Origin of the sequence: Luteimicrobium subarcticum, assembly GCF_002798015.1 — a bacterium.
In the GTDB taxonomy this organism is placed as follows: Bacteria; Actinomycetota; Actinomycetes; order Actinomycetales; family Cellulomonadaceae; genus Luteimicrobium; species Luteimicrobium subarcticum.
In genome coordinates, this window is the sequence record NZ_PGTZ01000007.1 from 444,276 (window position 1) to 500,789 (window position 56,514).

The window sequence follows — 56,514 nt, forward strand, 5'->3', positions numbered from 1 at the left end:
TCTCCGACGTCGCGGGTGAGGACGAGGCGGTCGAGGAGCTCCAGGAGATCAAGGAGTTCCTCGCGGAGCCGGCCAAGTTCCAGGCCGTCGGCGCCAAGATCCCCAAGGGCGTCCTGCTCTACGGGCCCCCCGGGACCGGCAAGACGCTGCTCGCGCGCGCCGTCGCGGGCGAGGCGGGCGTGCCGTTCTACTCGATCTCCGGCTCGGACTTCGTCGAGATGTTCGTCGGCGTCGGCGCGAGCCGCGTCCGCGACCTGTTCGACCAGGCCAAGCAGAACGCCCCCGCGATCATCTTCGTCGACGAGATCGACGCGGTCGGTCGGCACCGCGGTGCCGGCATGGGCGGCGGCCACGACGAGCGCGAGCAGACGCTCAACCAGCTCCTCGTCGAGATGGACGGCTTCGACGTCAAGACGAACGTCATCCTCATCGCGGCGACGAACCGCCCCGACATCCTCGACCCGGCGCTGCTGCGCCCGGGCCGGTTCGACCGGCAGGTCGCGGTCGAGGCACCCGACCTCAAGGGCCGTGAGGCGATCCTGCGGGTCCACGCCGCGGGCAAGCCGATGTTCCCCGAGGTCGACCTCGCGGCCGTCGCACGTCGCACGCCCGGCTTCACCGGCGCTGACCTCGCGAACGTGCTCAACGAGGCCGCGCTCCTGACGGCCCGCAGCGGCGCCCAGCTCATCGACGACCGCGCGCTCGACGAGGCCATCGACCGCGTCATCGCCGGCCCGCAGAAGCGCACCCGTGTCATGAACGTCAAGGAGCAGAAGATCACGGCGTACCACGAGGGCGGTCACGCGCTCGTGGCGGCCGCCATGCGGTACACGGACCCGGTCACGAAGGTCACGATCCTGCCCCGCGGCCGCGCCCTCGGCTACACGATGGTCATGCCGCTGGAGGACAAGTACTCGACCACACGCAACGAGCTGCTCGACCAGCTCGCGTACGCGATGGGCGGCCGCGTCGCCGAAGAGATCGTCTTCCACGACCCGACGACGGGCGCGAGCAACGACATCGAGAAGGCCACCGCGATCGCCCGCAAGATGGTCACCGAGTACGGCATGAGCGAGCAGGTCGGTGCGATCAAGCTCGGGCAGGCGCAGGGCGAGCCGTTCCTGGGCCGTGACATGGGCCACCAGCGCGACTACTCCGAGAACATCGCCGGGATCGTCGACCGCGAGGTCCGCAAGCTCGTCGAGGCCGCGCACGACGAGGCGTGGGAGGTCCTGGTCCAGTACCGCGACGTCCTCGACGACCTCGTCCTCCGGCTCCTCGACAAGGAGACCCTCAACCAGGCCGAGCTCGCCGAGGTCTTCGCGCCCGTCGTGAAGCGCGACCCGCGCGAGGTCTGGCTCTCGAGCGAGCAGCGCGCCGTCTCCACCCGTCCGCCGGTCCTCACCGCGGCCGAGAAGGAGGCGCAGGGCGACGCCCCGATCATCCCGACCGACGAGGGCGCCGCCGCCACGATGGAGCACCCCGCACAGCCCGTGGGCGAGGTCCCCGCGGGCGAGTCCGTCGGTGCGGCGGAGCGTACGACGGACGTCCCGGCCGGGCCGGGGGCCGTGTGAGCGACAAGAAGTCGCCCGTCGACCTGGCGCGCGCCGAGGCGGCGGTCCGCGAGCTGCTCCTCGCGATCGGTGAGGACCCGGACCGGGACGGTCTCGCCGACACCCCGGCCCGCGTCGCACGCTCGTACCGCGAGATCTTCCGCGGGCTCCACCAGAGCCCGGCCGAGGTGCTCAGCACGACGTTCGACCTCGGTCACGAGGAGATGATCCTCGTCAAGGACATCGAGGTGTACTCGACCTGCGAGCACCACCTCGTGCCGTTCCACGGCGTCGCGCACGTCGGGTACATCCCGCGCGACGGGCGGGTGACCGGCCTGTCGAAGCTCGCGCGGCTCGTCGACGTGTACGCGAAGCGGCCCCAGGTCCAGGAGCGCCTCACGTCCCAGGTGGCCGACGCCCTCGTCGAGCACCTCGACGCGCTCGGCGTGATCGTCGTCGTCGAGTGCGAGCACCTCTGCATGTCGATGCGCGGGGTGCGCAAGCCCGGCGCCCGCACCGTCACGTCGGCCGTCCGCGGCCAGATGCGCGACCCGGCGACACGGGCCGAGGCCATGAGCCTCATCCTGGGGCGGTAGCCGGTGGACCGCGTCGAGCCGCGGCCGCTGCCCGGCGTCGCGTCGGGCCGCACCCTCGTCATGGGGGTCGTGAACGTGACGCCCGACTCGTTCTCCGACGGCGGCCAGTGGTTCGAGCCCGACGCGGCCGTCGCGCACGGCCTCCAGCTGCTCGCCGACGGCGCGGACCTGCTCGACGTCGGCGGTGAGTCCACCCGTCCGGGCGCGGCGCGCGTCTCCACCGAGGACGAGCTCGCTCGCGTGCTCCCCGTCGTGTCGGCCCTCGCGGCGCGCGGTGCTGTCGTGAGCGTCGACACGACGCGCGCGGTCGTGGCCGAGCGGGCCGTCGCCGCGGGCGCACGCGTCGTCAACGACGTCTCCGGCGGCCTGGCCGACCCCGACATGGCCCGCGTGGTCGCCGACGCGGGCGTCGTGTACGTCGCGATGCACTGGCGTGGCCACGCGACCGAGATGGACGCGCTCGCCGCGTACACCGACGTGGTGCGCGACGTCCGCGACGAGCTCGCCGCGCGGCTCGACGCCCTGGTGGCCGCCGGCGTCGCGCTGGAGCAGGTCGTCCTCGACCCCGGGCTCGGGTTCGCGAAGCCCGGCGCGGACAACTGGCCCCTGCTCGCCCACCTGGACGTCCTGGGAGCGCTGGGCCGCCCGGTGCTCGTCGGCGCGAGCCGCAAGCGCTTCCTCGGGCACCTGCTGGCCGGGCCGTCCGGGGAGCCGGTGCCACCGCTCGCCCGTGACGCCGCGACCGCGGCCGTCACGACGCTGTGCGCGGCCGCGGGGGCCTGGTGCGTGCGGGTGCACGACGTGCGGTCGTCCGCCGACGCCGTGCGCGTGGTCGCGCGCTGGGACGAGGACGTGAGAGGGTCCCGTACGGGTCGGCGTGAGCCGCTCCCCGGGGGACCGCAGGACGACCAACCCACCGACGGCTCCGTGTCGGTGGCAGAGGGGAGACGACCGTGACCGTGCACCAGGTGATCGGCGCCGACGGTGAGCCGCTGGACCAGATCCGACTCGTCGGGCTGCGCGCCACCGGCTACCACGGCGTGCTGGCCCACGAACGCGTCGAGGGGCAGGAGTTCGTCGCGGACGTCGTCCTGCACCTCGACACGCGTCAGGCCGCGGCCGGCGACGACCTCGAGGCCACCGTGGACTACGGCGTGCTCGCCGAGCAGGTCGTCGCGGTGCTCGAGGGCGACCCCGCGGACCTCGTCGAGACCGTGGCCGAGCGGGTCGCCGCGGTGGCCCTCGCGGCCCCGACGGCGTTCGCGGTCGACGTCACGCTCCACAAGCCGCAGGCGCCGGTGACCGTGCCGTTCGACGACGTCCAGGTCAGCGTGCACCGCAGCCGGACGCGTCCGCCCGTCCTCGAGCTGGTGCCGCCCGTCCCCGCTCAGCACGAGGACGTGCCGGGCGCCGCCGCTGCGATGCTCCCTGACCCCGCGGGGTCGCCGGACACCCCGTCGGCGGGCACTCCGTCGGTGGACACCCCGTCGGCGGGCACTCCGTCGGTGGGTACCCCGGCGACGGGTACCACCTCGACCGAGGTCGCCTCAGCCGATCCCGGGGTGACGGACACCGCCGAGGCGTCCCCGGCGCACGTGCCGGCCGACGTGGCCGTCGTGGGTGTCGCCGGCCTCGCGGCGGGCGGCGCAGCCGTGGACGCCGAGCACCCCGCGGACCGCCCGGCCACCGCCCAGGACGAGCTCTCGGACGACGAGCCGACCCAGATGTGGTCCGCCGCCGACTACGAGGAGCACGTCGGCGCGCCGCCGGCCCCGGCCCGCGAGCTCGACCGGATGGACGAGGAGCCCGAGGAGCCCGTCGAGGTCGTCCTCGCCCTCGGCGCGAACGTCGGCGACACCCAGCAGACGCTGCGGGACGCCATCACGGCGCTCGACTCGATCGACGGTCTGCACGTCGTCGACGTGTCGCCCCTCGCGCGGACGGCGCCGGTCGGCGGCGTCGACCAGGACGACTTCCTCAACGCGGTGGTCGTCGCCTCGACCACGATGTCCGCACGCGAGCTGCTGCACACGTGCCACGACGTCGAGCACAGCTTCGGACGCGTGCGCGAGGAGCGGTGGGGCCCGCGGACCCTCGACGTCGACATCGTCGTGTACGGCACGCTCACGGACGTCGCGACCGACCTCGAGCTGCCGCACCCGCGGGCGCACGAGCGGGCGTTCGTGCTCGAGCCCTGGTCGCAGGTGCAGCCCGACGCGGTCCTCCCGGGCCTCGGCGGCGGGCCGGTCGCGCAGCTCGCGGCGACGGCGCCCGACCGCACGGGCATCCGCTGGCTCGCGCTCGACTGGCTGGGCACCGAGGAGCCGTCCGCCGACAGCGCGTCCCCCGACGGCCCGTCACCGGACGAGGACGTCGCCTACGCCTACGACGACCTCGTCGCGCAGGATCCCGAGCCGTCCGGGGAGCCCGGCGGCCTCGCCGTGCCGTCCGTCGCGCCGGCCGCGGCCGACGATCCGTCGGCGCCGGAGGTCGCGTACCCCGAGGACGGGTCCAGCACCGCGCAGGGTGCTCCCGATCCCGCGGACGACGTGGACGCGGTGCCGCAGCACGGCGCGGACACGGGCGACGAGCCCGGCCGACCGCACACGCCGGGCGTCCCGCCGGCGCCCCCGGCTTCCGAGGCGGCGCCTCAGGCCCAGGGTGGCGTGAGCCCGCAGGGGTTCGAGCAGGACCGCCACGTCCTCGCCGCCGAGCCGTCGTTCGCCGAGCTGCTGGGTGCCCCCGAGGCCCCGTCGCGTCCTGCGTTCGCGCCCGTCGACCCGCTGCAGCACCACCAGCAGCAGGTGTCGCGGCGCTCCCTGTTCGCGCCGACGACGAGCGCGACCCCCGTCGCGCCCGCACCCGCACAGCCGTCCGCCGTCGCCCGGCCGCCCGTCCCTGCGGCGCCGGGCGCCGAGCGTCGGCAGGTGCCCGAGGAGCACTCCGCGCCGCCGGTCGCGCTCCCGCCGGTCGCGCTCCCGCCCGTGTCGTTCCCGCCCACCGCCCTGGCGCAGCCGCCGCAGGCCGGTGAGCCCGTCCAGATCGTCGGGGTGCCGGTCGAGTGGCGCCGCACGCCCGTCGCGGACGAGCACGGTGAGGGGGCGCCCGGAGCATGAGGCGCACGTCGGTCGGGGTCCTCGTGGTGCTGGCCGTCGTGGCCGCCCTCGTGGGCTGGGTCGTGGTCGGGGCGCTCGAGTCCCGGGGGACGTTCCTGCCCCGGGTGCCCTGGGTCGTCGACGTCGCGATCGTCCTCCTGGCCGGCGCGGTGTTCTGGGCCGGCTGGGGTGTACGGGCCTACCAGAAGGGGGACCGTCCTCGGCTCGACGGCATCCGCGCCGCCCGCACGTTCGTGCTGGGCAAGGCAGCGGCCGTCACCGGGTCCGTCCTCGTCGGGTGGTACCTCGGCCAGGTGCTCCCGGCGCTCGGAGACCTCGACGTCGAGGCACGCCGCGAGAAGGCGATCGCGGCCGGCGTCGCAGCCCTCGCCGCTCTCGTGCTCGCCGTCGCCGGACACGTCGTGGAGCGCTTCTGCGAGCTTCCGCCCACGGACGGTGACGAGCGGGGCGGCGGCGGTGCGAGGATGAGCGCATGACCGACCGAGGGGGTGCCCGACAGGGCTCCGACGTGTTCGCTCCGCCCGGTGTGGAGTGGTCGCGGGTCTCCGACCGGTTGATCGTCGCCCGCTACGTCACCGCGGGCGTCCCGCTCGCGCTCCTCGTGGTCGTGGGCGTCGTCGTGGGTGTCCTCACGGGCTCGGCCTGGGCCTGGGCCGCGACCGCTGTCGTCGTGCTCGTCGCCGTCTGGGTCGCGTGGCTCGTGCCCCGTCAGGTCCGTGCGGTCGGGTACGCGGAGCGTGACGACGACCTGCTCATCCGGCACGGGATCCTGGTGCGCCGGCTCGTCGTCGTGCCCTACGGCCGGATGCAGTACCTCGACGTGCAGCGCGGACCGCTCCTGCGGGCCCTCGGGCTCGCGTCGCTCCAGCTCCACACGGCGTCTCCCGGCACGGACGCATCGATCGACGGGCTCACGGCGGACGTCGCCGAAGGCCTCCGGGACCACCTCGCCGCCCGCGGCGAGGCGCGGCTCGCGGGCCTGTGACCGCGTCGTCCGGCGACGCCGCGGCCGACGAAGCCCTGGCGGGGGGCGCGACCGGGTTCGACTGGCGTCGCGTGCACCCCGTCACCCCGCTCGTGCGCGGGTGGGTCGTCGTCGTGGTCGTCGTCCTGGGGTTCGGCCGACAGGTCCTCGAGCAGGGTGCCGAGGAGCGCGACGCCGCGGTGAACCACCTCGGCTGGGTGGGGCTCGGCCTGCTCGCCCTCGCGGTCGTCGTGGTCGGACTGAGCTGGCTGTCGTGGCGGTTCACGGCCTTCGCGCTGACGGACGACGCCGTGCACGTGCGCCGCGGCGTGATCTGGCGCCAGCACCGCAAGGCGCGCCTGGACCGGGTGCAGGCCATCGACGTCGAGCAGCCGTTCGTTGCGCGGCTCGTCGGTCTGGCCGAGCTGAAGATCGAGGTCGCGGGCGGGTCCGGTTCCGCGGTCACCATCGCGTACCTGCGCGAGGCGGACGCCCGCCTGCTGCGCGCCGAGGTGCTGGCGCGTGCCGCGGGCGTCGACGCCACCGTGGTCGCGGCCCCCCGCGTCGACGGCGCTGCCGCCCCCGTCGGCCCGGTCCCGGTCCGGTCCGACGGTCCGGCCCCGTCCGACGCCCCGGCCGCGGTGGTGCCCGGTCTGCTGCGGGTCCCCGCCCTCGAGGCACCCGAGCAGGAGGTCTACGAGGTCCCCTCGGGACGGCTCGTCGGGTCGACGCTGCTCACGGGGGAGGCGATCGCGCTCCTCGTGGTCCTCCTCGGGGTCGTCGGGCTGGGCGTCGCGACGCACTCCCTCGCGGCGGCGTTCACGATGATCTGGGTGGTCGTCGGCCTCGGGTCCGCGGTGTTCAACCGGTTCAACCGCGGCTTCGCGTTCCGTGCGGCGACGTCGCCCGACGGCATCCGGCTCGAGCACGGGCTCACCGAGTCGCGCGCCCAGACGATCCCGCCGGGCCGCGTCCAGGCCGTCGAGCTCCACCAGCCGCTCCTGTGGCGCCGCAACGACTGGTGGGTCGTCCGGGTGAACGTGGCCGGGTACGGGAACAGCGCGGAGTCGAAGCCGTCGTCCACGGTGCTGCACCCCGTCGCGACACGTCACGAGGCGTTCACCGCCGTGTGGCTCGTGCTGCCGGACCTCGGCACCCCCGACCCGGTCGGCGTGCTGTCCGAGGGCCTCGGCGGGACCGGCCCCTCGGACGTGTACACGGCCGCGCCGCGGCGCGCCCGCTGGCTCGACCCCGTCGCGTGGCGCAGGACGGCGTTCACCGTGACGCACCGGGCGCTGGTCGCGCGCACCGGCCGGCTGCACCGGCGGCTCGTCCTCGTCCCGCACGGCCGCACCCAGTCCCTCGGGCTGCGGCAGGGTCCGGTCGGCCGACGGCTCGGGATCGCGACGTTCGTCGTGCACTCGACGCCCGGACCCGTCAGCCCCCAGATCCCGCACCTCGACGGGTCGGTGGCGCGCCGCCTCCTCGACGAGCAGGTCGTGCGCGCCCGCGAGGCCCGCGCGCACGACGTGCCCGAGCGGTGGATGCGCCCGGAGACGGCCCCGTGAGCGGCGCGCGCGGCGCGGCCCGGCTCGGCGTCGGGGTCGTCGGCGCGGGACGTGTCGGCGCGGTGCTCGGGTCGGCGTTGCGGGCCGTGGGCCACGCCGTCGTCGGCGCGTCCGGCGTCTCCGCGGAGAGCCGTGAGCGGATCGACGCGCTCCTGCCGGGTGTGCCCGTCCTGGACGTGCCCGAGGTGGTGCGCCGCGCCGAGCTGGTGCTCCTCACCGTGCCCGACGACGAGCTCGCGGGGGTCGTCGAGGGCCTCGCCCGGCTCGGGGCGTGGCAGAGCGGCCAGCTCGCCGTGCACACGTCCGGCCGCTACGGCGTGCGGGTGCTCGAGCCGGCCCGCGCCGGCGGCGCGATCCCGCTCGCCGTGCACCCCGCGATGACGTTCACCGGGACGTCGCTCGACCTCGCCCGGCTCGAGGGCGCGACCTTCGCCGTGACGGCAGCGGCCCCCGTCCTGCCCATCGCGCAGGCGCTCGTCGTCGAGCTCGGCGGCGAGCCCGCCGTCGTCGCCGAGGACGACCGGGCGCTCTACCACGCGGCGCTCGCGCACGGCTCGAACCATCTCGTCACGCTCGTCGCCCAGGCGGCGCAGGCGCTCGCTGCGGCCGGGCTCGAGCATCCCGGGCGCGCGCTCGGACCCCTGCTCGGCGCGGCGCTCGACGGTGCGCTCCGCTGGGCCGACGTCGGGCCTGAGCCGGGCGACCCGGCCGCCGGGCCCGGCACCCCCGCGCGGGGGGCGTCGGCCGTGGGCGCGCTGACCGGGCCGGTCGTGCGCGGTGACGTCGGCACGGTCCGTGCGCACCTCGACGCGCTGCGCGGGCTGGGCGCCGACCCCGCCGCGCACGACGTCGTGCCCACCTACACGGCCCTCGTGCGTGCCACCGCCGCCCGCGCCGTGGCGGCCGGGCGACTCCCCGCGGCCCGCGCCGCGGAGGTGCTCGACGCGCTCGACGACGCAGGGAAACCCGACCCGGAACAGGACGAGACATGACCGAACCCTTGCTCGTGACCACCCGTGAGGCCCTCGCGGACGCGCTCGCGGGCCGTCCGGACGCCGCCGACGCGACCGCCGGGGGGCGCCGCGCCGTCGTCATGACGATGGGCGCGCTCCACGACGGGCACCTCACCCTCGTGCGCCGGGCCCGCGAGCTCGTGGGCGGCGACGGCACCGTCGTCGTCACGATCTTCGTCAACCCGCTGCAGTTCGGTGCGGGCGAGGACCTCGACGCCTACCCGCGCGACCTCGACGGCGACCTCGCGAAGGTCGCGTCCGTGGGGGCCGACGTCGTGTTCGCCCCCACGCCCGACGTCGTCTACCCGGACGGTGGTGCGCTCGTGCGCGTCTCCGCGGGCCCGCTCGGCAGCGTCCTCGAGGGCGCGTCGCGGCCCGGGCACTTCGACGGCATGCTCACCGTCGTGCTCAAGCTCATGCACCTCGTCGCGCCCGACGTCGCGCTCTTCGGCGAGAAGGACGCCCAGCAGCTCCTGCTGGTCCGGCGCATGGTCGTCGACCTGGACGTCCCGGTCGACGTCGTCGGGGTGCCGATCGTGCGGGAGCCCGACGGCCTCGCCATGTCGTCCCGCAACGCCTACCTGTCGTCCGAGGAACGTGGCCGGGCGCTCGCGCTGAGCCGGGCGCTCGCCGCCGGTGTCGCGGCCGCGGACGCCGGCGGCTCGGCCCAGGACGTCGTCGGTGCGGCGGCCGAGACCCTGAACGCCGCCGACGGCGTCGTCGTCGACTACCTCGCGCTCGTCGACCCGGATACCGTGGAGGACCTGCAAGAGGTGGCGGGAGCGGGAAGCCCTGCCGCCGGCCCGGCGTTGCTCCTGGTGGCGGCCCGCGTCGGCACGACCCGTCTGATCGACAACCGGACGGTCGTGCTGGCCGGCTGAGCCGCCCGGGCCGACCCGCCCCGCACCAGGGCCACCGATCGACTGGAAGGCATCACTCGTGACACCCCGACGCCCGCACGCGCGCGCGACCTCCCTGCGCCGCCCGATGATGATCTCGAAGATCCACCGGGCCACCGTCACGCAGGCGGACCTGCACTACGTGGGTTCGCTCACGGTCGACGCCGAGCTGCTGGACGCCGCCGACCTCCTCCCGGGGCAGCAGGTCGACGTCGTCGACGTCACCAACGGGTCCCGGCTCACGACCTACGTCATCCCGGGGGAGCGGGGCAGCGGCGAGATGTGCATCAACGGCGCCGCCGCGCACCACATCACCCCCGGCGACGTCGTCATCGTCATCGCGTACGGCACCCTCGCGGACGACGAGGCCCGCACCTTCGTGCCCAACGTCGTCTTCGTCGACGACCGGAACGGCATCGTCGACATCGGTGACGACCCCGGACAGGTGCCCGGCGGGTACGGGCTGGAGGCGAGCGGCGTCCCGTTCGAGGACGTGCAGGGCTACGGGGTCCGCGGCCCGCTCGGGACGCTCCCGTTCGGGTCGCCCGCCGACGACGTGCTGGTCCCGTAGTGGCGGAGACCGTCGTGCCGCCCGCGGGGGCGGCGGGACGTCCGCGCCCCGCGTCCGGCGCGTCCGACAGCCGGGGCCCGGTGCCCGACGGCCCCTATGACGGGCCCGGCCGCGTGCCGGCGCGGATCCGGCGCCGCCTGCGTGCCGACGAGCCCGGGTGGACGACGTCCGCGGACGTCGTCGTGGTGGGCTCGGGGATCGCCGGGCTCACGGCGGCGCTCGAGCTGCGCGAACGCGTCGAGCGGGTGCTCCTCGTCACGAAGGGGGCGTTGTCGTCCGGGTCGACGGTGTGGGCGCAGGGCGGCATCGCCGCGGCCCTCGACCCCGACGACTCGCCCGAGGCACACCTCGAGGACACCCTCGTCGCCGGCGTCGGGCTGTGCGACCGGCGCGCCGTCGAGGTCCTCGTCACCGAGGGTCCGGAGCGCGTCCGCGAGCTCGTGGCGCGCGGCGCCGTGTTCGACACCGACGGGTCGGGTGGCATCGCCCTGACCCGCGAGGGCGGCCACCACGCCGACCGGATCGCGCACGCGGGCGGTGACGCGACCGGCGCCGAGATCTCGCGGGCGCTCGTCGCGCAGCTCGAGGCGGTCCGCAACGACCCGGGCATCGAGGTCGTGGAGAACGCGCTCGTCGTCGACGTGCTCACCGGGACGCCGGGCGCGCCCGGTGCGTCAGGGTCCGCCGACGGGCCGGACGGCTCGGTCGGTGGGGTGCCCGGCCCGGCGCCGGCGTGCGGCGTCACGCTGCACGTCCGCGGCGAGGGGTCGCGCGACGGGATCGGCGCCGTCCTCGCGAAGGCGGTCGTCCTCGCGACCGGCGGCATCGGGCAGGTGTTCCGGTCGTCGACCAACCCGCAGGCCGCGACCGGTGACGGGATCGCCGCCGCGCTGCGCGCGGGCGCGACCGTCGGCGACCTCGAGTTCGTGCAGTTCCACCCCACGGTCCTGTGGCTCGGGTCGGCCGTGAAGGGCCAGCTCCCGCTCATCTCGGAGGCAGTCCGTGGCGAGGGCGCGCTGCTCGTCGACACCAACGGCGTGCGGTTCATGCCCGACGTGCACCCCATGGCCGAGCTCGCGCCGCGCGACGTCGTGGCGCACGCGATCGTCCGGCAGATGGCCGCGACGGGGTCCGACCACGTCCTGCTCGACGCACGGCACCTCGGCCGCGCGTTCCTCGCGCGGCGCTTCCCGACGATCACCGCGCGGCTCGCCGGGCTCGGCATCGACTGGAGCGAGGAGCCCGTGCCCGTCGCTCCCGCGCAGCACTACCACTCGGGCGGTGTCGTGACCGACCTCGACGGCCGGACCGACGTCCCCGGGCTGTCCGCCTGCGGCGAGGTCGCCTGCACGGGCGTGCACGGCGCGAACCGCCTCGCGTCGAACTCGCTGCTCGAAGGGCTCGTGTTCGCCGTCCGGGCCGCACGCGACGTCGCGGAACGCATCGCGTCCGGCGAGCTCGTCCAGCACGAGCCCGTCGAACGGTCCGGGCCGGCCGGGCTGGTGCCCGCGGCGGCACGCTCACGCGTCCAGGCGATCGCGTCCGCGGGGCCGGGCGTCATGAGGGACGCGCGCGGCCTGCTCGGGGCCCGGAACCATCTCGCTGCGCTGCTCGACGCGGCCGAGGGCGGCGACGCCGCGGGGGCCGTCGTCGTCCCGCAGCTCGCCGAGTGGGAGACCACGAACGTCCACCAGGTGGCGTCCGCGCTGACGGAGGCCGCGCTGGCGCGCGCGGAGAGCCGTGGCGGGCACTTCCGGACGGACCACCCGTCCCGGGACGACGGATGGCGGCGTCGGGTGCTGGTCCGGGTGGACGACGACGGCACGCTGCGCGTCACGACGTCCCCCCTCCCCACCTGACCCTTTGCCCGTCTGACCCCTCCCCGCCTGACCCCGCCCCCGGCGCCCGTCTACCGGCGCGCCGTCGCCTACGCAAGGTCGCTTCGCGTGCGGAAGAGCGCACGCGAAGCGCCGTTGCGCACGCGAAGCGCGTCCGCCCGGCCCGGCGCTGCCCGTTCGCGGACGACAGTGGCGCGCGGTGCGGAGCCGTGGACGCCGGCAGGACGCGCTCCCCGACCGGCCCAGGTCGACGGGGGGCGTGCAGCGCACAACACCCCGGCGTGCGAGGTCCTTCGCGTCCGTTTCGGCGGTTCGCGTGCGCCGCATCGGACGCGAAGCGACCTTGCGTAGGCGACGGACGGCCTGGTGCGGGCGGATACGGTGTCCGCGTGACCTCCCCGGCTCCCGCTCCCGTGCCCTCGCCCGCTCCGTCCACCTCGCCCGCTCCGTCCACCTCGCCCCTGTCGCCCAGCCCGCCGACGTCGCCCGCGTTCGACGACCGGCTCGACACCGCGTGGTTGGCGGGAGTCGTCCGGACCGCCCTCGACGAGGACCTCGGCCCCGAGCCCGGACGTGACGTCACGACGCAGGCCACGATCGCCGCGGACGCGGAGGGCTGCGCCGACCTGGTGGCCCGGGCGGACGGTGTGGTCGCGGGCCTCGTGGCGGTGGACGAGGTGCTGGCGCAGGTCGCGGCGCGACTCGGCGCGCCGACGCCGACGGTGGTGTTCGTGGCGCGCGACGGCGACGCGGTCCGCGCGGGCGACGTCCTCGCGACGTTGTCGGGCCGCACGCAGGTGCTGCTGGTGGCGGAGCGCACGATGCTGAACCTGGCGAGCCGGGCGAGCGGCGTGGCGACGCACACCCGCCGGTGGGCGGATGCGCTCGCAGGGACGCGCGCCCTGGTGCTGGACACGCGCAAGACGACGCCGGGCCTGCGGGCGCTGGAGAAGTACGCGGTGCGCGCAGGGGGTGGCACCAACAAGCGCATGGGCTTGTACGACGTCGCGATGGTCAAGGACAACCACGTCGTGGCGGCGGGCTCGGTCGGCGCGGCCGTGGAGGCCGTGCGGGAGCGGTTCCCGGAGGTCGCGATCCAGGTGGAGGCCGACACGACGGAGCAGGCGCTCGAGGCGATCGACGCGGGTGCCGACTTCCTGCTGCTGGACAACATGCCGACACCGGTGCTCGCCGCGACGGTGGCCGCGGTGCGCGCGCGGACCACGGACGTCCCCGACGCCCCGGGGTACGTCGAGCTGGAGGCGACGGGCAACCTGACGCTCGACCGGGCGGCGGAGGTCGCGGCGACGGGGGTGGACCACCTGTCCGTGGGTGGTCTGACGCACTCGTCGCCGATCCTCGACCTGGCGCTCGACCTGCGGTAGCCGGGTGCGGACGGCGCGCCCAGGCCCCCACCGGGACGGCCCGTAGAATCGTCGGGTGACCACCACCCCTGACAGCGGTTCTCCCGCGCCCGACACGAGTCCCGCCACGAGTCCCGTCGCGACACCCGCCGAGGCGTCGGACGTGGTTGTCGACGACCTTCCGGAGCAGCTCCGGATCCGGCGCGAGAAGCGGGACCGGATCCTCGCGTCGGGTGGCGAGGCGTACCCGGTGACGGTGGGGCGCACGCACGAGATCGCGGACGTCGTGGCCCAGCACGCGGGTCTCGAGGCGGGCGAGGAGACGGCTGACGTCGTGGGCGTCGCGGGCCGTGTCGTGTTCCTGCGCAACACGGGCAAGCTGTGCTTCGTGACGCTGCAGGACGGCGCCGGCACGCGCCTCCAGGTGATGCTGAGCCAGGGGGAGGTCGGCCCGGAGTCGCTCGCGGCGTTCAAGTCGGACGTCGACCTGGGCGACCACCTGTTCGCGCACGGCCGGGTGATCTCGTCGCGCCGCGGCGAGCTGTCGGTGTTCGCGGACGCGTGGCAGATCGCGGCGAAGTCGCTGCGCCCCCTTCCGGTGCTGCACAAGGACCTTTCCGAGGAGTCGCGGGTTAGGCAGCGCTACGTGGACCTCATTGCGCGTCCGGCGGCGCGCGACATGGTGCGTTTCCGTGCCGCGGTGGTGCGTTCCTTGCGGGAGAACTTCCATGGTCGCCGTTATCTCGAGGTCGAGACGCCGATGCTCCAGACGATCGCGTCGGGTGCGGCGGCGCGTCCTTTCGAGACGCACATGAATGCGTACGACATCGACCTCTACCTGCGTATCGCCCCGGAGATCTTCTTGAAGAAGGCGGTCGTGGGTGGCGTCGAGCGGGTGTTCGAGATCAACCGCAACTTCCGGAACGAGGGCGCGGACTCCACGCACTCGCCGGAGTTCGCGATGCTGGAGGCGTACGAGGCCTACGGCGACTACGACACGATGGCGGCGCTGACCCAGGACCTCGTGCAGCGGGCGGCGCTCGACGCGCTGGGCACGACGACGGTGACCCTCCCCGACGGCAGCGAGTACGAGCTGGGCGGCGAGTGGACGACGATCACGATGTACGGGTCGCTGTCGGAGGCGCTGGGCGAGGAGATCACGCCGGAGACGTCGGTGGCGCACCTGCTGGCGGTCGCGGACCGTCTGGAGGTGTCGTACGACGCGAAGCGTGCGAGCCACGGCAAGCTCGTGGAGGAGATCTGGGAGCACCTGGTGGGCGACCACCTGTGGGCGCCGACGTTCGTTCGCGACTTCCCGGTCGAGACGTCCCCGTTGACGCGTGACCACCGCAGCATCGCGGGCGTGGTCGAGAAGTGGGACCTGTACGTGCGTGGTTTCGAGCTGGCGACGGCGTACTCGGAGCTCGTGGACCCGGTGGTCCAGCGGGAGCGTTTCGAGGCGCAGGCCGTGCTCGCGGCGGCGGGCGACGACGAGGCGATGCGTCTCGACGAGGACTTCCTCACGGCGATGGAGCACGCGATGCCGCCGTCGGGCGGTATGGGCATGGGCGTCGACCGCCTGCTCATGGCGCTCACGGGTCAGGGTATCCGCGAGACCATCCTTTTCCCGCTCGTGAAGCCGCAGCAGTAGGAGCAGCACGCAGATGGTCGGATTTCTCGAGGCCGTGATCCCGTCGATCGCGGTGGGACTGTTGTTCTACTTCGTGATGCGCAAGATCGTGCGCGCGGACCGGAACGAGCGGAACGCGATGGCGGCACTGGACGAGCAGGCGGCGCGGCGCGCGGCAGAAATGCAGTCCGCCGAGCGCGGCGCGAGGGACGACGCAAGCCCGTCCGGCGAATAGTTTCGGCGTGCCGTCTTTGACGCGCATTACCTGCGCGTGAGAACCTGGAAATCGTCCAGCAATTCAGTGGTGTGACGACTTCCCAGGAATCGAGGCTCAACGTGGTCCAGAAGGTCCAGGTCCTCCTTGTCGACGATCTCGACGGTGGTGCGGCGGACGAGACCGTGACGTTCGCGCTCGACGGCGTCTCCTACGAGATCGACCTCAACGCGAAGCACGCGTCGGAGCTCCGCGAGGCGTTCGCCACGTGGATCGGGCACGGTCGCAAGGTGGGTGGCCGTGCGTCGGCTGCGCGTCCGGCGGCGCGTCGTGCCCGTGGTGGTGCGAGCGACGCGACGAAGATCCGCGAGTGGGCGCGCGAGAACGGGATCACCGTCTCGGAGCGCGGCCGCATCCCGGCGGACGTCAAGGCGAAGTACGAGGCGGCGCACTGACCGTCGTCCCGCATCGCTCGTGCTGCGGGCCCGTCACCGTCCGGTGACGGGCCCGTAGTCTTGCCGCATGACTCCCAGCTCTTCTGCGGGCGACGTCGCGCCCGCGCACGACCCGTCCCACGCCGCGGTGGACGCGGTCGCACCGGCACCCTCGACCCGCCGCCTGTGGGTGGGTACGTACCCCGCCGACGACGACGCCCCCGGCGCGGGGGAGGGCGTGTGGAGCGTCGAGCTGGACCTGGCGTCGGGCGGTTTCGGGGCGGCGCAGCAGGTGGTCCGGGTGACGTCGCCGTCGTTCGTGGCGCTCACGTCCGACGAGCGGACGCTGTACGCGGTCACGGAGACGGCGGACGGAGCGGTGTCGGCGTTCCGCAGCAGCCCCGGGTCGGACGACCTGGCGCTGACGGCGGCGGTGCCGACGCACGGCGACTTCCCCTGCCACGTAGTGGCCGAGGGCGACACGCTGTGGGTCGCGAACTACGGCACGGGCGGCTTCGCGACGGTCCCGCTCGCGGCGGACGGGTCGTTCGCGGGCGACGGCGGGGTGCACGCGGGCGAGGGCACGGGCCCGGTGACGGACCGTCAGGAGGGCCCGCACGCGCACTACGCGGTCGCGGGCCCGGACGGTGCCGCGTGGGTCGTCGACCTGGGCGCGGACCGGGTGCGCCGGTACGTCCCGACGGGCGACGGTGCGGTGCGTGCGGCCGGCACGGTCGTGACGCTGCCGGCGGGCGCGGGTCCGCGGCACCTCGTGGTCGCCCCGGAGCGCACGCCGGGCGCCGGCTTCGCGTTCGTGGTCGGCGAGCTGGACGACCAGGTGCACGTCCTCGAGACCGGCACGGACGCCGACGGGCACGCGGATGCGACGTGGCGGTCCGCGGTGCCGGCGCACACGACGGCGGCTCCCGCCGAGGTCCGCGCGTTCCCGTCGCACGTCGCCCTGAGCCCGGACGGCGCCCGCCTGTACCTCACGGTGCGTGGCCCGGACGTGCTCGCGACGTTCGACGTGGTCCGGGACGCGGACGGCGTCCGTCTGGTGCATCGTGCGGACACGCCGCTCGTCGGGGTGTGGCCGCGGCACTTCGCGGTGCTGGACACGCCCGACGGCGACGTCGTGGTGGTCGCCGGACAGACGTCGTCGACGCTGGAGGCGCTGCGTGTGGACGCGGCGTCGGGTCGGGCCGAGGTCGTGGCGTCGCTCACGCTGCCGCGTCCCGCGTGCGTCGTCGAGCGGCGGATACTGGAGGGGTGACCTTCCCCGACCGTCCGCTGCGCGTCGCCATGCTCAGCGTGCACACCTCGCCGCTCGAGCAGCCGGGCACCGGCGACGCAGGCGGCATGAACGTCTACGTCACCGAGCTGTCGAAGGCGCTGGCACGTGGGGGCGTGCAGGTCGAGATCTTCACGCGGCGCACGTCGGGCGTGCAGCCGGACGTCGTGCAGGTCGCCGACGGGGTCGCGGTGCGGCACGTCACCGCGGGCCCGTTCGAAGGGCTCGACAAGACGGACCTGCCCGGCCAGCTCTGCGCGTTCACCGCGGGGGTGCTGCGGGCCGAGGCCGCCCGCGAGCCGGGCTGGTACGACGTCGTCCACGCGCACTACTGGCTCTCGGCGCAGGCCGGCTGGCTCGCGGCGGACCGCTGGGACGTGCCGCTCGTCGTGACGATGCACACGCTCGCGAAGGTCAAGAACGCCGCGCTCGCGGACGGCGACGCGCCGGAGCCGGCGGGCCGGACGATCGGCGAGAGCCAGGTGGTCGAGATCGCGGACGCCCTCGTCGCGAACACGGCGGACGAGGCGCGCGAGCTCGTGGGCCTGTACGGCGCCGACCCGGACCGGGTGCACGTGGTGGAGCCGGGCGTCGACCTCGAGGCGTTCCGTCCGCCGGCGCCGCTGGGCGTCGAGGAGGCCGCTGGCGACGTCGAGCCCGGCACGGACGAGGACCGTCGTGCGCGGCGGCGCGCGCTCGGGCTGCCGGGCGACCGGTCGCTGGTGCTGTTCGCGGGCCGCGTCCAGCCGCACAAGGCGCCCGACGTGCTGGTCCGGGCGCTCGGCGCCCTGCACCGGGCCGGGGCCCCTGTCCCGACGCTGCTGGTCCTGGGCGGCGCGAGCGGGCGCCGCACCGCGGTGCGCGAGCTGCTGGCGCTCGCGCACCAGGAGGGTGTGGCCGAGCACGTCGTGGTGCGTGACCCGGTGCCGCCGGCGCGTCTCGCGGAGTTCCTGCACGCCGCGGACCTCGTGGCCGTGCCGTCGTACAGCGAGTCGTTCGGGCTGGTCGCCGCGGAGGCGCAGGCGGCCGGGACGCCCGTGGTCGCGGCGGCTGTCGGGGGCCTGCGGACCGTCGTCGACGACGGCGTCACGGGTGTCCTCGTGCCGGACCACGACCCGGGGACGTGGGCGTGGACGTTCGAGACCCTGCTTGCCGACCCCGGCCGGCGCGCCGAGCTGCGCGCGGCGGCGCTCGCGTCGAGCACGCGGTTCGGCTGGGACCGCGCGGCCAAGGAGCTGCTCGGGGTCTACGAGCAGGCCGCCCGGGCCCGCGCGGCCCGCTGACGGGTCGTCAGGCGCGCTCGAGCACGAAGACGGGGATCTCCCGGTCGGTCCGCTCCTGGTAGTCCGCGTAGTCGGGGTACGCGTCGACGGACCGCGCCCACCAGGTGTCCCGCTCCGCGCCGGACAGCTCACGGGCCGTGTAGTCGTGCCGCTCGGGGCCGTCCTGCAGCTCGACGTGCGGGTCGGCGGCGATCGAGTGGTACCAGACGGGGTGCTTCGGCGCGCCGCCCTTGGACGCGACGATCGCGTAGTCGCCGTCGTGCTCGACGCGCATCAGCGCGATCTTGCGGACGTCGCCGCTGGTGCGGCCGCGGTAGGTCACGACGACGACGGGCATGCCGCGCATCGTCGTCCCCTCGGTCCCTCCGGACGACTCGATGAGGGCGACCTGGTCGCGCGTGCGGGCGTCAGGGCTGGGGACGTACGTTCCGGTGACTGGCATGTCGGGGCAACGCCACGCGCCCCCGGCATCTTCCCCGCGTCCTGCCTGCGCGGTCCCTGTGGCCTCGGGCGGAGGGCGGACGCCGGAGGGTCGGATGGCGGACCGGCCCCGCCGCGCGCGGTCGGGTGCGGCAGGATAGGACCATGACATACACCCTTGTCCTGCTCCGCCACGGCGAGAGCGAGTGGAACGCCAAGAACTTGTTCACCGGTTGGGTGGACGTCGCCCTCTCGGAGAAGGGCACCGCGGAGGCCGAGCGTGGCGGCACCCTGCTGACCGACGCGGGCGTCCTGCCGGACGTCGTGCACACGTCGCTCCTGCGTCGCGCCATCACGACCGCGAACCTCGCCCTCAACGCCGCGGACCGCCACTGGATCCCGGTGAAGCGCTCCTGGCGCCTCAACGAGCGCCACTACGGTGCGCTCCAGGGCAAGGACAAGAAGCAGACGCTCGCCGAGTTCGGCGAGGAGCAGTTCATGCTCTGGCGTCGCTCGTACGACACCCCGCCGCCCGCGATCGAGCCCGGCTCGGAGTTCTCGCAGGACGCCGACCCGCGCTACGCGGACGCGCCCGAGGTGCTGACCGAGTGCCTCAAGGACGTCCTCGAGCGGGCGCTGCCCTACTTCGACGGCGAGATCGTCCCCGACCTCAAGGCCGGCAAGACGGTCCTGGTCGCGGCGCACGGCAACTCGCTGCGCGCGCTGGTCAAGCACCTCGACGGCATCTCCGACGACGACATCGCGGGCCTCAACATCCCCACGGGCATCCCGCTGCTCTACGAGCTGGACGAGGACCTCAAGCCCGTCACGCCGGGCGGCCGCTACCTCGACCCCGAGGCCGCGAAGGACGCCATCGCGGCGGTCGCGAACCAGGGCCGTTGAGCCCCCGCTGCTGAGCCGCCGGTGAGGGGCGGCACGTCCTCCGCTCGGTCGTCCCGGCAGCCTCGTTCCTCGTGCCTGCCAGACCCACCACGACTGTCGCGGAGCACGTGCCGCCCCTCGCCTCTGTCCGGCGCGTGACCGTCGCCGGGCGGTCCGGGGGACGGCGGCGGTTCAGCCCAGCTCGACCGGGGCGTCGCCCGTGACGAGGTACGACACGCGGCGCGCGATGCTCACGGCGTGGTCGCCGAAACGCTCGTAGAAGCGTGACGCGAGCGTCACGTCGACGGTCTCCTGGACGGAACCGATCCAGTCGGGCGACAGGACGACGCCGAACGTCTGCTCGTGCAGCAGGTCGAGCAGGTCGTCGTCGCGCTCGATCGTGAGCGCGAGCGCGAGGTCGCGCGTCTCGAGCAGCTCGGTCACGCGCCGGGCCACCCGGACCGCCGCGTCGTTCATCTGCGTGAACGTCGGGACGACCGCCTCGGGGAGCGCGCGCTTCGGGTACGTCCGGCGGGCCACCTGCGCGACGTGGCGCGCGAGGTCGCCCATGCGCTCCAGGCTGGCGCTCATGCGCAGCGACGACACCACGATGCGCAGGTCGGTCGCGACGGGCGCCTGCTGCGCGAGCAGCCGGACGCACTCGTCGTCGAGGGCGCGCTCGCGGTCGTCGATGTCGCGGTCGCTCGCGATGACCGACTGGGCGAGCGACAGGTCGGCGTCCAGGAGCGCCCTGCCGGCGTCCTCGATCGCCTGGGCGACCTTCTCGCTCATCGTCCTCAGGTCGTCACCGAGCTGCTGGAGCTCGGCCTCGAAGATCTCTCGCATGTCCGTCCTTCGTGCAGGCTGCGTGGTGCGGGCCCCGGCCTCGTGCCACGGGTCACCGGACGCTACGGTGCCAAAGAGCGCCCGTGGTCTGCTGACCGCACGATGAACCGACGCTGCACGACGGGTGAACAGTTGATGCGCGCAGCCCTGAGACGCCGGTGCGGCCCCCGGCGTCTGGCAGCCTCCGTAGTCTGGTGGTGTGCTGTTCGACGACGGGAGTGGTGTGAGCGGGGGCGTGGCGGTAGTAGCGGGACTGCTCGGGCTGCTGGTGGGTGTGGCCTCGACGGTCGCGTTCCGGCTGAGCGAGCGCCCGCGCGCGACGGCGCCGGTCCCGTCGTCCGCGGTCGACCCGGGCCTGGTCCGGGCGCTCGCGGTGCTGCGGTCCGCGGCCGTCCTCATCGACGACGACGGGCGGATCGCTCGCGCGAGCCCGCCGGCGTACGCGCTGGGCGTCGTCCGGGGCAGCGAGCTGGCGCACGCATCCATCCGGGAGCTGGTCACGGCCGTCCGGCGTGACGGCGTGATCCGCGACGAGGAGCTCGAGCTCCCGCGCGGTCCGCTGGGCCCGGGCACGGTCGTCCTGCAGGTGCGGGTGGCCCAGGTGGCGCCGCACCTCGTCCTCGTCCTCGCGGAGGACCGCACCGAGGCGCGTCGGGTCGAGGCGATCCGACGCGACTTCGTGGTGAACGTGTCCCACGAGCTGAAGACCCCGGTGGGCGCGCTCGCGCTGCTCGCCGAGACCGTCCAGGACGCGGCCGACGACCCGGAGACGGTGCGCCGGTTCGCGGGCCGCATGCAGATCGAGACGACGCGCCTGTCCGCGCTGGTGCACGAGATCATCGAGCTGTCGCGCCTCCAGGTGGCCGGCGCGCTGCAGCAGATCACGGTGATCCCGGTGCAGGGTGTCGTCGACGAGGCCGTGTCCCGTGCGCGCACGGCCGCGCAGGCGAAGAGCATCCGGATCTCGGCGGGGGGCGCACTGGACGCGCAGGTCTACGGGGACCACGCCCTGCTCGTCACCGCGTTGCGCAACCTCCTGGACAACGCGGTCGCCTACTCGGACGACCACAGCCAGGTCGCGGTCGGGGTGAAGACGGTCGGGGACCTCGTCGAGATCGCGGTGGTGGACGAGGGGATCGGCATCTCCGTCGAGAACCAGGACCGCGTCTTCGAGCGCTTCTACCGCGTCGACCCGGCGCGGTCGCGTGAGACGGGCGGTACCGGGCTCGGCCTGAGCATCGTCAAGCACGTGGCCGCCGACCACGGCGGCGACGTGACGGTCTGGTCGGAGCCGGGCCGCGGCACGACGTTCACCCTGCGGTTGCCCGCGGCGTCGGGGGAGGCCCGGGCGGCACACTCTGCGGTGCGCGACCCGGACGGCTCCGATGCCCGACCGGGAGCCGGCTCCGACGGAGCCGCCGCCGACGACCGCGACACCCACGACCGCGACACCCGTGACAACCCGACGACCAAGGAGGTGGATGCGTGACCCGCATCCTCGTGGTGGAGGACGAGGAGTCCTACCGCGACCCGCTGACGTACCAGCTCGAGCGCGAGGGCTACGAGGTCGTCGCGACGGCGACCGGCACCGACGGCCTCGCCGCCTACGACGACGCGCACGCGTCCGGCGCGGGCTTCGACCTGGTGCTGCTCGACCTCATGCTGCCCGGTCTGAGCGGCACCGAGGTGTGCCGCGACCTGCGCCGCCGGGGCGACGTCCCGGTCATCATGCTGACGGCGAAGGACACCGAGATCGACAAGGTCGTGGGTCTCGAGCTCGGCGCGGACGACTACGTCACCAAGCCCTACTCGTTCCGCGAGCTGCTCGCCCGGATGCGCGCGGTGCTGCGTCGCCGGTCGGCGCCGGCGCCCAACGGTCCCGAGGTGGACGACGACGAGCAGGTGCTGTCGGCCGGACCGGTCCGCATGGACGTCGACCGGCACGTCGTGACCGTCGACGGCGAGCGCGTGCAGCTCCCGCTCAAGGAGTTCGAGCTGCTCGAGCTCCTGCTGCGCAACGCGGGACGTGTGCTGACGCGCGGCCAGCTCATCGACCGCGTGTGGGGGTCGGACTACGTCGGGGACACGAAGACCCTCGACGTCCACGTGAAGCGTGTGCGCGCGAAGATCGAGCCCGACCCCAGCGATCCGCGCTGGCTGCTCACGGTGCGCGGCCTGGGTTACCGGTTCGTCGACGAGTCGGACTGAGCGCGGCCGTCGCCCGCCGGGGGCCCGCGCCGCGGCCCTTCTGCGAGTGTTCATCCCGCGTTCACCGGGAGAGCGCGGACGGTCCATCCGGCGTCCTTACCTTCTGAGCGTCACCGGTGTCCATCGGTGGCGAGTCAGCAAGAACAGGATGGATCGACACGTGAAGCTCAGCCGAATCACCCGAGCAGGGTCTGCTGTCGCGATCGGCGCGCTCGCCCTCACGCTCGCCGCGTGCGGCTCCGACGACAACTCGAACGGCGCTGCCGAGAACACCTCGTCGGCCGCTGCCGGCGGTGGCGACCTCTCCGGCGAGCTCAACGGCGCGGGCTCGTCCGCGCAGGGCTCCGCCATGGACGCGTGGCGCTCCGGCTTCCAGTCCGCGAACAACGGCGTGACCGTCAACTACGACCCGATCGGTTCGGGCGACGGCGTCAAGAACTTCATCAGCGGTGCCGTGCAGTACGCCGGCTCGGACGCGTACCTGAGCGACGACGACATCGCGTCGGCGAAGACCACCTGCCAGGGCGGCGACGTCGTGGAGCTCCCGGTCTACATCTCCCCGATCGCGATCGTCTTCAACCTCAAGGGCATCGACTCGCTGAACCTCGACGCGGCCACCGTCGCCGGGATCTTCAACGGCAAGATCACGAAGTGGAACGACCCGGCGATCGCGAAGCTGAACGACGGCGTGTCCCTGCCGTCGACCGCGATCACCCCGGTGCACCGCTCGGACGACTCGGGCACCACGCAGAACTTCACCGAGTGGATCAAGGCGAACGCGGCCGACGCGTGGCCGTACGACCCGTCGAAGACGTTCCCCGTGAAGGGCGGCCAGTCCGCTGAGAAGACGTCCGGCATCATCCAGACGGTGACGGCCGGCCAGGGCACGATCAGCTACGCCGACGCGTCGCAGGTCGGCACGCTGGGCTCGGCCAAGATCAAGGTCGGCGACTCGTTCGTGGCGCACTCGCCCGAGGGTGCCGCGGCCGCCGTGTCGAAGTCGAAGATGGTCGAGGGGCGTGCCGCGTCCGACATCGCGATCGACATCGACCGCACCCTCACGGACGCCTCCACGTACCCGCTGGTGCTCGTCTCGTACGACATCGCGTGCACCACGTACACGGACGCGAACACGGCGAAGCTCGTCAAGGGCCTCTTCTCCTACATCATCAGCAGCGAGGGCCAGCAGGCCGCGGCCTCGGCCGCTGGCTCGGCGCCCATCTCGCAGGACCTCTTCACCAAGGCCGAGGCCGCGGTGAACGCGATCAAGACCAGCTGAGTCGTCCGATCGCTGCACGCCGACACCGGCCGGCCGGGCCGGCACCCCGCACGGGGTGCCGCGCCCGGTCGGCCGGTCCGGGCATGACGAAGGAGGGTCCGTGACCATCACGACCGAACCGCAGCGGGCCACGCAGCCCGCCAAGCCCCCGGCCACGCGCCGTCGCCGTTCCGGCGTGGCCGACCGGGGCGCGAACCGTCTCTTCCGGTACCTCACGACCGGGTCGGGCGTCCTCATCCTGATCGCGCTCGCGGCCGTCGCCGGCTTCCTGCTGTGGCAGGCGTGGCCGGCGTTCACCACCGGGAGCGACGAGCTGGCGACGAAGGTCAGCTTCCTCCAGGGGGAGGGCTCGCTCCTCGCCTACCTCGGCCCGCTGGTCTTCGGCACGGTGCTGGCGGCCGTGCTCGCGCTCGCGATCGCGACACCGCTCGCGATCGGCATCGCGCTGTTCACGTCGCACTACGCGCCGCGGCGGCTCGCGCAGGTGCTGGGCTACGTCGTGGACCTGCTCGCCGCGATCCCGTCCGTCGTGTACGGACTGTGGGGCGCGCTCGTGCTCGCCCCGTTGGTCCAGCCGATCTGGGGGTGGGTGTCTGACGTGCTGGGCTGGATCCCGCTCTTCGCCGGGCCCGCCGCCGACCCGGCGCGCGTGCTCCTGACGGTCGCGGTGATCCTGGCCGTGATGATCCTCCCGATCATCACGGCGGTCACCCGTGAGGTCTTCCTGCAGACGCCGAAGCTCCACGAGGAGGCGGCGCTCGCCCTCGGCGCGACCCGCTGGGAGATGATCCGCACCGCGGTCCTGCCCTTCGGGCGCTCGGGCATCGTCTCGGCCGCGATGCTCGGCCTGGGCCGCGCCCTCGGCGAGACCATGGCGGTCGTCATGATCCTGTCGCCCGGCCTCACCTACTCGTTCGCGCTGCTGCTCGCAGGCAAGCAGCAGACCATCGCGGCGAACATCGCGCTGAAGTACCCGGAGGCCAACGAGCTCGGCATGAGCACCCTCATGGCCACGGGTCTGGCGCTGTTCGTCATCACGATGGTCGTCAACATGCTGTCGCGCTGGATCGTCGCGCGGCGCAAGGACTTCTCGGGAGCCAACTGATGGCCGCCACCACCGCCGGCCCGTCGTCGGGCGGAGCCCGCCCCGCGGGCCACGACACCGTCCGTGCGCTCCTGCGCACGGTCGACACCAAGCGCCGTCGCCGGGACCGCACCATGACGGTCCTCATGTACGTCGCCTTCGGCGTCGCCGTGCTGCCGCTCGTCTCGCTGCTGTGGACCGTCGTGTCCCGCGGCATCGGCCGGTTCGACGTCGCCTTCCTGACGCACTCGATGCGAGGCGTCTTCGGAGGCATGGACGCGGGCGGCGTCTACCACGCGATCCTCGGCACGGTGATCGTGACGCTGGGCGCCGCGATCATCTCCGTCCCGATCGGTGTGCTCGCTGCGATCTACCTCGTGGAGTACGGTCCGGGCCACCGTCTCGCACGCGCCGTGACGTTCTTCGTGGACGTCATGACGGGCATCCCGTCGATCGTCGCGGGTCTGTTCGCGTACGCCCTGTTCGTGCTGTTCTTCGGCCCCGGCGTGCACTTCGGCCTCATGGGCTCGGTCGCCCTGTCGGTCCTCATGGTCCCGGTGGTCGTCCGGTCGACGGAGGAGATGCTGAAGCTCGTCCCGAACGAGCTCCGCGAGGCCGCGTACGCGCTCGGCGTGCCGAAGTGGCTGACCATCGTCAAGGTGGTGCTGCGCACGGCCGTCGCGGGCATCACGACGGGCATCATGCTGGCGGTGTCGCGCGTCGTGGGTGAGACCGCACCGCTCCTGCTCACCGTCGGTGTCGCGGACTCGATCAACGGCAACCCGTTCGAGGGCCGCATGATGACCCTCCCGGTGTACGTGTACCGGCAGTTCAGCAGCGGCCTGGTGCCCTGCAACAACCCGAACGTGGCGTGCATCCCCACCATCAACTACGACCGCGCGTGGTCTGCCGCGCTGACGCTGATCCTCATCGTCATGCTGCTCAACCTCGTCGCACGACTCGTCTCCCGGATCTTCGCGCCCAAGCTGCGCGGCTGACGGACTCACAGAAGGACACTGCGATGGCACAGCGCATCGATGTCAAGGACCTGAACATCTACTACGGCGACTTCCTCGCCGTCGAGGGCGTCGGCATGGCGATCGAGCCGCGCACGGTCACGGCCTTCATCGGGCCGTCCGGCTGCGGCAAGTCGACGTTCCTGCGAACGCTGAACCGCATGCACGAGGTGATCCCCGGTGCGACGGTGCAGGGCACGGTCGAGATGGAGGGCGTCGACCTCTACGGAGCCGACGTCGACCCGGTGGCGGTCCGCCGCCAGATCGGCATGGTGTTCCAGCGTCCCAACCCGTTCCCGACGATGTCGATCGCCGAGAACGTCCTCGCCGGGGTGCGGCTCGTCAACAAGAAGATCTCGAAGTCCGACGCGCAGGACCTCGTCGAGCGGTCGCTCACCGGGGCGAACCTGTGGAACGAGGTCAAGGACCGCCTCGACAAGCCCGGCTCGGGCCTGTCGGGTGGCCAGCAGCAGCGCCTCTGCATCGCGCGCGCGATCGCGGTCAAGCCGCAGGTGCTGCTCATGGACGAGCCCTGCTCGGCGCTCGACCCGATCTCGACGCTCGCGATCGAGGACCTGATCAGCGAGCTCAAGCAGGACTACACGATCGTCATCGTGACCCACAACATGCAGCAGGCGGCGCGCGTGTCCGACCGGACGGCGTTCTTCAACATCGCGGGGACGGGCAAGCCCGGCAAGCTCATCGAGATCGACGAGACCGCGACGATGTTCTCCGCGCCGAAGGAGCAGGCGACCGAGGACTACATCTCCGGCCGCTTCGGCTGACGGTCGCCCCACGGACGCACGAGAGGCCCGCCACGCGACAGCGTGGCGGGCCTCTCGTGCGTCCCGGCCGCGTCCGGACCCGTCACGCGGGGCCGACGTCAGGTCGGGCAGCGGGAACCGTCAGCCGGCGGCGGCCGTCGGGACGAGCGTCGCGTACTCGGGGAGCGTGCCGTCGAGGACGGGCACCTTGACGTCCTCGGACGTGTCCGAGACGGAGAAGGTGGTCGGCAGGACGGCGCCGGGCGCAGCGGTCGTCGTGTCGATCGTGACCTCCTCCGCGTCGTCGCTCCCGCTGAGGTAGACGGTCTTCCCGGCGGCGACGGAGACGGTCTGGGGGGACGCGCCGTCCGCGGCGACGTTGACGACCTCGTCGGCGTCGCCGGAGTTCGTGAACGCGCCGAGCAGACGGCCGGGCTGGCCCTCGTCCTCGCTGATCACGAGGAGGTTGATGCCCTTCACGTCACCGACGGTCACGTCGACGCCGTCGGAGATCTGCACGGGCTTGTCGGTCTCGATCGGGGCGCAGCCCGACAGGACCGCCGCGGCCACCAGCGCGACCGGGACCGCGATCATCGAGGTCAGGCGGGCGGTGCTGCGGTTCACGTGCGTCTCCTGGGGTGCTTCGGCGGGGACGTCGACCCCTGCGGGCCTCCGTCGGTGGTCGGCTGCGCGGCCGACCAGGACGCCGCCCGCGGTCCGCGGACGGACCTCGCGGCGGCGCGCGCCGGGGGTGTCGCGCAACCACCCACAGACTAGCCGCTCCGGGGTCCTTCGCGCGCACGCGTAGCACCCGCGCGCGGGCCTCCGCGGGCCGCCCGGAGCGCACCGGACGGAGGCCCTCCGCGGCACCGCGCCAGGGCAGGCAAGCCTCGCATGTTAGAATTGAGCCTCTGCGAGAGGGGACATCTAAAGATGACTTTCACTGTTGGGGAGACGGTTGTCTACCCCCACCACGGGGCAGCCTTCATCGAGGAGATCAAGACTCGAACCATCCGTGGCGAGGACAAGCTGTACCTCAAGCTCAGGGTCGCCCAGGGCGACCTGACCATCGAGGTCCCTGCGGAGAACGTCGATCTGGTGGGTGTCCGCGACGTCGTCGGCCAGGAGGGTCTGGACCGCGTCTTCGAGGTGCTGCGCGCCCCGTACACCGAGGAGCCGACCAACTGGTCGCGCCGCTTCAAGGCCAACGTCGAGAAGCTTGCGTCGGGTGACGTGATCAAGGTCGCCGAGGTCGTGCGCGACCTGTCGCGTCGTGACGCCGACCGGGGGCTGTCCGCAGGCGAGAAGCGCATGCTCGCCAAGGCGCGCCAGATCCTCGTCTCGGAGCTCGCGCTCGCCGAGCACACCGAGGAGGACAAGGCGGAGGCCATCCTCGACGAGGTTCTCGCGAGCTGAGCGGGCCTCCCTCCGCTTCTCGTCGCAGACTCGTGACGTGACCTCTGCGCGCCCTGTCGCGGTCCTGACCGCCGCGGGCTCCGGGAGCAGGCTGGGTGCCGACGTGCCCAAGGCCCTGGTTCCGCTCGTCGGCGAGCCGCTCGTCGTGCACGCGCTCCGCGCGCTCGTCGCCGCGGGCGTGGAGCACGTCGTCGTCACCGCGCCCGCCGACCACCTGCCTGCCGTCCGTGCCGCGTGCGCGGTCGTCGGCGGCGCGCAGGTCGAGGTCGTGGCGGGCGGCGCGTCCCGTCAGGGCAGCGTCCACGCCGGCCTGCGGGCCCTCCCGCCCGGGCCGGGCGACGCCTGCGTCCTCGTGCACGACGCCGCCCGACCCCTCGCTCCCGTGGGGCTCCTGCGCCGGGTCGTGGCCGCCGTCTGCGCGGGTCACCCGGCCGTCGTGCCCGCACTGCCCGTGACGGACACCGTCGTCCGGGTCGCCCCCGAGAGGTCGGACGACGCCGGCGAGCGATCGCTCGGCGCGGTGGACCGCACCACGCTCCGTGCCGTCCAGACCCCGCAGGGGTTCCCTCGTGCACTGCTCGTCGCTGCCCACGAGGCCGCCGCGGACCGCGCCCACGACGAGGCGACGGCCGCCACGGACGACGCCGCTCTCGTCGCGGCGCTCGGCCACGACGTCCTCGTGGTGCCCGGCGACCCCTTGGCGCTCAAGATCACCGTGCGTCACGACCTCGCGGTCGCGCGCCTGCTGCTGGAGGAGAGCCGATGACGGGGCTGCCGCGCGTCGGGACGGGCGTGGACGTCCACGCCTACGACACGACCGGTGAGCGCGAGCTGTGGCTCGCGGGACTGCACTGGCCGGGTGAGCGCGGGCTGGCAGGACACTCCGACGCGGACGTCGCCGCGCACGCCGCGGCCGACGCCCTGTTCTCCGCCGCCGGCCTCGGCGACCTCGGGTCGAACTTCGGCACGAGCGAGCCGGAGTGGGCGGGCGCCGCGGGCGTCGTCCTGCTCGCGGAGGCGGCGCGGCGGGTCCGCGCGGCCGGCTTCGAGGTCGGCAACGTGGCCGTCCAGGTGATCGGCAACCGTCCCCGGCTCGGGCCGCGGCGCGACGAGGCCCAGGCTGCGCTGAGCACCGCCGCCGGCGCGCCCGTCACGGTGACGGCGACCACGACGGACGGGCTCGGCCTGACCGGTCGCGGCGACGGCGTCGCCGCGATCGCCACCGCGCTCGTCGTCCCGGAGGGCCCCCGGTGACCACGCAGCGCCTGTCGCACGACGAGCGGCGCGAGCAGCTCGCCGACGCCGCGATGCAGATCGCGCTGCGCGAGGGCGTCGAGGCGGTGACGATCCGGACGGTCGCGCGCGCGGCCGGTGTTCGCCCCGGGATCGTCCACTACTGCTTCGCCGACAAGCACGACCTGCTCGCGGCCATGGCGAGCAGGACGTCCGCGACCGCGGCGTCGTACCTCGAGGCGGCCATGGAGGCCGGCTCGGACGTGCCGTCGCGGCTGCACGCGCTCGCCGACGCGCTGTGGCAGACGCTCGAGGCCCGCCACCACTACCAGCTGCTGCTGTTCGAGATCGCGACCCTCGGGGCACGCGACGACCGTCTGCGCGAGGTGGCGCTCGCGCAGCAGCGCGAGCAGTGGGCCGCCTCCGAGGAGTACCTGGGGCGCAGCGTCGCGCTGAGCGGCATGCGCTTCACGCTCCCGCACGCCGCCGTCGCCCGCTTCGTGTCGGCGCAGATCGACGGGATCCAGATCGCCTGGATGATCGACCACGACGACGCCGCCGCGCAGCGCTCGTTCCACGCGGTCGCGGACGTGCTCGCCACGCTCGTCGAGCCCGTGCCGGCCGACGAGCCGCGGGTGCCGGAGGAGGACGGCACGGGCGAGCACGCCGACGGTTCTGCTGGTGAACCCTCGCCCCGGTAACCTTGCCCGCGTGACCCTTCGCCTCTTCGACACCGCGACGCGCAGCGCGCGGGACTTCGTCCCGCGCGTCCCCGGCAAGGTCGGTCTGTACGTGTGCGGTGCGACGGTGCAGAGCTCCCCGCACGTGGGCCACCTGCGGACCCAGGTGGCGTTCGACGTGCTCGTGCGCTGGCTGCGCCGGTCGGGCCTCGAGGTCACCCTGATCCGCAACGTCACCGACATCGACGACAAGATCCTCGCCAAGTCCGAGGCGGCCGGCGTGCCGTGGTGGGCGTGGGCCGCCCGGTTCGAGCGCGAGTTCACGGCCGCGTACGACGCCGTGAACGTCCTGCCGCCCACGTACGAGCCGCACGCGACCGCGCACGTCACCGGCATGGTCGAGCTGATGGCCGAGCTGGTGGAGCGGGGTCACGCGTACGTCGCGTCCGAGGGCAACGTCTACTTCGACGTCCGCTCCTGGTCGGACTACGGCGCCCTGACGAACCAGCGGCTCGAGGACCTCACCCAGTCCGCCGACGACGCCCCCGGCGAGGCCCTCAAGAGGGACCCGCACGACTTCGCGCTCTGGAAGGCTCCCAAGCCCGGCGAGCCGGAGACCGCCGCGTGGCCGACCCCGTTCGGGCGCGGTCGCCCCGGCTGGCACCTCGAGTGCTCGGCCATGGCACGGCGCTACCTCGGGCACGCGTTCGACGTCCACGGCGGCGGCCTGGACCTGCGGTTCCCGCACCACGAGAACGAGCGCGCGCAGTCCCAGGCGGCGGGTGACGCCTTCGCCGAGTACTGGCTGCACAGCGCCTGGGTCACGCAGGGCGGCACCAAGATGAGCAAGTCGCTCGGCAACGGGCTCGTCGTGTCCGAGGTCCTGCAGCAGTCGTCCGGCGCGGCGCTGCGCTACGCGCTCACGGCCGTGCAGTACCGGTCGATGCTCGAGTGGACGCCCGAGACGCTGCCCGAGGCCGAGGCCACGTGGGAGCGGCTGACGGGCTTCGTGGCGCGTGCCGGCGAGCGGCTGACCGGCGAAGCCGGCAGCGAGCTCGCGCCCGTGGGTGCGGACGAGGTCGGCACGGTCGAGCTCCCCGCGGACTTCGTCGCAGCGATGGACGACGACCTCAACGTGCCCGCGGCGCTCGCCGTCGTGCACGAGCACCTCCGGGCGGGGAACAGCGCGCTCGCGCAGGGCGACGACGTCGCGGCGCGCACCGCCCTCGTGGCGCTGCGCGGCATGCTCGACGTGCTCGGCCTCGACCCGGACGACCCGCACTGGGCGTCCGGCGGTGCGTCGCGCTACGCCGACGCGCTCGACGCGGTCGTCCGCTCCGAGCTCGACGCCCGGGCTGCCGCCCGCGCGGCCCGCGACTTCGCGGCCGCCGACGCGATCCGCGACCGACTCGCCGACGCGGGCGTCGTCGTCGAGGACCATCCGCAGGGCGCGCGCTGGACGCTCGCGTCGCCGCGCACCTGATACCACTCCGTACCGCGCCGCACTGGCGGCGCACCCCAGAACGACGGGACATCCCATGGCAGGAAACTCGAGCCGACGCGGCGCCATCCGCAAGGCCAGCAGCAAGAAGGGCGCGACCGCCGGGTCGGGCGGGCGGGGGCGCAAGGCGCTCGAGGGCCGCGGCCCGACGCCGAAGGCCGAGGACCGCACCTATCACGCCGCGCACAAGCGCAAGGTTGCGGCGGACAAGAAGGCGGCGACCCAGACGGGGCGTGCTGGCGGCAAGTCCGCCCCCGGTGGTCCGGGCGCGAGCCGTGGCGGCGGTCCGAAGGGCCGTCAGTCGGGCCAGGAGCTCGTCTCGGGTCGTAACGCCGTCGTCGAGGCGCTGCGCACGAACGTGCCGGTGACCGCTGTGTACGTCGCGTCGCGTCTCGAGGCGGACGACCGGACGCGCGAGATCCTCACGACGGCCGGCGAGCGCGGCTACCCGCTGCTCGAGGTCACCAAGCCCGAGCTCGACCGCCTCACCGACGGCTCGGTCCACCAGGGTGTCGCGGTGGCGGTCCCGCCGTACGAGTACGCGGACCTCGACGACCTGCTCGACGCCGCGGAGAAGTCCGAGCGTCCGCCGCTGATCGTCGCGCTCGACGGCGTCACCGACCCCCGCAACCTCGGGGCCGTCCTGCGGTCGGCCGGTGCGTTCGGCAGCCACGGCGTGGTCGTCCCGGAGCGCCGGTCCGCCGGCGTGACGGCGTCGGCATGGAAGGTGTCGGCAGGCGCCGCGGCCCGTGTGCCGGTCGCGCGCGTCACGAACCTGGGTCGCGCGATCGACACCCTCAAGCAGGCTGGTTGCTTCGTCGTCGGGCTCGACGGCGGCGGCGACACGGCCGTCGGCGACCTGGCGTTCGCGACCGACCCGTTGGTGCTGGTCGTGGGCTCGGAGGGCAAGGGCCTGTCGCGGCTCGTCCGCGAGAAGTGCGACGCCATCGCCTCGATCCCGATCACCTCGGACGTCGAGTCGCTCAACGCCGGCGTCGCAGCCGGCATCTCGCTGTACGAGGTCGCGCGCCTGCGCCGCGGATGACCTGCCTGCTGCTGACGCCGTGGTGGCGCCGGCGGACGCCCGGCGCTGCGTCGAGCGACGGCAGCGTGCGGGCCACCCGCACGCTCGACCACGGGTCCGACGAGGTCACGGCGCTGGTCGCGCGCGCCCGCGCGGCCGCGGGATCCCCGGAGCCGGTCATGCTCCTCCGCGTGGCGCACGAGATCGTCGGCCGAGAGGTGCGCCCCGTGTACGGCGTGGACGAGCGCCGACCGGCGTCGCGCACCCTGCGCGACGGGCGCGGGTCGTGCAGCCAACGGCTCGCCGTCCTCGAAGCCGTCGCGCGCGCGACGGGCGTGCCGACCCGCGCCCGTGGGCTGCTGGTCGACGGCCGGTTCTGGTACCCGCGGTTCCCCCGTCTCGTCCGCGCGGTGCCCCGTCACGTCGTCCTGGCGTGGCCGGAGCTCTACCTCGACGGCCGGTGGCTGCCGGTCGACGAGGTGCTCGGCGCAGACGCAGGCGTCGCCGAGCCCTTCACCAACGACGGACCCGAGACGCTGTTCGACGCGGTCGCGCGCACGCGCGTGGCGTGGGACGCGCCCACCTGCCTCGACGGCGCGTGCGACCTGACGGAGCACGTCGTGCGCGAGCTCGGGCGGTACATGTCGCGCGACGAGCTGTTCGCGCGGCACGGTCAGACGCTGTGCTGGGTGGCGCGCCGTCTCGGCGACCCGGTGCTGCGCCGTTGGTCGCCTGTGACGGTGACGGCTGTCGGCGGGCGGCGTCCCCGCTAACCGTGCTTCGGCTCGGTACGCGCCGGATGTGAGGGATCTGCGGGCGGCCGCTCAGACCGGTGGCAGGTCGACGCCCGGCTCGACGTCCTCGACGTCCTGGCTGGCGAGGTCCTCGGCCGGGATGCCGAGGAGCGCCTGCTCGTCGCGGCGGTGCCGCAGCACGTTGTCGATGTAGCTCGAGACGATCTCCGGCATCGGCACGTCACGACGCTGCTGCTCCGACAGGAACCACCGGTGGTCGAGCATCTCGTGGAAGAGCTGCGCCGTCTCGAGCTTGCCGCGCAGGTCGCGCGGGATCGCGCGCACCGCGGGCTCGAACACCTCGTTCAGCCAGTCGTGCGCGACGAACGACTCGACGTCGTTCTGGCGGTCGCTCGCGGCGGCGTACGAGTCGAGGTCGTTGAGGAGGCGGCGGGCCTGGTTCTCCTGGACGTCCAGGCCGGTGAGCCGCATGAGGCGGCGCGAGTGGTGCCCGGCGTCGACGACCTTCGGCTGGATGTGCACGGTCGTGCCGCCGATGTCGGTGGTCATGGCGAGCTCGTCGACGTCGAACCCGAGGTCGTTGAGGGACTCGATGCGCGCGGCGACGCGCCACCGGTCCGCGGTGTCGAACGTCTCCTCGACGGTGAGCGCCGCCCACAGCTCGTCGTAGCGCTCACGGAGCACGTTGCCGATCTCGACCTCGTCGATCTCCGGGTCGAGCAGCTCGCCCGCGGCGAGGTCCATGAGCTCGCCGATGATGTTCGTGCGGGCCAGGTCGACGTCGTACGTGCGCTGCCCCTCAGTGAGCTGGCGGTGCAGGTCTCCCGTCTCCGCGTCCACCAGGTAGGCGGCGAACGAGTCGGCGTCACGCCGGAACAGCGTGTTCGACAGTGACACGTCGCCCCAGTAGAAGCCCACGAGGTGCAGGCGCACCAGCAGGACGGCGAGCGCGTCGATGAGCCGTGTCAACGTGTCGGGGCGCAGCGCCTGGCTGAACAGGGCGCGGTACGGGAGCGAGTACTGCAGGTGCTCGGTGACGAGGCACGCCTCGAGCCGCTCGCCGTCCGGGTCGAGGCGACCGGTGACGACCCCCACGGGCTCGACGCTCGGGACGTCGAGCCGCTTGAGCTGGCGCAGCAGCGCGTACTCGCGGTAGGCGACCGTCTCGCCGATCTCCTTGATCGCGATGACGCGCCCGGACAGCCGCACGAACCGCACCACGTGCCGTGAGATGCCGCGGGGCAGCGCTGCGATGCGGTCCGCGGGCCACTCCTCGAGCGGGACGTCCCAGGGCAGGTCGAGCAGCGCGGGGTCCGGGGCGGACGCCGTGATCTGAAGGTTCTGGGCCATGCGCGCTCCTGGTCGGTCAGGGTCGGCCGGGGGACGTGGTGCGCGACCGGGCCGTGAGACCTGGCTGTGCCACCGGAGGTTCCACCGTACGTGCGAAGGGGCGGGCCCGGTGGTCCGGACCCGCCCCTTCGTGATGACGTGTCAGGAAGGCAGACGCTCGCCCGACGCGGCGGAGAACAGGTGCTCCTGGCCGGGGCGGATGCCCACGTAGACCCGCTCGCCCTTCATGGGCACGTTCTTCGGGTTGACGCGCACGATGATCTCGTTGTCGCCCGCCTCGGAGTGGATGAGCGACGGGTCGGCCTGCGCGGCCGGGCCACGGAGCGTGCCGTAGATGAAGGCGTCCGAGCCGAGCTCCTCGACGATGTTGACCTCGACGGGGAACGCGTTCGGAGCACCCTCCGAGGACAGCTCGAGCGACTCCGGGCGGAAGCCGAGCGTGACCTTGTTGTTGTCCGCCTCGGTGAGCGCGGCAGCGGTCTCGCGGGCCAGCGGCAGGGAGGCCGGGCCGATCTCGATCTGGCCGTCCTTGACGTCGAACGTGCCGATGTTCATGGCGGGGGAGCCGATGAAGCCAGCCACGAAGACGTTCGCGGGCGTGTCGTACATCTCGCGCGGCGTGCCGACCTGCTGCAGGAGGCCGTCCTTGAGGACCGCGATGCGGTCGCCCATGGTGAGCGCCTCGGTCTGGTCGTGGGTCACGTAGACCGTGGTGACGCCGAGGCGGCGCTGGAGCGATGCGATCTGCGTGCGGGTCTGGACGCGGAGCTTGGCGTCGAGGTTCGACAGCGGCTCGTCCATGAGGAACACCTGCGGCTGGCGGACGATCGCGCGGCCCATGGCGACACGCTGACGCTGACCACCGGAGAGCGCCTTGGGCTTGCGGTCGAGGTACGGCGTGAGGTCGAGGATCTTGGCGGCCTCCTCGACGCGCTGGCGGATCTCTGCCTTCGGCGTGCCGGAGATCTTGAGCGCGAAGCCCATGTTGTCGGCGACCGTCATGTGCGGGTACAGCGCGTAGTTCTGGAAGACCATCGCGATGTCGCGGTCCTTCGGCTGCACGTCGGTGACGTCGCGGTCGCCGATGAAGATGCGGCCGTCGTTGACGTCCTCGAGACCCGCGAGCATGCGCAGGGAGGTCGACTTGCCGCAGCCCGAGGGGCCGACGAGGACGAGGAACTCGCCGTCCTCGATGTGGAGGTTGAGCTGGTCCACCGCGGGGCGCTCGGTCCCCGGGTAGAGGCGCGTCGCGTGGTCGTAAGTGACTGTAGCCATGGCTGTGCACTTCCCTTCACCGGCAGGTACGTGCCGGACGATCCGTCGTGGAGGGTGAGGACGACGCCGTCGCCGTCCTTCAGGGGGATCCTAACCGAGCTCGCGGGTTCCCGATGTCACGCACGTCACACCGTGACCTGTCAGGCGCCGCCAGACCGCTGCTTGGACCGGTGCTCGAGCGCGCGCCCCAGGTGCTCGAGCAGGAGCGCCGCGGACGTCGTCCCGGGTACGCGGTACTCCGCGATGGTCTCGCCGCCGCCGACCTTGACGGACACGTCGGACGACCCGAGCACCGCGAACGCGTGCTCGTCGGTGACGTCGTCGCCCAGGTACAGCACGCCCACGGCGCCGAGCTCGGTGCGCAGCGCGTCGAGGGCCTTGCCCTTGCTCGTGTCGACCACCTGGATCTCGACGACGTCCTTGCCCTCGAGGGTGCCGACGCCGAGCCGCTCGGCGAGCGCCCGGGCGGCCTCGGTGGCCTGGGCGGCGCCGTCGTGGGTCGACTTGCGGGTGTGCAGCACGGACGCGGTGGGCTTGCGCTCGACCCAGACGCCGGTGTGGCGGCCCGCGATCTCCTCGAGGCCGTCGGTGATGTGCGCCAGGAGGCTCGCCTGCCCCTCGGTGACCGTGACGTCGCGGCGGTCGAAGCCGACCGCCGTCACGACGCCGCGCTCGGCGCCGTGGCTGCCGATGAGCAGGGTGCCGAGCGGGGCCCGGCTCAGCTCGGCGAGGGTGGCGAGGTCGCGCCCGGACACGAGCGCGAGGCGTGCCTGCGACTCGGGCCGTCGGGCGATGCGCCCCAGGGCGCGCGCGGCGCGGGGCGACGTGCGCGACGACGCCGGGTCGTCGACGAGGGGCGCGAGGACGCCGTCGAAGTCGCTCGCGACGAGCACGAGCCCGTCCGTCGCGGCGAGGTCGTCGAGGGCGCGGACCAGCTCGAGGCTCGGTCCCTCCGTCGCGTCGCCGTCCGCCAGCTCGGGTGCCACGGGTACCACCGGCATCGCCTCCAGGGTCTCGAGGAAGGTGCGCGACCACTTGGCCACGTCGTCGGTCATGACCTTGCGCCGCAGGCGCCGCATGCGCTTGCGCTGCTCCTCGGGCGTCAGGCGCGCGGCGCGCTCGATGACGTCCTTGAGCTCGTCGATGTCGTGCGGGTTGACGAGCAGCGCGCCGTTGAGCTCGTCGGCGGCGCCCGTGAACTCCGACAGGACGAGCGCCCCGCGGTCGTCGGACCGCGCGGCGATGTACTCCTTCGCGACGAGGTTCATGCCGTCGCGAAGGCTCGTCACGAGCACGACGTCGGAGGCGCGGTACAGCGCCGCCATCTCCTCGGGCGGGTACGAGTGGTGCAGGTAGTGGATCGCGGCGTGGCCCAGCTCGCCGTAGTCGCCGTTGATGCGGCCGACGGCGGTCTCCACCTGGTCGCGCAGCTCCTGGTACGCGCCGACGTTCTCGCGGCTCGGGCTCGCGACCTGGACGAGGGTCGTCTCCTCGACGCCGAGCCGGCCGTCGTGCAGGAGCTCGCCGTAGGCCTTGATGCGGTGCCGGATGCCCTTGGTGTAGTCGAGCCGGTCGACGCCCAGCATGATGATGTCGGGCTTGCCGAGCTCCTCGCGGATCTGCTCAGCACGGGCGACGACGTCCTCGCGGCGCGCCAGCGCGTCGAACCCCTGCGAGTCGATCGAGATCGGGAAGGCGGACGCCCGGACCTCGCGGACGGCTCGGCCGGTCTTGTCCTCGAACGCGATGACCTGTCCGCGGGTCGAGTGACGGGTCAGGCGGCGCACGGTGCGCAGGAAGTTCGCGGCGTCGCCGTTGCGCTGGAAGCCGATGAGGTCCGCGCCGAGCAGCCCCTCGATCACCTGCCGGCGCCAGGGGAGCTGCGCGAAGATCTCGTACGGCGGGAACGGGATGTGGTCGAAGAACCCGATGCGCACGTCGGGGCGCAGCTCGCGCAGCATCGAGGGGACGAGCTGGAGCTGGTAGTCGTGCACCCACACGGTGCCGCCCGTCGCGACCTGCACGGCGGCCGCCTCGGCGAAGCGCCGGTTGACTCTCCGGTAGGCGTCCCACCACTGCCGGTGGAACGCGGGCGGCGCGATGACGTCGTGGTACAGGGGCCAGAGGGTGTCGTTGGAGAAGCCCTCGTAGTACTGCTCGATCTCGTCCGCGTTGAGCGTGACGGGGACGAGCGTCATGCCGTCCGCCTCGAACGGGTCGGCGTAGAGGTCGGGGCTGCCGTTCCAGCCGACCCACGCGCCGTCGGCCTGCTGCATGACGGGCTCGAGCGCGGAGACCAGCCCTCCGGGTGACCTCTTCCAGGAGATCTCGCCGGCGTCGTCGACCGTGAAGTCCACCGGCAGGCGGTTCGCGACGACCACCAGTGCGTTTCCTTCGTTGCTCACGTGGGCCCAGCTCCTGTTCGTCGTGTGCGGCCAGCGTAGCGAGAGACGTCCGCCGACGCTCCGGGTGACGACCAGGGCGAAGGCCAGGCGACGGCACCGTCACGGTCCCGCCTGCGTGCTCTGTCGGGTTCGCGCCGGTACGGTGACGCCATGACGCGGCGAGCGGTGCGGCCCGGCGACGACGTGGGCGGGTACACGGTGGTCGCCCGGCTCGGCTCGGGCGCGAACGGCTCGGTGTTCCAGGCCGTCGACGGCGGGGGCACCGCGGTCGCCGTCAAGGTGCTGCACGGGGCGTCTGCGGACGACGAGGTGGCGCGGGCCCGGCTGGCCCGCGAGGCGGCGACCCTGCGGCGCCTCGACCACCCGGCCGTCGCGGAGGTGCTCGACGTCGAGCTCGACGGCGAGGAGCCGTTCATCGTGACGCAGCTCGTCGACGGCCGGAGCCTCGAGGACGAGGTCGCCTACCGGGGCCCGTTCGATGCGGCGCGGCTCGCCGACCTCGCCGACGCGCTGCGTGACGCCCTCGAGGCGGTGCATGCCGCCGACGTCGTGCACCGGGACGTGAAGCCGTCGAACATCATGTGCGCCGCGCACGGGCCGGTCCTCGTCGACTTCGGCATCGCGCACGGGCTCGACGACGCGCGGCTCACGTCGACCGGGCTCGTCATGGGCACTCCGGGGTACCTCGCGCCCGAGATGCTGACCGGCGCGTCGCCGTCGCAGTCGACGGACTGGTGGGGGTGGGCGGCGTCGCTCGCGTTCGCGGCGACGGGCCGCGCGCCCTTCGGCGTGACACCCGTGGACGCGGTGCTCGCCCGGGCGCAGACGGGCGCGGCCGACCTGCGCGGGCTGGGGTCGCTGCGCCGCGACGCGCTCGCGGGAGCCCTCGACCCCGACCCGGCGGCTCGCTGGTCGCCCGCCGAGGTCGTCATCGCCCTGCGGTCGGCGGCCCGGGTCGGCGACGACCCGACCGGCACCGCGACGCAGGTCATCCACCGCGACGGGCATGCGACGCAGGTCGTGCCGGCCCTCACGGGGGCGGTGAGCGACGGCAGCACCCGCGCCATGGCCGCGGAGGCCGACGCGTGGACGACCGCGGAGCAGCAGCCGTACGACGCCGCCACCGAGGTGTACGCGCCGTACGACGCGACCGACGCGACCGACGCGACCGACGGGACCGCGGGCACCGACGGAACGGGAGAGGTCGACGACCTCGCCGAGCTCGGCGTCGGGCACGTCGACCGGGAGACCGCCGACGGGGGCTCCGGCTACGAGCGTCCCGTCCATCGCGGCCGGCCGTGGCTCGGGACGGCGCTCGCGGCACCGTTCGTCGCGGCGGCGGCGACCTGGCCCGTGACCACGTTCGGCGTCCTCGCCGTCCTGGTGCTGCTCGCCCGGTACGCCGGTGTGGCGACCGAGTCGCTGCACGGTCGCCGGGAGCGCCGCGGGGTGGGCCGGCGCGACGGAGCGCGGGTCGTCCTCGCGTCGCCGTGGCACCTGGTGCGCGCGACCATCGGTTCGCTGCCCGCGGTGCTCGTCGCGGCCGCTGCGGGCGTCGCGCTGGTCGTCGTGGCGTGGTGGGCGCTCGACCGGCGCGTCCTCGTGGACGACGGCGGCGCGAACGCGGCCTGGGTGTACTCGGTCGCGCTGGTGGTCACCATGGTCGTCGCGATCGTGCTCGCGTGGTTCGGCCCGGGCGCGCGGCTCACCCGCAGCGGGGTACGGGTGCTGCTGGGCCGCCTGCTGCCGACGCGGCGGCGTGCCGTCGTCGTCGGGCTCCTCGCCCTCGCCGTGGCGGTCGGCCTCGCGGTGCCCGCGCTCACCGGGCACGACGTCGTGTGGTGGCCGCTGCCCAGCGGCCCGGGCGCCTGATCGCCCGCATCCCCAGCCAGGTCACAGGCTCCGCTCGGTAGGCTGTGCACACGTCGGCCGCGTGCCGACTGCTTGTCGACACCGACGCCTGCGCCGCCGCAGGGGTCATCAGGCCGCCCGGAGAACAGGACGATCGATGCCCGACCAGAACCTCACCAAGGCGCAGCGCCGCGATGCCGCGCGTGCCGAGGCCCTCGAGCTGCGCAAGGCCCAGGAGCGCCGTGAACGTCGCAACCGGACGATCACGTTCGTCGTCCTCGGCGTCCTCGTCGTCGCGGTGGCCGTCGCCGTGGTCCTCATCATGAAGGCCAACAAGGACGCCAACACGCCGAAGGCGCTGTCGGAGGTCACCGCCCCGAAGACCGCCAACTCGATCGACGACGGCGGGGGCGTCCCGTTCGGCAAGGACGGCGTCGCCGGCACCACGACGGACGGTGCAGTCACGGTCGACCTCTACTACGACTACATGTGCCCGGTGTGCGGCCAGTTCGAAAAGGTCAACCAGGCCGACATCGACTCGATGCGCGCAGCGGGCGAGATCACGTTCGTCGCGCACCCGGTGACGTTCCTCGACGACCGGTCGCAGGGCACCGAGTACTCGACCCGTGCCGCCAACGCGTTCGCGACCGTCGCCGACGCCGAGCCCGACAAGGCGCTCGCCCTCCACGAGGCGCTCTACGCGAACCGTCCCGAGGAGAACACCAAGGGTCCGACGGACGACCAGATCAAGAGCATCGCCGAGCAGGCCGGTGTCTCCGACAAGGTCGCCGACACCTTCACGGACAAGAAGTTCTCGGACTGGGCCGACGCGTGGACCACGCAGATCCTCGGCGACAAGGATCTCGCCAACCCCTCGTCCGGCAGCTTCGGGACCCCCACCATCCTCATCAACGGCAAGATGTGGGGCACGAACGCGGAGTGGAACACCGCCGGTGCGCTCAAGGCTGCCGTCGAGGCGGCTGCCAAGGGCTGAGGTCGACGTCTCACACGGGCGGGCGCCCGGCCGGGTAGGCTGGGCGCCCGCACGCCGCCTTAGCTCAGCTGGTAGAGCACTCGCCTTGTAAGCGAAAGGTCGTCGGTTCGAACCCGACAGGCGGCTCCCTGCGCCGCAGGTCAGAGGCTATCTCTGGCCTGCGGCGCTCTCCGTTACACGACGAAGACCCACCGGAAACCCACCCCTTTCACTCCGAGAAGCGTTCGAGGACGGCCCGGAAGTCGGGCGCCAGGTCCGGCGCCTCGACCGTCGCCACCTCTCGCAGGCATGTAGTCGCGGACGGGAACACGAGGCTCTACGGACTGCCGTCGAGCGCCTCCACCGACCGCTTGAGCGCGAGCTCCACGGCCTTGGTCCCGGACCACCGTCGCCGTGAATCGCGAGCGTGCGGTCGTCGAGGTCGTGAATCGCTCCCGTCGCTAGATGATCACGGAACGGGTCTGCCCGCGGGTCTATGCGGAAGCGTGTCGCGCGCGCCGTAAGCACGGGCGTCCGGCCCGACCGGGGGAAGCCACTGAGATGCCCCCGAGAGACGAGGGCGCCCCTCGATGTGTCGTCGTCGGTAACTGACGCTGTCAACAACTCCGTCCATCTGTGAGCACTTGGTGTCGGCAGCCGCGCGAGGGCCGAGGCGAAAATGCCGAGTTGGACGTGTATGGTTGGCATGTCCTATTCAAGCATTTGGGGGTAGATCAAGCGTGAAGAGCAACATCGTGCGTTCTATGGCAGTCGGCGCGGTCCTGGTCGCCGGAACGGTCGTGAGTGTCGGGGGTGCAGAAGCGTCGTCCGTGCCCGGCGCTGGCGACTGCAACCCTGCTGGCGTAAGCGTGAGCAACAAGACCGTGTCGTTTGCCCAGACCTGTGGCGCGGGCGCAAAGGTTCGCTACAAGGTTGACTGCTCGTTCCAGGCGGACAAGGAGGTCGTCGTGACCTGGGCGGGCGCCCAGTCCAAGCTCACCAAGCTCTCGTGTGCGATCGGCATCGGTGGATACTCCTCGACTGTTCTCTGATTCGAGCAGTTGCCCCTCTGGGGTTCGCAAGACGAACGGCCCTCGTCGTACCGATGGGGGCCGTTCGTCGTTCGCGGGCGCTCTCTCCTGTTCGCATACCTAGTGCTTCAAGGTATCGTGACGCCTAGAGGCGCAAGGTATGCGCCGGGGCGGAGCGGACGTGCGCATCGAGAAGGACCTGGTGGCCGCCGCAGCGGCGCCCCTCGTGCTCGGCATCCTGGCGGAGGGGGAGTCCTACGGGTACGCGATCCTCCAGCGGGTCACGGAGCTCTCCGACGGCCGCATGACCTGGACCGACGGCATGCTCTACCCCCTCCTGCACCGGCTCGAGCGGCTCGGGCTCGTCGAGGCGTCGTGGATCACGGCGCCCACGGGCCGCCGGCGGAAGGTCTACGCGATCACCGCGGACGGGCGCGCCGAGCTCGCCGAGCGGCGCGACCAGTGGGCCGTGGTCAGTGCGGCGCTCGGTCGCGTGTGGGACGTCGCGGGCGGTACGGCCACGCCGGCGCAGGGGTGGGCATGAGCCGCGCGCGCGACGAGACGCTCGTGCCCGACGGGACCCTCGACGAGCAGATCGACGCCTGGCGCGCGTACGCCCGTCGTGCGCGGGCCGTCGACGCCCCGGACGTCGACGAGCTCGAGGACCACCTCCGCGACCAGGTCGCCGACCTCGTGCGCTCCGGGCTGAGCGAGCGTGAGGCGTTCCTCGTCGCCGTCGGGCGGCTCGGCGCGCTCGACGACGTCTCCCGCGAGTTCGCTCGCGAGCACTCGGAACGTCTCTGGAAGCAGCTCGTCCTGTGGGACGAGCCCGGCACCGGCCCGGCCGGGGAGTCCGTGCGGCGGCGCAGCCTCGTCCGGGCCCTCGCGCTCGCAGGCGGTGCGGCCTTGGCGCTCAAGCTGCCGACCCTGTTCGGGATCTCGTTCGGCGGGGGGTCGGACGGGACGGTCGACGAGTCCGACGTCATGTTCTACCTGATCAACGTCTCCGCCCTCGTGCTGCCGTTCCTCGGCGCGTACCTCGCGCTCGACCGGGCGATGCCGTGGCGGCGGGTGCTCGGGATGCTGGTCGCGCCGGCCGCGGTGCTCGTCGCGGCCGCGAACCTCTACCCCTACGAGCCGACCGGCGCGACGGCGATCCTCACCGCGATCCACCTGCCGGTCGCCCTCTGGACGCTCGTCGGGGTGGCGTACGTCGGCGGCGACTGGCGCTCGGCCTCCCGGCGCATGGACTTCGTCCGGTTCACCGGGGAGTGGGTCGTCTACTACGCGCTCGTCGCGCTCGGCGGGGGTGTGCTCACCGGTGTCGTCGTGGCGGGGTTCACGGCGCTCGGTGTCGACGTGACCGGCTTCGTGTCGAGCTGGCTCGTGCCGTGCGGCGCCGCGGGCGCCGTCGTCGTCGCGGCCTGGCTCGTCGAGGCCAAGCAGGCCGTCGTCGAGAACGTCGCCCCCGTGCTCGCGCGGGTGTTCACCCCGCTCGTGACGGCCGTCGTCCTGGCCCTGCTCGTCGCGACGCTCGTGCGCTGGGACGGTGCGGACGTCGACCGCGGGCTCCTGATCCTGGTGGACGTCCTGCTCGCGCTCGTCCTCGGGCTGCTGCTCTACGTCGTCTCGGCGCGCGAGCCGGCCGCCCGGCCCGGGGCGTTCGACCGGCTGCAGCTCGGGCTCGTGGTCGCCGCGCTCGCGACCGACGTCGTCATGCTCGCCGCGATGCTCACCCGGACGGCCGAGTACGGGCTGAGCCCCAACAAGGTCGCCGCGCTCGGGCTCGACGCCGTGCTGCTCGGGAACCTCGTGCGGGCCGCGATGCTGCAGCGCGACTTCCTGCGCGGCCGGGTCCGCGCGGCCGCGCTCGAGCGCTGGCAGACGACCTACCTGCCGGTCTTCGGGGCGTGGGCGGCCGTGGTCGTCGTGACGTTCGGGCCGGCCTTCGGCTTCGTGTGACCCGTCCGGGGGTCGTGTCGGAGGGCAGTCGTTAGGGTGGCCCGGTGCCCGGACCCCACCCTGGACCTCCCGCTGGACCTCCCGCTGGACCTCCCGCAGCACCCGTCGCCGGACGGACCGCCGCCGGTCCCGTCGTCGCCGCGCGCGGCCTGACCAAGCGGTACGGCGACCTCGCGGCCGTCGACGGCATCGACTTCGAGGTCGCGCCCGGCGAGTCGTTCGGCCTGCTCGGGCCCAACGGCGCCGGCAAGTCCACGACGATGCGCATGGTGGGTGCCGTCTCGGCGCGCACGGCGGGCGACCTGACCGTGCTCGGCATGGACCCCGACCGGCACGGCCCGACCATCCGCTCGCAGCTCGGCGTCGTGCCGCAGGAGGACAACCTCGACACCGAGCTCACCGCCCGCGACAACCTCGTCGTCTACGGGCGGTACTTCGGCATCCCGCGCGCCGAGTGTCGTCGCCGCGCCGACGAGCTCCTCGAGTTCGCCCAGCTCGCCGACCGCGCGCGCACCAAGGTCGACGAGCTGTCCGGCGGCATGAAGCGGCGTCTCACCATCGCCCGAGCGCTCGTCAACGAACCCCGGCTGCTGATGCTCGACGAGCCCACCACCGGACTCGACCCGCAGGCCCGGCACATCCTGTGGGACCGCCTGTTCCGGCTCAAGGAGCGCGGCACCACCCTCGTCGTGACCACGCACTTCATGGACGAGGCCGAGCAGCTCTGCGAACGGCTCGTGGTCGTCGACCACGGCAGGATCATGGCCGAGGGGAGCCCGGCCGACCTCATTCGGCGGTACGCGTCGCGCGAGGTCGTCGAGCTGCGCTTCGGGGCCGACCGCAACGAGGAGGCCCTCGCACGCCTCGCGGGCCTGGGCGACCGGCACGAGGTGCTGCCCGACCGCGTCCTGCTCTACACGGCCGACGGCGAGGCGCTGCTCGAGCAGGTCGCCGCCCGCGCGCTGCGGCCCACCACGAGCCTGGTGCGCCGCGGCAGCCTGGAGGACGTGTTCCTCCGCCTCACCGGACGGAGCCTCATCGAGTGAGCAGAGCATGAGCAACCGAGCGAGCAGGGCATGAGCGCTCTCTACGTCGCCGAGCACCAGCTCCGCGGCATGCGCGCGTACGGGTGGACCGTGGTCGTCGGCGGCATCGGCAGCCCGCTGCTCTACCTGCTGGGCCTGGGCCTCGGCCTCGCCACCTTCATCGACACGCCCGTGGCGAGCGGCCCGCACGGACCGGTCGACTACGTCGTGTTCGTCGCCCCGGCGCTCGTCGCGACGGCCGCCGTCACGGTCGCGACCGAGGAGTTCACCTACACGATCATGGCGGGGTTCAAGTGGCGGCGGCTCTTCTGGGGCATCAACGCGACGCCCGTCGAGCCGCGCCAGATCGCCGGCGGCCTGGTGCTCGCCACGCTCGTCCGCATGGTCTTCACCGTGGCCGCCTACGCGGTGCTCGCGCTGGCCTTCGGGGCGCTCGACCGGGCGTGGTCGGTGCTCGTGCTCCCGTTCGTCGGCGTGCTGGGCGGCCTCGCGTTCGGGCTGCCGCTCATGGCGTACTCGGCGTCCATCACCGAGGACAAGGGCCAGTTCGCCGCGGTCCAGCGGTTCGTCTTCACCCCCATGTTCCTGTTCTCGGGCACGTTCTACCCGCTCTCCACGCTGCCGGTCTGGCTGCACTGGATCGGCTGGGTGTCGCCGCTGTGGCACGCGAGCCAGCTCGGCCGGTGGCTGAGCTACGGCGAGAGCGAGCCCGGCTGGCTGCTCGCGACGCACCTGGTCGTCCTCGTCGGGCTCGCGGCCGCGGGCTGGGTCCTCGCGGCCCGGACGTTCACGAGGAGGTTGCGCGCATGAGCCTGCGGACCGCACCGGGCGTCACGCGGTCCCTGCGTGCCCGGCTCGCGTCGGGCAGCGTCGGCTCGCTGTACGCGGGCAACGCGCGCGCCGTCGTCGGCCGCAACCTGTACGCAGCCCGCACGAGCGCCTGGGTCGTCGTGCTCTCCGGCTTCTTCGAGCCGGTCTTCTACCTGCTCGCGATGGGCTACGGGCTCGGCACCTACATCGGCGACGTCCCCACGTCGTCCGGCAAGGTCGTCCCCTACGCCGCGTACATCGCGCCCGCCCTGCTCGCCGTGTCGGCCATGAACGGCGCCGTCTACGACTCGACCTGGAACGTGTTCTTCAAGATGCGGTTCGCGCGGCTGTACGAGGCGATGCTCTCGACGTCGCTCGGGCCGCTCGACGTCGCGCTCGGCGAGATCCTGTACGCGCTCCTGCGGGGTCTGCTCTACGCGACCGGGTTCCTGATCGTCATGCAGGTCATGGGCCTCAACCTCGCCTGGACGGCCGTGCTCGCCCTGCCCGCGGTCGTGCTCATCGCGTTCGGGTTCGCGAGCCTCGGCATGGCCGTCACCAGCCTGATGCGCACCTTCCAGCAGATGGACTGGATCAACATCGTGCTGCTTCCGATGTTCCTGCTCTCCGCGACGTTCTTCCCGATCGAGGTCTACCCACCCGCGATCCGTGCCGTGGTGATGGCGTTCCCGCTCTGGCACGGCGTCGAGCTCGTCCGGGGGCTCACGACCGGCAGCCTCACGTCGGGCACCTGGTGGCACGTGACGTACTTCGTCGTGATGGTCGTCGTCGGCGTGAGCCTCACGACGCGCCGGCTGCGCGCCCTGTTCCTGGCCTAGTCCGCCGGGCGTCGCACCGCCGTGTCGTCCTCCTGCTCTACGGCCGCGGCCTGCTCCGTGAACGTCGGGTACTTCGCGGCACGGCCGTCGCCCGATGACCGGCCCCGCACGCGGCGGCCCACCCACGGCCCGACGAACTCGCGGGCCCAGCGCGCGTTCTCGCGGGCGCGCTCGCTGAAGGGCGCCGGGGGCAGCACGTCGAGGGGGACGTCCCAGCCGGCGTCCGTCGGACGCTGCCCGAGAGCGACCATCGCGGCGTCCGCGACACGGCGGTGACCGTCGTCGTTGAGGTGGATGCGGTCGGACGACCACACCCGCCAGTCGTGCAGCGCGCGCATGCCCCACAGGTCGAGGACGTGCGCACCGTGCCGCCGCGCGATGGACCACAGGTGGGCGTTGAACACGCCCACGCGGGGACGCGTCATCGCGACGAGCGGGCTGTCGGCGGAGTCGAACCCCGTCGCGAGCAGGACGTCCGCGCCCGTCGCCCGGAGGCGCACCACGGCGTCCTCGAGGTGTGCCGCGAGGGCATCGACGTCGGTGTGCGGGCGCAGGATGTCGTTCCCGCCCGCGACGAGGCTCACGAGGTCGGGCCGCAGGGCGAGTGCCGCGGGGACCTGCTCGTCCACGATCGGGACGAGCTTCTTGCCGCGGACGGCGAGGTTCGCGTACTGGAGCGGCGCGGAGCCCGCCGCGACCCGCCGGGCCGACAGGTCGAGCGCGAGCCGGTCCGCCCAGCCCCGGACCCGCTCAGGGTCCGCCGGGTCCACGTCCCACAGACCCTCGGTGAACGAGTCGCCGATCGCGACGTACCGCTCCCAGCGCGGCGGCGTGTCGTCGAGGGGGAGGGTCTGAGCAGAAGCGGGGGTGGACGTGGGGAGGTTCACCGACCCATTGTGCGCCTCGTCGGACCCGGTTCCCGGACAGCGGTGGCGGTGGGCGGCGGCAGGTCGGCCGGCCGGCGGCGTGGGCGAATGACACCCGTGTGATCCTGCCCGTATCGTGTGGGCGACCGCACGACGAGGAGGCACGACCATGACGGACGCCGCACGCGACTCCGGGCAGGTGTCGACCAAGACCTCGTCCGGCGTGACGCTGACGGACCGGGAGCGCGAGATCCTCGACTTCGAGCGGCAGTGGTGGAAGTACGCGGGCGCCAAGGAGACCGCGGTCAAGGAGCTCTTCGGTCTGACGGCGACGCGGTACTACCAACAGCTCAACGCCCTGCTCGACTCCGAGGCCGCGCTGGCCCACGACCCCATGCTCGTCAAGCGCCTGCGCCGTCTGCGCTCGACCCGGCAGCGTGAGCGGTCCGCCCGCCACCTGGGGACAGGCAGCTGAGCTTTCCCGCCATCACGGGCAGGGCCGCTACCCTGTCCGCGTGAGCAAGCAGAGCTACCGCTACCCGCGCGACGAGTTCGACGACATCCCGGAGGACTCGCCGATCGGCGTGCACCGTGTGCCGCGCAGCGCGTGGCGCAAGGTCGTGCCGTTCGTCGCGGTGGCCGCGGTGTTCGGGATCGTGGCCTTCGTCGGGGTGACGCTGTGGGCCGACGGGTTCGGCGGCGGCTCGGCCACCGCGGACGACAAGGACCAGGCGACGACGGCGCCCCGTTCCACGGCCAAGTCCACGGCGAAGTCGACGCCGAAGGCGACCGTGGCCTCCACGGACGGCACCGAGGACGACGGCGGTACCTCGGCCGCGGACGTCGACAAGTCGACCGTCGTGGCCGTGAAGAACGTCAGCAACGGTGTGACGGGCGCGGCCGCCAAGGACGCGGGCACGCTCGAGGCCGCCGGCTTCACGTCCGTGACCGCGGGGCCCTACACCGGCAACGCCCCGCCGGCCGTCGCGACCGTCTACTACAAGACGGACGATCTCAAGTCGACCGCGGCCGCGGTCGCGGACGCCCTGGGGATCGACGAGGTCGTCCAGACGTCGAACCTGTCGTCCCCGGTGCTCGTGGTCCTCGCCCCGGCAGGCTGACACGACGACGTCGAGCGCCTCTCCCCGTACCCCTCGCAGCGTTGCGCCGCTAGGCTCGCGAAGCAGTGGCGACGGACGTCGTCGCCCGCACCCTCAGGGAGAGTTCATGGCTCAGGGCACCGTCAAGTGGTTCAACGCCGAGAAGGGGTTCGGCTTCATCACCCCGGACTCCGGCGGTCAGGACCTCTTCGTCCACTTCAGCGCCATCCAGTCGCAGGGCTACCGCTCGCTCGAAGAGGGCCAGCAGGTGGAGTTCGAGGTGGGTCAGGGCCAGAAGGGCCCGCAGGCCGAGCAGGTGCGTCCGCTCTGACGGAGCACGACGTCGTCGTCGTCGGCGCGGGTCCGAACGGGCTCGCGGCGGCGGTGACGCTCGCGCGCGCCGGGCTCGGCGTCCTCGTGCTGGAGGCGCAGGCGACGGTGGGCGGCGGTGCCCGGACGCTCGACCTCGGTCTCGCCGACGGCGTGCTGCACGACCTGTGCTCGGCGGTGCACCCGATGGCGTGGGCGTCGCCGTTCTTCGAGGCGTTCGGCCTGGAGCGCCGGGTCGAGCTGCTCGTGCCCGAGGCGTCCTACGCGCAGCCGCTCGACGGGGGTCGTGCCGGTGTCGCGTTCCACGACCTCGAGCGGACGGTCGACGCCCTCGGGCCGGACGGCGCGGCGTGGCGCAGCCTGCTGGGCCGGTTCGCCGAGCACCCGCAGGACGTCGTCGCGGTCGCCCTCGGTGACAAGCGGTCGGTCCCGCCCGGCGTCGGGGCCTCGACGCCGCTCAGCGCGCTGCGCTTCGGGCTGGGCGTCCTCGAGCAGGGCACCCCGGCCTGGGACGCGCGGTTCCGCACCGACGAGGCGGCGGCGCTGCTGACGGGCGTCGCCGCGCACTCGATCACGCCGCTGCCGTCGTTCGCGGGCGCCGGCACGGCCCTCCTGCTCGCCGGGCTGGCCCACGCGCGGGGCGGGTGGCCGATCCCGCGCGGCGGGTCGCAGGCCATCGTCGACGCGCTCGTGGCCGATCTGACCGCGCACGGCGGCACGATCCGCACGGGCGCCCCGGTCCGGACGCGAGCGGACCTGCCCCCGGCGCGCGCGGTCGTGTTCGACACGACGCCGCGCACGCTGATCGACGTGCTGGGGGACGAGGTGCCCGCCCGCGCCCGCCGGGCGCTCGCCGCGTTCCCGTACGGCAATGCGGCCGCGAAGGTCGACTTCGTGCTGTCCGGCCCGGTGCCCTGGGCGCACCCGGACGTCGGACGCGCGGGCACCGTGCACCTGGGCGGGACGCGCGCGCAGCTGGTCGCCGCGGAGCACGCCGTCGCCCGGGGGGAGCACGCCGAGCATCCCGTCGTCCTGCTGAGCGACCCCGCAGTGGTCGACGCGTCGCGCGAGGTCGCGGGCCGCCGGCCCCTGTGGACGTACGCGCACGTCCCCGCGGGCTCGCCTCGCGACATGACCGACGCGGTGACGGCGCAGATCGAGCGGTTCGCGCCCGGCTTCCGGGACGTCGTGGTGGCGTCGCGCGCGATCCCCGCAGCCGAGATGGCGCACCACGACGCGAACTACGTGGGCGGCGACATCGCCGCGGGCGCCGCGACCCTCTACCGGATGTTCGCGCGCCCGACGCCGTGGCTCGACCCGTACGCGACGGGCGTGGACGACGTCTACCTCTGCTCGGCGTCGACGCCGCCCGGGCCCGGCGTGCACGGGCTCGGCGGGTGGTTCGCTGCGCGGCGCGTCCTGCGGTCGACGTTCGGGGTGCGGGAGCTACCGGACCTCGGCGACTGACGCCTGCGCGTCCTGCGCCGCGCCCGCGTTCCCGGCGCGGCGTGCCCGGGCTGCCGGCAGGATCCGCTCGAGGGGCAGGAACGCGAGCCAGCACACGACCGTCGGCAGGAAGTGGATACCGAGCGCGAGCCAAGTCATGAGGTGGAAGCAGCAGAACAGCAGGACGGCGGCGTAGAGCCAGCGTCCGCGCAGCCACAGCACGACGGGCGACGCGAGCTCGACGAGGAAGAGGATCCACTGCCCGACCCGCAGCAGCGCCGGGTACTCGAGCGCCCAGTTGAGCATCGACGCGCCGCGGCGCATGAGCGCCCACGTGAAGACCGTCCCGTTGGGCCAGGCGAACAGGCCGCCCGTCGCGACGATCTTGCACAGCGCCGACCCGAAGTACGTCATGACGACGGCGACCTGCACGCACCGCAGCACCCAGCCCGCCGCCTCGGACCGCTCCTGCGAGCCGAACCCCGCGGGCGGGACCGTCGGCAGGATGAGCAGCGCAAGGACGAGGGCCATGTGGTCGTGCGACACGTACGCGAAGCCCTGCGAGTTCTCCATCCAGGCGAGGAAGACCAGCCCGACCGTCCAGCCCGTGACGCGCCCCGCCCACTGTGCGGCGCGCTGCGGCAGGGCCATGAGCACGGGCGTCGCGAGACACGTCGCGACGAGGACCCACTGCATGATCGGTCCGTTCGCCGGCGTGGGGTCGGGGAACGGCAGGACGCGGCCGATCAGCGTCGGCTGGTAGAGGTCGGGCGAGTGCCCGTGCCCGATCACGTCGTGCGTCAGGACGAAGAGGCCCCAGATCGTGAAGGCGTAGAGCACCGCGCGCAGCCACGCGATGCGTGCGAGCGGCGCGGGCCACAGCCACCATCGGGCGACCGTGCCGGGCAGGTCCTTGGCGCCGCTGCGCACGTGCCCGTCGCGCGTCATGAGCCGGCTCCTTCGTGAGCGCTGCCGGTTCCGTCGGTGCTGCCCGTCCCGCTGCCGCCGGCGTCCTCGACGTCCCAGGTGGCGAGGACCTCGGTCGAGCGGTCCGCGGTCGGCTTGCCGTCGTGGAGCTGCGTGGTGGTGCGCTCGAGCCGGACCTCGACGAGCGGCGCGCGGTCGGGGAACCGCCACGCGTACGCGTCCGCGACGTCCTGCAGCAGCGACGGGTCGGCGACGATCCGGTCGACCTGCGCCTCGATCTCGGCGTGCCCCACGCCGATGCCCATCTGGTCGAGCCACACGCTGACCTCCGTCCCGTCCGCGGTCACCCCGACGACGCCGGACGACGCGACGACGCCGTTCGGGTCGCCCGCGAAGGCGTACTGCGAGAGCGAGCCGAGCGGGAACCAGTCGTTGGTGTCGAGCGTGGACGGGGGGATGAGCTGCGCGACGACGAGCACGACGAGCCCTGTCCCGGCCGCGGCGAGGCGCCACGTCCGTCCGACGCGGCCCAGGCGGCGGACCGGGGCGTCGTCCGGCGGCGGCGGCGTGTCTGCGGGCATGGGAGGCAGGGTAGACGCTCTGGGCGAACACCGGGCGCGGAGGCCCCCGAGCGGACGCCCGCGTCTTGCACTCGACACCCGAGAGTGCCAATAATGGCGTTAGCACTCTCGGGGTCCGAGTGACAGATCACGACGACCCGGGGTGAGACCAAGAGTCGGCCGGCGAGGCCCTCACCCACGCGGGACATGAACGCGTGGCGCGCAGGACCGTCCGTCGCGGGCGCGGGCCGACGACCACGCAAGCCACAGCGGAGGACCAGTCCCCATGGCCAAGATCATCGCCTTCGACGAGGAAGCTCGTCGGAGCATGGAGCGCGGGCTCAACCAGCTCGCCGACACCGTCAAGGTCACCCTCGGCCCGAAGGGCCGCAACGTCGTCCTGGACAAGAAGTGGGGCGCCCCCACGATCACCAACGACGGTGTCTCCATCGCCAAGGAGATCGAGCTCGACGACCCGTACGAGCGCATCGGTGCGGAGCTCGTCAAGGAGGTCGCCAAGAAGACCGACGACGTCGCGGGTGACGGCACCACCACCGCGACCGTGCTCGCCCAGGCGCTCGTGCGCGAGGGCCTGCGCAACGTCGCCGCGGGCTCGAACCCGATCGCGCTGAAGAAGGGCATCGAGAAGGCCGTCGAGGCCGTGACCGAGCAGCTCCTCAACTCCGCCAAGGAGATCGAGACGAAGGAAGAGATCGCCGCCACGGCCGCGATCTCCGCCGGCGACCCGGCGATCGGCGAGCTCATCGCCGAGGCGCTCGACAAGGTCGGCAAGGAGGGCGTCATCACGGTCGAGGAGTCCAACTCCTTCGGCCTGGAGCTCGAGCTCACCGAGGGCATGCGCTTCGACAAGGGCTTCCTCGCGCGCTACTTCGAGACGGACCCGGAGCGCCAGGAGGCTGTTCTCGAGGACCCGTACGTCCTGCTCGTCGAGTCGAAGATCTCGAACGTCAAGGACCTCCTCCCGGTCCTCGACCAGGTCATGAAGAACGGCCGCTCGCTCCTCATCGTTGCCGAGGACGTGGACGGCGAGGCTCTCGCGACCCTGGTGCTCAACAAGATCCGCGGCACCTTCAAGTCCGTCGCCGTCAAGGCCCCGGGCTTCGGCGACCGCCGCAAGGCCATGCTCCAGGACATCGCGATCCTCACGGGTGGCCAGGTCATCACCGAGACCGTCGGCCTCAAGCTCGAGAACGCGACCCTGGACCTGCTCGGCCAGGCGCGCAAGGTCGTCGTCACGAAGGACGAGACGACCATCGTCGAGGGTGCGGGCGACCAGGACCTCATCGCGGGTCGCGTCAACCAGATCCGCAGCGAGATCGAGAAGTCGGACTCCGACTACGACCGCGAGAAGCTCCAGGAGCGTCTCGCGAAGCTCGCCGGCGGCGTCGCCGTCATCAAGGCGGGCGCGGCCACCGAGGTCGAGCTCAAGGAGCGCAAGCACCGCATCGAGGACGCCGTCCGCAACGCGAAGGCTGCCGTCGAGGAGGGAATCGTCGCCGGTGGTGGCGTGGCCCTCATCCAGGCCGGTGCCGCCGCGTTCGAGAAGCTCGAGCTCGAGGGCGACGAGGCCACCGGTGCGCAGATCGTCAAGATCGCCATCGAGGCCCCGCTGAAGCAGATCGCCGTGAACGCCGGTCTCGAGGGCGGCGTCGTGGCGGAGAAGGTGCGCTCGCTCCCGTCGGGTCACGGCCTCAACGCCGCGACCGGCGTGTACGAGGACCTCCTGGCCGCGGGCGTCAACGACCCGGTCAAGGTCACGCGCTCCGCGCTGCAGAACGCGGCGTCGATCGCTGCGCTGTTCCTCACCACCGAGGCCGTCGTGGCCGACAAGCCGGAGAAGTCGGCCCCGATGCCCGGCGGCGACGGCGGCATGGGCGGCATGGACTTCTGATCGGAGTCATGGACTTCTGACGCTCGCGCGTCACGGTTCCGTACGGAGGCCGTCGGCCGGTGCACAGCACCGGTCGGCGGCCTCCGTCGTGCCCGGGCGTCGGGAGCGGGGCGTTCCTACGGTGGACCGGGGGCCCGGACGGGTCCCTGGAACGGAGGAGCACCATGACCGACGCACCCCGCACGACCGCGACCAACGGGGCACCTGCTGCGAGCGACGAGCACTCGCTGACCGTCGGGCCGGGCGGTCCGATCGTCCTGCACGACCACTACCTCATCGAGCAGATGGCGGGTTTCAACCGGGAGAAGATCCCGGAGCGGCAGCCGCACGCGAAGGGCTCGGGGGCCTTCGGGCGGTTCGAGGTGACGGGCGACGTGTCCGCGTACACGAAGGCGGACGTCTTCCAGCCGGGGCGCCGGACGGACATGCTGGCGCGGTTCTCGACGGTCGCGGGCGAGCTCGGCAGCCCGGACACGTGGCGCGACCCGCGCGGTTTCGCGCTGCGCTTCTACACGGACGAGGGCAACTACGACCTCGTGGGCAACAACACCCCGGTGTTCTTCATCAAGGACCCGATGAAGTTCCAGCACTTCATCCGGTCGCAGAAGCGCCGGGCGGACAACAACCTGCGCGACCACGACATGCAGTGGGACTTCTGGACGCTGTCGCCGGAGTCGGCGCACCAGGTGACGTGGCTGATGGGCGACCGAGGGATCCCGCGGTCGTGGCGGCACATGAACGGCTACTCGAGTCACACGTACCAGTGGGTTAACGCGGCGGGCGAGCGGTTCTGGGTGAAGTACCACTTCCACACGGACCAGGGCGTGGAGTGCTTCACGCAGGACGAGGGCGACCAGATGGCCTCGATGGACACGGATTACCACACGCGTGACCTGTGGGAGCACATCCGGGACGGGGAGCATCCGAGCTGGACGCTGTTCGTGCAGCTCATGCCGTACGACGACGCGAAGACGTACCGGTTCAACCCGTTCGACCTGACGAAGGTGTGGCCGCACGCCGACCACCCGCTCGTCGAGGTCGGCCGGATGACGCTCGACCGCAACCCGGAGAACCACTTCACGCAGATCGAGGAGGCGGCGTTCTCGCCGAGCAACCTGGTGCCCGGCATCGGCATCAGCCCGGACAAGATGCTGCTCGGCCGTATGTTCTCGTACGCGGACGCGCACCGCGCGCGCCTGGGCGTGAGCTACCCGGAGATCCCGGTGAACCGTCCGCACGTTGAGGTGCGCTCGTACCTCAAGGACGGTCTCGGACGGCACCACAACCCGGGCGACCCGGTGTACACGCCGAACTCGTACGGCGGCCCGTACGCGGACTCGCCCGCCGGGGACTCCGAGGTCGGCTGGCAGTCGGACGGCGAGATGGTCCGCGCCGCGTACACCGCCCACGCCGAGGACGACGACTTCGGTCAGGCGGGCACCCTGGTGCGTGAGGTGATGGACGACGCGGCCCGCGGGCGGCTCGTCGACAACGTCGTCGGGCACCTGCTGAACGGCGTGAGCGAGCCGGTGCTGGAGCGGGCGTTCGCGTACTGGCGCTCGATCGACCCGGCCGTCGGCGCGGCCGTCGAGCAGGGGGTCCGTGCCAAGGCCGACGAGAAGGACCCGAAGGCGGCGCAGCAGGGCAACGCGGCGCGGAGCAGCGCGCAGGAGAAGGCCTGAGCGGGCGGCGGGTCAGCGCCGTTCGCGGCCCGGGACGCGCAGCCCGGACGCCGCGAGCCGCCTGACCAGCTCACGCCGTCCGACGGGGTGCGCGCCGCGTGCGACGAGCTCGTCGCGCCGCTCGTCCGGGTAGTCGTAGTGGTCCCGGTCGAAGGCCCGGCGGGGGAGCCCGGCCGCGCCGGCGAAGCTGTGCAGCTCGTCGAGCGAGGTGTCGCTCACGAGATGACCCCAGAGCCGTCCGTGGTTCGGCCAGCGCGGGTCGTCGATGAGGATCACGCCCCGATTCTCCCAGGCCCGGCCCGGTGCGTCGTCGCGCACCGGACCGGGCGACCCGACGCTCAGCGCGTCGCGAAGAGCCCTGCGGCGCGCGTCTCGGCGTCCTCGTAGGTCTGCGCGGCGACACCGAGCGCCCGCTGGATGCCGTCGAGCGACTCCTCGACGCGCGCCTGGACCGCGTGCCAGTCGTCCACGAGCGCCGCGCACGACGTCGCCGCCGCGCCCTGCCACACCGTCTGGAGCTCGGTGAGGTGGTGCCGCATCGCGGCGACCTCCGACCGGATGCTGGTGACCGTCCCGCTCACCTTGCTGCTCGCCAGCGCGACCTGGGCGCTGTCGACCTCGAACCTGCTCATCGTCCGTCTCCCGTCCGCGGCCGGCGGCCGCACGCGGGAACGCTAGGGGGCGGAGGCGGTCGCGCGGCCGTGGGG

Annotated in this window: 56 protein-coding genes and 1 tRNA gene (1 of these 57 cut by a window edge); 46 read left to right on the top strand and 11 right to left on the bottom strand. The window is 73.1% G+C overall.

Annotated elements, in window-relative coordinates; all coding sequences use genetic code 11:
- From ftsH to mshA, 17 genes are all read left to right on the top strand, one after another.
- On the top strand, positions 1–1,574 hold the 3' portion of the coding sequence (ftsH, locus tag CLV34_RS07060) for an ATP-dependent zinc metalloprotease FtsH (RefSeq protein WP_100349555.1). It extends 499 nt beyond the left edge of the window; 1,574 of the gene's 2,073 nt are visible here — the last part of the coding sequence; its start codon lies beyond the left edge, outside the window; the stop codon is at positions 1,572–1,574.
- Positions 1,571–2,149, top strand: coding sequence for a GTP cyclohydrolase I FolE (gene folE / locus CLV34_RS07065; RefSeq protein ID WP_100349556.1), 579 nt, complete (start codon positions 1,571–1,573; stop codon positions 2,147–2,149). The genes ftsH and folE overlap by 4 nt, the downstream gene beginning before the upstream one ends.
- Positions 2,150–2,209: 60 nt before the next feature.
- Positions 2,210–3,106, top strand: coding sequence for a dihydropteroate synthase (folP, locus tag CLV34_RS07070; protein ID WP_100349890.1), 897 nt, complete (start codon positions 2,210–2,212; stop codon positions 3,104–3,106).
- On the top strand, positions 3,103–5,265 hold the full coding sequence (folK, locus tag CLV34_RS07075; protein WP_100349557.1) for a 2-amino-4-hydroxy-6-hydroxymethyldihydropteridine diphosphokinase: 2,163 nt from the start codon (positions 3,103–3,105) through the stop codon (positions 5,263–5,265). Before folP ends, folK begins: the two co-directional genes overlap by 4 nt.
- A complete protein-coding gene (locus tag CLV34_RS07080) occupies positions 5,262–5,741 on the top strand; it encodes a DUF3180 domain-containing protein (protein ID WP_100349558.1) in 480 nt (159 codons plus the stop codon). The genes folK and CLV34_RS07080 overlap by 4 nt, the downstream gene beginning before the upstream one ends.
- Positions 5,738–6,250 (top strand): PH domain-containing protein, encoded by a 513-nt coding sequence (locus CLV34_RS07085; RefSeq protein WP_100349559.1) that lies wholly within the window; start codon positions 5,738–5,740, stop codon positions 6,248–6,250. The genes CLV34_RS07080 and CLV34_RS07085 overlap by 4 nt, the downstream gene beginning before the upstream one ends.
- Entirely contained in the window at positions 6,247–7,797 is a 1,551-nt protein-coding gene (locus tag CLV34_RS07090; protein WP_245859073.1) for a PH domain-containing protein, read from the top strand. The genes CLV34_RS07085 and CLV34_RS07090 overlap by 4 nt, the downstream gene beginning before the upstream one ends.
- Entirely contained in the window at positions 7,794–8,789 is a 996-nt protein-coding gene (locus CLV34_RS07095) for a Rossmann-like and DUF2520 domain-containing protein (protein WP_100349891.1), read from the top strand. Before CLV34_RS07090 ends, CLV34_RS07095 begins: the two co-directional genes overlap by 4 nt.
- A complete protein-coding gene (panC, locus tag CLV34_RS07100) occupies positions 8,786–9,691 on the top strand; it encodes a pantoate--beta-alanine ligase (RefSeq protein WP_100349560.1) in 906 nt (301 codons plus the stop codon). Before CLV34_RS07095 ends, panC begins: the two co-directional genes overlap by 4 nt.
- Before the next feature lie 106 nt (positions 9,692–9,797).
- The gene (gene panD, locus CLV34_RS07105; protein ID WP_100349561.1) at positions 9,798–10,280 is read left to right on the top strand and encodes an aspartate 1-decarboxylase; all 483 of its coding nucleotides are present in this window, start codon (positions 9,798–9,800) and stop codon (positions 10,278–10,280) included.
- Positions 10,281–10,360: 80 nt separating this feature from the next.
- Entirely contained in the window at positions 10,361–12,139 is a 1,779-nt protein-coding gene (locus CLV34_RS07110; RefSeq protein WP_100349893.1) for an L-aspartate oxidase, read from the top strand.
- A gap of 497 nt (positions 12,140–12,636) precedes the next feature.
- On the top strand, positions 12,637–13,503 hold the full coding sequence (gene nadC, locus CLV34_RS07115) for a carboxylating nicotinate-nucleotide diphosphorylase (protein ID WP_245859118.1): 867 nt from the start codon (positions 12,637–12,639) through the stop codon (positions 13,501–13,503).
- Positions 13,504–13,645: 142 nt separating this feature from the next.
- Positions 13,646–15,133: a lysine--tRNA ligase gene (gene lysS, locus CLV34_RS07120; RefSeq protein WP_211289394.1), complete on the top strand. Its 1,488-nt coding sequence runs from the start codon at positions 13,646–13,648 to the stop codon at positions 15,131–15,133.
- Between the two features lie 13 nt (positions 15,134–15,146).
- Positions 15,147–15,347 (top strand): hypothetical protein, encoded by a 201-nt coding sequence (locus CLV34_RS07125; protein WP_100349563.1) that lies wholly within the window; start codon positions 15,147–15,149, stop codon positions 15,345–15,347.
- Positions 15,348–15,448: 101 nt separating this feature from the next.
- The gene (locus CLV34_RS07130) at positions 15,449–15,781 is read left to right on the top strand and encodes a histone-like nucleoid-structuring protein Lsr2 (RefSeq protein ID WP_100349564.1); all 333 of its coding nucleotides are present in this window, start codon (positions 15,449–15,451) and stop codon (positions 15,779–15,781) included.
- A gap of 67 nt (positions 15,782–15,848) precedes the next feature.
- A complete protein-coding gene (locus CLV34_RS07135) occupies positions 15,849–17,033 on the top strand; it encodes a lactonase family protein (protein WP_100349565.1) in 1,185 nt (394 codons plus the stop codon).
- 29 nt (positions 17,034–17,062) lie between these two features.
- Complete coding sequence (mshA, locus tag CLV34_RS07140; protein ID WP_100349895.1) at positions 17,063–18,334, top strand: D-inositol-3-phosphate glycosyltransferase; 1,272 nt, start codon at positions 17,063–17,065, stop codon at positions 18,332–18,334.
- A gap of 7 nt (positions 18,335–18,341) precedes the next feature.
- Here mshA and CLV34_RS07145 read toward each other — a convergent pair whose 3' ends face one another.
- Positions 18,342–18,776 carry a nitroreductase family deazaflavin-dependent oxidoreductase gene (locus CLV34_RS07145; RefSeq protein ID WP_100349566.1) on the bottom strand — a complete coding sequence of 145 codons (435 nt, stop codon included), beginning with the start codon at positions 18,774–18,776 and terminating at the stop codon, positions 18,342–18,344.
- A gap of 143 nt (positions 18,777–18,919) precedes the next feature.
- On the opposite strand from CLV34_RS07145, the gene CLV34_RS07150 reads away from it, so the two are divergent.
- Positions 18,920–19,657 (top strand): phosphoglyceromutase, encoded by a 738-nt coding sequence (locus tag CLV34_RS07150; protein ID WP_100349567.1) that lies wholly within the window; start codon positions 18,920–18,922, stop codon positions 19,655–19,657.
- Between the two features lie 171 nt (positions 19,658–19,828).
- Here the strand turns inward: CLV34_RS07150 and phoU are convergent, their stop codons facing one another.
- Complete coding sequence (phoU, locus tag CLV34_RS07155; RefSeq protein ID WP_100349568.1) at positions 19,829–20,482, bottom strand: phosphate signaling complex protein PhoU; 654 nt, start codon at positions 20,480–20,482, stop codon at positions 19,829–19,831.
- 199 nt (positions 20,483–20,681) lie between these two features.
- On the opposite strand from phoU, the gene CLV34_RS07160 reads away from it, so the two are divergent.
- The 6 genes from CLV34_RS07160 to pstB all read left to right on the top strand — a co-directional run bounded on the left by CLV34_RS07160 (position 20,682) and on the right by pstB (position 26,854).
- Positions 20,682–21,971, top strand: coding sequence for a sensor histidine kinase (locus tag CLV34_RS07160; RefSeq protein WP_245859074.1), 1,290 nt, complete (start codon positions 20,682–20,684; stop codon positions 21,969–21,971).
- Positions 21,968–22,690: a response regulator transcription factor gene (locus CLV34_RS07165; protein ID WP_100349569.1), complete on the top strand. Its 723-nt coding sequence runs from the start codon at positions 21,968–21,970 to the stop codon at positions 22,688–22,690. The genes CLV34_RS07160 and CLV34_RS07165 overlap by 4 nt, the downstream gene beginning before the upstream one ends.
- Before the next feature lie 160 nt (positions 22,691–22,850).
- Positions 22,851–23,969: a phosphate ABC transporter substrate-binding protein PstS gene (locus CLV34_RS07170; RefSeq protein ID WP_245859075.1), complete on the top strand. Its 1,119-nt coding sequence runs from the start codon at positions 22,851–22,853 to the stop codon at positions 23,967–23,969.
- Positions 23,970–24,069: 100 nt separating this feature from the next.
- On the top strand, positions 24,070–25,074 hold the full coding sequence (pstC, locus tag CLV34_RS07175; protein WP_100349571.1) for a phosphate ABC transporter permease subunit PstC: 1,005 nt from the start codon (positions 24,070–24,072) through the stop codon (positions 25,072–25,074).
- Entirely contained in the window at positions 25,074–26,051 is a 978-nt protein-coding gene (gene pstA, locus CLV34_RS07180; RefSeq protein WP_100349572.1) for a phosphate ABC transporter permease PstA, read from the top strand. The genes pstC and pstA overlap by 1 nt, the downstream gene beginning before the upstream one ends.
- 23 nt (positions 26,052–26,074) lie before the next feature.
- Positions 26,075–26,854, top strand: coding sequence for a phosphate ABC transporter ATP-binding protein PstB (gene pstB, locus CLV34_RS07185; RefSeq protein WP_100349573.1), 780 nt, complete (start codon positions 26,075–26,077; stop codon positions 26,852–26,854).
- Positions 26,855–26,974: 120 nt separating this feature from the next.
- On the opposite strand, the gene CLV34_RS07190 is transcribed toward pstB, so the two are convergent.
- On the bottom strand, positions 26,975–27,457 hold the full coding sequence (locus CLV34_RS07190; RefSeq protein WP_157803740.1) for a hypothetical protein: 483 nt from the start codon (positions 27,455–27,457) through the stop codon (positions 26,975–26,977).
- 309 nt (positions 27,458–27,766) lie between these two features.
- On the opposite strand from CLV34_RS07190, the gene CLV34_RS07195 reads away from it, so the two are divergent.
- The 7 genes from CLV34_RS07195 to CLV34_RS07225 are packed head-to-tail and all read left to right on the top strand — an operon-like array spanning position 27,767 to position 33,460.
- The gene (locus CLV34_RS07195; RefSeq protein ID WP_100349575.1) at positions 27,767–28,249 is read left to right on the top strand and encodes a CarD family transcriptional regulator; all 483 of its coding nucleotides are present in this window, start codon (positions 27,767–27,769) and stop codon (positions 28,247–28,249) included.
- Positions 28,250–28,286: 37 nt separating this feature from the next.
- A complete protein-coding gene (gene ispD / locus CLV34_RS07200; RefSeq protein ID WP_100349576.1) occupies positions 28,287–29,015 on the top strand; it encodes a 2-C-methyl-D-erythritol 4-phosphate cytidylyltransferase in 729 nt (242 codons plus the stop codon).
- The gene (gene ispF, locus CLV34_RS07205) at positions 29,012–29,503 is read left to right on the top strand and encodes a 2-C-methyl-D-erythritol 2,4-cyclodiphosphate synthase (protein ID WP_100349577.1); all 492 of its coding nucleotides are present in this window, start codon (positions 29,012–29,014) and stop codon (positions 29,501–29,503) included. The genes ispD and ispF overlap by 4 nt, the downstream gene beginning before the upstream one ends.
- On the top strand, positions 29,500–30,183 hold the full coding sequence (locus tag CLV34_RS07210) for a TetR/AcrR family transcriptional regulator (protein WP_100349578.1): 684 nt from the start codon (positions 29,500–29,502) through the stop codon (positions 30,181–30,183). Before ispF ends, CLV34_RS07210 begins: the two co-directional genes overlap by 4 nt.
- Positions 30,184–30,193: 10 nt before the next feature.
- Positions 30,194–31,645 (top strand): cysteine--tRNA ligase, encoded by a 1,452-nt coding sequence (gene cysS / locus CLV34_RS07215; RefSeq protein ID WP_100349579.1) that lies wholly within the window; start codon positions 30,194–30,196, stop codon positions 31,643–31,645.
- Between the two features lie 55 nt (positions 31,646–31,700).
- Positions 31,701–32,708, top strand: coding sequence for a 23S rRNA (guanosine(2251)-2'-O)-methyltransferase RlmB (gene rlmB, locus CLV34_RS07220; RefSeq protein WP_100349580.1), 1,008 nt, complete (start codon positions 31,701–31,703; stop codon positions 32,706–32,708).
- Positions 32,705–33,460, top strand: a complete 756-nt coding sequence (locus CLV34_RS07225) for a transglutaminase domain-containing protein (RefSeq protein ID WP_100349581.1) — start codon at positions 32,705–32,707, stop codon at positions 33,458–33,460. The genes rlmB and CLV34_RS07225 overlap by 4 nt, the downstream gene beginning before the upstream one ends.
- A gap of 51 nt (positions 33,461–33,511) precedes the next feature.
- On the opposite strand, the gene CLV34_RS07230 is transcribed toward CLV34_RS07225, so the two are convergent.
- From CLV34_RS07230 to CLV34_RS07240, 3 genes are all read right to left on the bottom strand, one after another.
- Positions 33,512–34,792: a DUF4032 domain-containing protein gene (locus CLV34_RS07230; RefSeq protein ID WP_100349582.1), complete on the bottom strand. Its 1,281-nt coding sequence runs from the start codon at positions 34,790–34,792 to the stop codon at positions 33,512–33,514.
- Between the two features lie 141 nt (positions 34,793–34,933).
- Complete coding sequence (locus CLV34_RS07235) at positions 34,934–36,067, bottom strand: ABC transporter ATP-binding protein (protein WP_100349583.1); 1,134 nt, start codon at positions 36,065–36,067, stop codon at positions 34,934–34,936.
- Between the two features lie 140 nt (positions 36,068–36,207).
- Positions 36,208–38,472, bottom strand: a complete 2,265-nt coding sequence (locus tag CLV34_RS07240; RefSeq protein WP_100349584.1) for a bifunctional alpha,alpha-trehalose-phosphate synthase (UDP-forming)/trehalose-phosphatase — start codon at positions 38,470–38,472, stop codon at positions 36,208–36,210.
- A gap of 150 nt (positions 38,473–38,622) precedes the next feature.
- Here CLV34_RS07240 and CLV34_RS07245 point away from each other — a divergent pair, with 150 nt between their 5' ends.
- From CLV34_RS07245 to CLV34_RS07280, 9 genes are all read left to right on the top strand, one after another.
- Positions 38,623–40,344 (top strand): serine/threonine-protein kinase, encoded by a 1,722-nt coding sequence (locus CLV34_RS07245; RefSeq protein WP_100349585.1) that lies wholly within the window; start codon positions 38,623–38,625, stop codon positions 40,342–40,344.
- A 136-nt stretch (positions 40,345–40,480) separates the two neighbouring features.
- Positions 40,481–41,317 (top strand): DsbA family protein, encoded by an 837-nt coding sequence (locus CLV34_RS07250; RefSeq protein ID WP_100349586.1) that lies wholly within the window; start codon positions 40,481–40,483, stop codon positions 41,315–41,317.
- Positions 41,318–41,370: 53 nt separating this feature from the next.
- Positions 41,371–41,443 (top strand) — tRNA-Thr (locus CLV34_RS07255).
- 593 nt (positions 41,444–42,036) lie between these two features.
- Complete coding sequence (locus CLV34_RS16315; protein WP_157803741.1) at positions 42,037–42,348, top strand: hypothetical protein; 312 nt, start codon at positions 42,037–42,039, stop codon at positions 42,346–42,348.
- Positions 42,349–42,508: 160 nt separating this feature from the next.
- Positions 42,509–42,871: a PadR family transcriptional regulator gene (locus tag CLV34_RS07260; RefSeq protein ID WP_100349897.1), complete on the top strand. Its 363-nt coding sequence runs from the start codon at positions 42,509–42,511 to the stop codon at positions 42,869–42,871.
- Complete coding sequence (locus CLV34_RS07265; protein WP_100349898.1) at positions 42,868–44,289, top strand: permease prefix domain 1-containing protein; 1,422 nt, start codon at positions 42,868–42,870, stop codon at positions 44,287–44,289. Before CLV34_RS07260 ends, CLV34_RS07265 begins: the two co-directional genes overlap by 4 nt.
- A gap of 149 nt (positions 44,290–44,438) precedes the next feature.
- A complete protein-coding gene (locus CLV34_RS07270; RefSeq protein WP_100349899.1) occupies positions 44,439–45,335 on the top strand; it encodes an ABC transporter ATP-binding protein in 897 nt (298 codons plus the stop codon).
- 30 nt (positions 45,336–45,365) lie between these two features.
- A complete protein-coding gene (locus CLV34_RS07275; RefSeq protein WP_100349587.1) occupies positions 45,366–46,145 on the top strand; it encodes an ABC transporter permease in 780 nt (259 codons plus the stop codon).
- Positions 46,142–46,984 carry an ABC transporter permease gene (locus tag CLV34_RS07280; protein ID WP_100349588.1) on the top strand — a complete coding sequence of 281 codons (843 nt, stop codon included), beginning with the start codon at positions 46,142–46,144 and terminating at the stop codon, positions 46,982–46,984. Before CLV34_RS07275 ends, CLV34_RS07280 begins: the two co-directional genes overlap by 4 nt.
- Here the strand turns inward: CLV34_RS07280 and CLV34_RS07285 are convergent.
- Complete coding sequence (locus CLV34_RS07285; RefSeq protein WP_245859076.1) at positions 46,981–47,871, bottom strand: SGNH/GDSL hydrolase family protein; 891 nt, start codon at positions 47,869–47,871, stop codon at positions 46,981–46,983. The genes CLV34_RS07280 and CLV34_RS07285 overlap by 4 nt on opposite strands.
- Positions 47,872–48,019: 148 nt before the next feature.
- On the opposite strand from CLV34_RS07285, the gene CLV34_RS07290 reads away from it, so the two are divergent.
- The 4 genes from CLV34_RS07290 to CLV34_RS07305 all read left to right on the top strand — a co-directional run bounded on the left by CLV34_RS07290 (position 48,020) and on the right by CLV34_RS07305 (position 50,747).
- On the top strand, positions 48,020–48,325 hold the full coding sequence (locus CLV34_RS07290; protein WP_100349590.1) for a DUF3263 domain-containing protein: 306 nt from the start codon (positions 48,020–48,022) through the stop codon (positions 48,323–48,325).
- A 40-nt stretch (positions 48,326–48,365) separates the two neighbouring features.
- On the top strand, positions 48,366–48,971 hold the full coding sequence (locus tag CLV34_RS07295; RefSeq protein ID WP_100349591.1) for a LytR C-terminal domain-containing protein: 606 nt from the start codon (positions 48,366–48,368) through the stop codon (positions 48,969–48,971).
- A gap of 106 nt (positions 48,972–49,077) precedes the next feature.
- Entirely contained in the window at positions 49,078–49,281 is a 204-nt protein-coding gene (gene cspE, locus CLV34_RS07300; protein ID WP_100349592.1) for a transcription antiterminator/RNA stability regulator CspE, read from the top strand.
- Positions 49,278–50,747: a phytoene desaturase family protein gene (locus CLV34_RS07305; protein ID WP_100349900.1), complete on the top strand. Its 1,470-nt coding sequence runs from the start codon at positions 49,278–49,280 to the stop codon at positions 50,745–50,747. Before cspE ends, CLV34_RS07305 begins: the two co-directional genes overlap by 4 nt.
- Here the strand turns inward: CLV34_RS07305 and CLV34_RS07310 are convergent.
- On the bottom strand, positions 50,727–51,674 hold the full coding sequence (locus CLV34_RS07310) for a hypothetical protein (protein WP_100349593.1): 948 nt from the start codon (positions 51,672–51,674) through the stop codon (positions 50,727–50,729). The two genes, CLV34_RS07305 and CLV34_RS07310, sit on opposite strands and share 21 nt — an antisense overlap.
- Positions 51,671–52,234 carry a hypothetical protein gene (locus CLV34_RS07315; RefSeq protein ID WP_100349594.1) on the bottom strand — a complete coding sequence of 188 codons (564 nt, stop codon included), beginning with the start codon at positions 52,232–52,234 and terminating at the stop codon, positions 51,671–51,673. The genes CLV34_RS07310 and CLV34_RS07315 overlap by 4 nt, the downstream gene beginning before the upstream one ends.
- Positions 52,235–52,499: 265 nt before the next feature.
- Between CLV34_RS07315 and groL the strand changes: the two genes are divergently transcribed.
- Both groL and CLV34_RS07325 read left to right on the top strand, forming a co-directional pair.
- On the top strand, positions 52,500–54,125 hold the full coding sequence (gene groL, locus CLV34_RS07320; protein WP_100349595.1) for a chaperonin GroEL: 1,626 nt from the start codon (positions 52,500–52,502) through the stop codon (positions 54,123–54,125).
- 164 nt (positions 54,126–54,289) lie between these two features.
- Complete coding sequence (locus tag CLV34_RS07325) at positions 54,290–55,807, top strand: catalase (protein WP_100349596.1); 1,518 nt, start codon at positions 54,290–54,292, stop codon at positions 55,805–55,807.
- Between the two features lie 12 nt (positions 55,808–55,819).
- On the opposite strand, the gene CLV34_RS07330 is transcribed toward CLV34_RS07325, so the two are convergent.
- A complete protein-coding gene (locus tag CLV34_RS07330; RefSeq protein WP_245859080.1) occupies positions 55,820–56,083 on the bottom strand; it encodes a DUF4031 domain-containing protein in 264 nt (87 codons plus the stop codon).
- Positions 56,084–56,145: 62 nt separating this feature from the next.
- Positions 56,146–56,439 (bottom strand): WXG100 family type VII secretion target, encoded by a 294-nt coding sequence (locus CLV34_RS07335; RefSeq protein WP_100349597.1) that lies wholly within the window; start codon positions 56,437–56,439, stop codon positions 56,146–56,148.
- Positions 56,440–56,514: the final 75 nt, after the last annotated feature.

Bases quoted from the DNA above. Each gene is read 5' to 3' on its own strand.
- folP (WP_100349890.1), top strand. From the start codon at position 2,210: ATGGGGGTCGTGAACGTGACGCCCGACTCGTTCTCCGACGGCGGCCAG.
- CLV34_RS07080 (WP_100349558.1), top strand. From the start codon at position 5,262: ATGAGGCGCACGTCGGTCGGGGTCCTCGTGGTGCTGGCCGTCGTGGCC.
- CLV34_RS07085 (WP_100349559.1), top strand. From the start codon at position 5,738: ATGACCGACCGAGGGGGTGCCCGACAGGGCTCCGACGTGTTCGCTCCG.
- panC (WP_100349560.1), top strand. From the start codon at position 8,786: ATGACCGAACCCTTGCTCGTGACCACCCGTGAGGCCCTCGCGGACGCG.
- panD (WP_100349561.1), top strand. From the start codon at position 9,798: ATGATGATCTCGAAGATCCACCGGGCCACCGTCACGCAGGCGGACCTG.
- CLV34_RS07125 (WP_100349563.1), top strand. From the start codon at position 15,147: ATGGTCGGATTTCTCGAGGCCGTGATCCCGTCGATCGCGGTGGGACTG.
- CLV34_RS07135 (WP_100349565.1), top strand. From the start codon at position 15,849: ATGACTCCCAGCTCTTCTGCGGGCGACGTCGCGCCCGCGCACGACCCG.
- mshA (WP_100349895.1), top strand. From the start codon at position 17,063: ATGCTCAGCGTGCACACCTCGCCGCTCGAGCAGCCGGGCACCGGCGAC.
- CLV34_RS07145 (WP_100349566.1), bottom strand. From the start codon at position 18,776: ATGCCAGTCACCGGAACGTACGTCCCCAGCCCTGACGCCCGCACGCGC.
- CLV34_RS07150 (WP_100349567.1), top strand. From the start codon at position 18,920: ATGACATACACCCTTGTCCTGCTCCGCCACGGCGAGAGCGAGTGGAAC.
- phoU (WP_100349568.1), bottom strand. From the start codon at position 20,482: ATGCGAGAGATCTTCGAGGCCGAGCTCCAGCAGCTCGGTGACGACCTG.
- pstA (WP_100349572.1), top strand. From the start codon at position 25,074: ATGGCCGCCACCACCGCCGGCCCGTCGTCGGGCGGAGCCCGCCCCGCG.
- pstB (WP_100349573.1), top strand. From the start codon at position 26,075: ATGGCACAGCGCATCGATGTCAAGGACCTGAACATCTACTACGGCGAC.
- CLV34_RS07195 (WP_100349575.1), top strand. From the start codon at position 27,767: ATGACTTTCACTGTTGGGGAGACGGTTGTCTACCCCCACCACGGGGCA.
- ispF (WP_100349577.1), top strand. From the start codon at position 29,012: ATGACGGGGCTGCCGCGCGTCGGGACGGGCGTGGACGTCCACGCCTAC.
- rlmB (WP_100349580.1), top strand. From the start codon at position 31,701: ATGGCAGGAAACTCGAGCCGACGCGGCGCCATCCGCAAGGCCAGCAGC.
- CLV34_RS07225 (WP_100349581.1), top strand. From the start codon at position 32,705: ATGACCTGCCTGCTGCTGACGCCGTGGTGGCGCCGGCGGACGCCCGGC.
- CLV34_RS07230 (WP_100349582.1), bottom strand. From the start codon at position 34,792: ATGGCCCAGAACCTTCAGATCACGGCGTCCGCCCCGGACCCCGCGCTG.
- CLV34_RS07235 (WP_100349583.1), bottom strand. From the start codon at position 36,067: ATGGCTACAGTCACTTACGACCACGCGACGCGCCTCTACCCGGGGACC.
- CLV34_RS07245 (WP_100349585.1), top strand. From the start codon at position 38,623: ATGACGCGGCGAGCGGTGCGGCCCGGCGACGACGTGGGCGGGTACACG.
- CLV34_RS07250 (WP_100349586.1), top strand. From the start codon at position 40,481: ATGCCCGACCAGAACCTCACCAAGGCGCAGCGCCGCGATGCCGCGCGT.
- CLV34_RS07265 (WP_100349898.1), top strand. From the start codon at position 42,868: ATGAGCCGCGCGCGCGACGAGACGCTCGTGCCCGACGGGACCCTCGAC.
- CLV34_RS07275 (WP_100349587.1), top strand. From the start codon at position 45,366: ATGAGCGCTCTCTACGTCGCCGAGCACCAGCTCCGCGGCATGCGCGCG.
- CLV34_RS07280 (WP_100349588.1), top strand. From the start codon at position 46,142: ATGAGCCTGCGGACCGCACCGGGCGTCACGCGGTCCCTGCGTGCCCGG.
- CLV34_RS07290 (WP_100349590.1), top strand. From the start codon at position 48,020: ATGACGGACGCCGCACGCGACTCCGGGCAGGTGTCGACCAAGACCTCG.
- cspE (WP_100349592.1), top strand. From the start codon at position 49,078: ATGGCTCAGGGCACCGTCAAGTGGTTCAACGCCGAGAAGGGGTTCGGC.
- CLV34_RS07310 (WP_100349593.1), bottom strand. From the start codon at position 51,674: ATGACGCGCGACGGGCACGTGCGCAGCGGCGCCAAGGACCTGCCCGGC.
- CLV34_RS07315 (WP_100349594.1), bottom strand. From the start codon at position 52,234: ATGCCCGCAGACACGCCGCCGCCGCCGGACGACGCCCCGGTCCGCCGC.
- groL (WP_100349595.1), top strand. From the start codon at position 52,500: ATGGCCAAGATCATCGCCTTCGACGAGGAAGCTCGTCGGAGCATGGAG.
- CLV34_RS07325 (WP_100349596.1), top strand. From the start codon at position 54,290: ATGACCGACGCACCCCGCACGACCGCGACCAACGGGGCACCTGCTGCG.
- CLV34_RS07335 (WP_100349597.1), bottom strand. From the start codon at position 56,439: ATGAGCAGGTTCGAGGTCGACAGCGCCCAGGTCGCGCTGGCGAGCAGC.